The organism is Nostoc flagelliforme FACHB-838 (genome assembly GCF_014698065.1).
Taxonomy (GTDB): domain Bacteria; phylum Cyanobacteriota; class Cyanobacteriia; order Cyanobacteriales; family Nostocaceae; genus Nostoc; species Nostoc flagelliforme_B.
Map to the genome: position 1 here is coordinate 1 of NZ_JACJSI010000013.1, position 57671 is coordinate 57671.

The window sequence follows — 57671 nt, forward strand, 5'->3', positions numbered from 1 at the left end:
TTTACTTGTGTTCCAATGGGTAAAGCTATGCTGGCTGGTGTTCGTGCATACAACTTCTTTCCAGAGGGAGTATACAAGCTATATCGATATTCATGTCCTAAAAAGAAACGTGTTTCAATCTTCATTGCACCATCACTAGCTGGGTGCAAAATAATGTCCTCTTCGCGGATCATTAAATCTCCTTTGTCTTGAAAAATCTTACTTTCCAGGGCAAAACATCCAATTTCGGTTGCCCAGCAATTTCCTTGTAACTGCGCTGGCAAAAAGTTAGCTTGGGTGACAAATTCGGCTACAAAGCGAGACGCTGGCTGAGTATAAACCGCTTCTGGTGTGTCTATTTGCTCGAATTTGCCTTGCCGCATCACCGCTAATTGGTCAGCGATCGCTAGGGCTTCTTGTTGATCGTGGGTGACAAAGATACCCGATATACCTTTATTTTTAAGAATTGCTAACACTTCCTCGCGCAATTTCAGCCGCACTTGTAAGTCTAGATTGCTCAGGGGTTCATCTAAGAGTAGAAGTTTCGGTTGGGGAGCTAAAGCACGGGCAAGGGCTACCCGTTGTTGTTGCCCACCAGATAATTCATGAGGGTAGCGCTTTTCTATTCCTGGGAGTCTGACTAACGTTAATAACTCTGCAACTTCTTGGCGGCGTTCGCTTTTTTTCACCGACTGCAAGCCAAAAGCAATATTCTCAGCCACAGTTAAATGTGGAAACAAAGCATAATCTTGAAACAGCATCCCAAAATTGCGTTGCTCTGGCGGCATCCAGTGACCATCACCCGCTACTAATTGTCCAGCAATTTCTACAGTTCCCGTCTGTGGCGACTCAAACCCAGCAATAATTCTAAGGAGCGTAGTTTTCCCGCACCCTGAAGGCCCCAATAACCCCAGAACATCCCCTGGTGCTAACGCTAAACTCACCCCAGCCACTGCCGGAGCATTCATTTGAGCAAATTTGAGGGTTACATTCTCCAACCGTAAAATTGCTGATGCAGCCATTGAGTCATCCTTTTGTCTTAGCTTAAAAGGGAGTGAGGAGATGGGGCGGGGAGCAGGGGAGGCATGGAAAATGAGGAAGATGGGGATAGCACTGTCAAGGTGAGTTTTGTTTTTATTACCACCTCTGAACTCCTCAGTTGAGCCTTTTTACTCGGCAGTTGAACCTTTTTACTCGACAGTTGAACCTTTTTACTCGACAGTTGAGCCTTTGAACTCGACAGTTGAGCCTTTGAACTCGACAGTTGAGCCTTTTTACTTGACAGTTGAGCCTTTGAACTCGGCAGTTGAGCCTTTTTACTCGACAGTTGAGCCTTTGAACTCGACAGTTGAGCCTTTTTACTCGATAGTTGAGCCTTTGAACTCGACAGTTGAACCTTTTTACTCGGCAGTTGAGCCTTTAAACAAACCTCGAAAGCTGAAATCTCCCTCATCTCTCCTCCCTCCCCTGCCTCCCCTCAATCCACCTCCCTTTGCAAACTGCGGCGTACTTCTGGGACGAGTTCTTGATAGCGATTTTGAGACAAAACCAAGAATGTGGAACTAATGGAAATTACCAGCATGATTAATGCCGCCGCCGCCGCCTGGCTGTAAGAGACATTTTCTGTTGCTTTCCAAATTTGGGTAGCTAGGGTATTAAAACCAATGGGCGCTAATAGCAAAGCGACAGGTAACTCTTTAATTGCCCTCAAAAACACTAATGCAGCTCCTGCTAAAACCCCTGGAGTTACTAGTGGTAGGGTAATTTCTTTGAAGGTTTGCCAAGGGTTTCTACTTAAACTCTGGGCAGATTCTTCTAATTGAGGATTAACCTGAAGTAGGGAACTTCGTACTGTTCCTACTGACTGGGAAAGGAACAACACTAAATAAGCAAAAATCAGCATAGGCAATGTTTGATACAACCAAGGCAAGTAATTTGCTCCCCAAAACACTAACGAAAAGGCAACTACAATACCAGGTAAACCAAAGCCAATGTAACTACAGCGTTCGATGGCTGTTGTAATCCGACTAGGAAAGCGCACAGCCAAGATTGCTATTGGCAGAGCGCAACAGGTAGCAGCTAGGGCGGCCAATCCCGAAGCTAACGCTGAGTTCCAGGCGAGTTGTGTTAGTTGTAACCAAGAAAAAATTTGTTCTGCTTCTAAACTGGCTAAACCTTGAACCAGCCAGAACACGGTTACAGCTACAGGCAAGAATAAAGCCAAGCTAGTGACGGTGAAGCAAAACAAGATGGCAGGTATTTTCCAAACTTCCAGATGAATTAATTTTGGTTCATGGTGGGACTTATTACCACGGGTATAGTAAACAGCCCGCGATCGCATTTTGTATTCCAGCCACAACAACAGCAATACTAAACTCACCAGCATCAAAGCCAGCGCTGCCGCCTGATAGCGATCAAATGTATATCGGTATTGCAAAAAAATTGCCTGCGTAAATGTCTCAAACCGCATAACGGAAGTTGTGCCAAAATCCTGCAAGGCATTGAGAGCTACTAGCAATCCTCCCGCAACGATCGCTGGGCGTAACGCAGGTAAGGTAATGCGCCAGAAAGTTTCTCTTTGGTTACAACCTAAACTTTTAGCAGCTTCTTCCATTTTGGGATCGATGCCTTGCAAGCCAGCCTGGATACTCAGCAGTGAGTAGGGATAGGAAAATAATGTCAGCCCCAAAATTGCGCCAGTCCAGCCATATATTTCTGGCAAAGCTTCTACTCCTAAAGGTTCTAGCCAGAGTTGCAACCAGCTACCTTTCGGGCCAAAAGCAGCAATCAAAGCAAAACTACCCACATAGTCAGGTATGGCTAAAGGTAGTGTTGTTACCATTAGCCAAAATCGCCGCCAAGGTAAATCTGTCCGCAGCGTGAGAAATGCTAATGGTAGTGCGATCGCTGTTGTCAGTATAGTAGTAGCTACAGCCAAACCAACGCTATTAAACAAAACTATCAGTGTGCGAGGACGCAAGACCAAAGCCAATAATTCCTTTCCACCAACACCAGCCATTCGCATAACTAAATAAGTCAAAGGCAGAGTGATTGCCACAGCGATTAATCCAGCTGTAACTACCAAAAATAAAGGTGGATGAGTTTTAGTCATTGGTCATCAGTCATCAGTCATCAGTCATCAGTCACCAGTCCCTTTATCTCCCGCCTATTTACAACAAATCAGCTTCTTGAATTAGTGAGATTGTTCCCTTGAGATCCGATAATTTACTTAAATCAATATTGGGTGGTTGCAATTGCTTGAGAGGTAATTGCTTTTGCCCTACCGCAATACCTGTGACTAATGGATATTCGTAAAAACTTTCGGTAATGAACTTTTGGGTTTCAGGTTTGAGCATATAAGCCACAAACTTTTCTGCATCACTCTTTTGATCAGTGCTTTTTAGGACTGCTAAACCTGCGACGTTAATCAAAGCTCCTGCATCACCTTTTGTATGGTGGATAGCCACTGGAAAATTGGGATTGGTTTTGGTAAACCGATACAGGTAATAGTTATTAACTAATCCCAAAGCGATTTCTCCCTTTCCTAGAGCTTCTACGATCGCACTATTTTTAGGGTAGGCTTTAACACCGTTAGCTTTCATGGCTTTCAACCACTCTAGGGTTTTTTGATCCCCTTCCATCAGTCGCATTGCAGTTAGAAAGGAGAGAAAAGAACCGTTTGTAGGGGCCCAACCAACCTTACCGCGCCATTTGGGATCGCTCAGTTGCAGTACACTTTTGGGCAGTTCACTAGTTTTGACAAGCTGAGTATTATAGTCAATCACCCGTGCTCTTCCCGAAATACCAACCCATTGTCCTGAAGAAGAACGAAATTGCGGATCAACTTTGTTGAGTAATTGGTTAGGGAGAGGTAAAGTCCGTGCTTCTCTGGTTATAGCTCCTAATGAACCCGCATCCTGAGCATAAAATATATCAGCACGGCTATTTTTGCCTTCTTCAATGAGAGCGATCGCTAGTTCTGTAGAATCACCATAGCGGACTTCAATGTTTAGCCCCAAATCTTTCTTCGCTTTCTGAATTAGGGGACGCATGATTTCTTCATCTCGCCCTGAATAAACTGTTAATGTTTTTGGGGTATCTGCTACCGCAATTCCAACTCCCCAACCCAAAAACACAGCAGTAATTGCACCAGAGATTTGCCGTAGTTGATGTGAAATCATTAATTAGCCTCGGATTCCAGATTCAGAATTACAGGTCAATTCATCTGACCAATTTTTGTCAATATTAATTACCTGTAAAGGATTAACCCTTGATTTTGGTAAGGATAGGTTACGCCGAAGGACTGTGCAAGTTAAATTTAGAACATCAAAAGGTTAAGAAAACTTGCTCATGCCTTTTACTCAGCCCCATTGACCGTTGATGAGCAAGAAACGAGGTCTTTGAGAAATTTAAGGTGAGTTCGACAAACCTCTCCCTACGTTGAACTAAAGTTCAAAGCTGTCCCTCTCCGGCTCGGAGAGGGACGATTTTGCGTAGTAAAATCAGGGAGAGGTCTTTGTGATTGAGCTTAAGCAAAGACTTTGGCTTAGAAAGTAAAAGTAGTACGTACTACTCCCACATAGATATTAGAGTTGTTGCTATTACCTTCAGGATTCAAGATGGTGATTAATCCTGGGGTAATAGCAATATTGTCATTGAGCTTATATCTATAGAAAGCCTCTAAATGATAGGAGATATCATCGTCTTGGCGACGATTATTACCATTTACAAATTGATTGTCAGCAACGTAAGGCGGTACACCAAACACAATACCGCCAAAATTTCCTTCTCTACCCAAATCAGGAAAGCCTAGCTGAACGGCCCAGTTCCAAATCTCTGCATTGCTCCGAGCAACGTCTGTATTCTCAGCTTGGGCATTGGCGTAGCTGCCCCAAGCAGTGATAGTAAACTTAGGACTAAGTTTGTAATTTCCAGTCACACTATAGTTATTTACAGAAGTTCGCGCCCCGTTGAATGGGTTGTTAGCAAAACCAGTACCAGTGCTACCAGTAACTCCGCTACCATCAGTGTAATAGGCATTGACATAAGTAAAAGCCAAACTTAATTCTGAGGTTGGTTGGAAAGTCAGTTGACCTAATGCAGAGTAACTACCATTAAAAATGCCTCTACCGTTATTGGGGTCATTACCAACACCCGATGGCACAACGTAACCAGCAGTTAAGGTGAGAGCATCATTGAACTTTTGATTAATGATGATACCTGGCCCTTCTGCTGCTCGATAAATTGGGTTATAACGCCCAAAACGAGATAGCGCACCGGAACCACTAGAATCAAAGTTGCGACTGAGAGCAGGTACTTCATCAATGTATTCCAACCCTTCGGTTGCGATGTTAAAGGTTGTGGAGTTGCCTACAGGGAAACGGTAAAACAGAGCTGATATGCTGACATTGTTGGATTCATTGCCATCAAACCCTAAACGAGTTTGGTTAGTACCAGTTACGGCTGTATTGAATGAGGTGATATTTCTCGCTTGTAACCTAACTCTGAGGCGGTCTTTACCAGTGAAGCTACTATCAAAGTTTAACCGGACGCGATCGGCAAAAATCACATTTTCATCCAGTTCTGGTCTGGTATCGCCACGATTTTGAGCATCGGTGTTGATTGCTCTATCAGAGCCAAATGCACCAGCCAGTGCAAAAACTGCTTCTCCCCGCAGTTGAGTAGTTGCGGAGAATTGTTGCGACTCTAAAGTTGCGCTACGAGCTTCTAGAGTATCTACTTGACCTCGCACAGTTTGCAACTCAGCAGTATACTCTTCTTGCAGCTTTTGCAGCGTTGCGATGTCTTCTTTTTTCACCAGATCAGCCGTACTAGTAGCTATAAGTTGATTTATCTGATCTAAACAAGCATTCAAACCAGCAGCAAACTCATAGCGAGTCAAGGCCCGATTACCCCGATAAGTTTGGTTAGGATAACCTGCAATGCAGCCGTATCGCTCAACCAGGGATTGCAAAGCCTGGAAAGCCCAGTCTGTAGGTTTGACATCAGAAAGCTGTGAAACTGAAGTTACTTGTCCGATATTCTCAGCACTGCTAAAACTGGACGGTTGATTTCTTGCAGGTGCTTGATTTAAAGGTACTTCAGAACCCATCGCTGGTACTACAACTATAAATAAGCCGAAAATCGCTGGACTACATAACAAAGAATTCAACCAAAAATTTTGCACGAATATACCCTCACACTTGGTGGAAATTAGTGAAAAATAAAAATTTACTAACATTAAATTTTCTGCTAACTGGAAAAGCAAAAATATTAGCAATATGGATTTAATTAATTAGTGATTTTAACCTTAAAATCACTAATTAATGTTAGAGAAGGAAAAATAATCTTTTAAAAGAAAAATTCTTCCAAATTATCTGTAACAATATCAAAGCACAACTATGTACCATAATCTAAAGATTGTGTTGAAAGAAAAATAATTGTCATTTCTTTACCTGTCCTTAACTAAATGAATATTAATAGATTAAAGATTATCTGTATTTTTTAATTGAATCTAGGACTTACGCAACTGGCACAATGCGATCGCTAGTTAATAGTACACAAGTATTAATTAAATATTATTTTGAAAGCTTTGTCTTCGTAATAGAACCCAAGTATTCTTATGTGCTTGGTTTGATTTAAATTGTCGTCTGTCAGGGCTGCGCCCTGCCCGCTGTCTTATAAAAGAAGGCGCAATATGGTAAGATACAGCGCAAATTATAGTGAAAGCATCTACTGCTGTGTCCGAAATCGAAATTATAAAAGCTTTTGCAGATATAAAAGACCCCCGTCGCCGCGCCGGACAGCGACACAATCTTCCATTATGCCTAGCACTCTTCACACTGGCGATAGCCGCAGAAAATAAAGGATTTTTAGCAATTGGAGATTGGATTTTAAGCTACCGTGAGCCGTTAATTGACCTTTTTCAACCCCCAAAAAATAGACTACCAACTTATATAGCACTGTGCGTCGTGCCTTATTACACGTAGATTACGAAGATTATTCCGTGTGTCTTGAAATAGCCCTGGATTATCTGCGACTGCATCTTTATTTTCACCTGTTATAGTTGCATATCAGTGGGTTGATAAAGCTAGTAATATTCTCAATAGAAAATAGCTCTTGATGCTGCTGGAGTCAAACCAAGTTATCGGTAACTATTAACAGAAAGTTTTAGGTAAAATGATTGCAAACTCTGCTCCTCCTTGTAATTCTGGCATTAATTCTATTTTGCCTTTATGTTTATCAATTATCTGATAGCAAACACTTAAACCTAAACCAGTACCTTTACCTACTGGCTTAGTTGTGAAAAAAGCGTCAAATAATTTGTTTTTAATCTCTGGTGAAATCCCAGGGCCGTTATCCCTGATTCCTACTTTGATATAAATATCATCTATATTTAATGTATCTATAATAATTTGTTTCCTTTTACCTGAATGAGCCTTTTGATCTAGCAGAGCATCTATCGCATTATTCAGAATATTCATAAACACTTGATTGAGTTGTGCTGGATAACACTCAACTAAGGGTAAATCTCCATATTTTTTAATTACTTCAATTTCTTGTTGAAGTCGGTGATTCAGGATTAACAGGGTATTATCAATACCTTCATGAATATCTACCTGTTTCATATCAGCTTCATCTAATCGTGAAAAATTCCGTAAAGATAACACAATTTCACGAATACGTTCAGCACCAAATTTCATAGAAGAAAGTAAAAGTGGCAAATCTTTATTAATAAAACTTAAATCAATTTCTTCAATTTTTTCGTCAATGCTCCACAGAGAATTTGGGTACTCCTGCTGATATAAACTCACGAGATTAAGCAAATCATCAGTATAGTCATTAACGCATTGAATATTACCGTAAATAAAGTTAACAGGATTATTAATTTCATGAGCTATCCCTGCTACCATCTGACCCAGAGAAGACATCTTTTCTGTTTGAATTAATTGTCCTTGGGCTTCTTTTAAGTTTTGCAGAGTTTTTTGAAGTTCTTGAGTTCGTTCTTCTACTCGTTGTTCTAAATTTTGACGAGCTACTTCTAATTCTTGGGTTCGTTCTTCTACCCGTTCCTCTAAACTTTGGTGAGCTAGCTTTAGTTCTTGGGTGTAATCTCCCACCCATTCCACCAATTGATTTAAGGAAGTAGCTAATGTTCCTACTTCATCGTTGCTTGCAACATTAGCTCTGAGTTCAAAATTTGACTCTTCCGTGATTTTTCTAGCAACGCTAGTAACTATTTGTAAGGGACGGGCAATTAATTTACTAGTATATATTGATAGTATAGCTGCGATCGCAGCTGATAACACCATACTTCCAACAATAACTTTAATTCGCAATTCTTGGACATTATCAAAGCTAGTTTTTGCTTGCTTTTTTTGGATTTCAGCATATCCTATAAGCCGAATTAACTCATCTGATAGTTTCTCGAATTCAACAGAAATATTAACTTCTTTTTTGATAAAATTTAGTAATTCTTCCCGATCTGATATTTTTTTTGCTGGAAATTTATTTGGTTCAATCTGCTGCCAAAAATCTCTTACTATGCGATTATATAATTTTGTGTTTTTTTTATAATTATTTAATAGCATCAACAAATCTATATTCTTTATTCTTGAATAATAAGCATAATTATTTGTAAAAGTTTCTAGTTTTGATAGCTGCTGATTAACTTGACCCATTTCATCAATAAATCTATTTTTTTCAAATTCTAACCAAATAGAGTTTTCTAACACAGTAACTAATCTTTGTGGATGTAGTCGCACTCTAATTATGGAATTTTCTAAATCTTTTAATAGAGATTGTTGTTGATAAGTTAAATCTAATTGCTGTTGAGGAAGTTTTTCATAGTGTTGTGCAAGTAATAAACCACTTGTTGTACCTATGAAAGCAATACTAACTGCTAGTGTATAGCCATAACTAATCTTTTTAGCAATATTCCAGTTATTGCTAAAAGAACTAAGTAATATAAAAATCTTATTAGCCGAGTATTTAGTAGCAGCTATCATTGATTTATCGATTATAATCTTATAAGAAATTTCCTTGTCCGATTTTTTGATAAACTTGACGAATCATATTATAGTCAGCATCATTTGCTGTAATTAGTTTGCCTCCTTTATACTTTTGGTTTGCTTTAGCAGCCACTAAACTTTGAATTAGTTTATCCTGATGCTGAATCATGCGCGATCGCATATCTTCTATAAAGCTAGATGCCAACTGGTTACTAGCAACAAATACATCACCAGGAAGTAGTGGGCCTTTAAAAACCACAGAAAAATCTTTTTCAATTAAGCCTTCAGATTCCAGAATGTTTTTATATCTATCAGATGCAGTCGCCCAAGCATCTACCTCACCTTTTTTTAAGGCTTGTACTCCTTTATCATCCAACATCACAGTTTTGAAGTCAGTTTTTGGATCTAATCCAGCATCTATCAGTAGCTTTGTGGGAGCAAGATGCCCAGAGGTTGAGCCAATGTTTCGCATGGCAATTGTTTTGTCTTTCAATTGAGCTAATAATTTAATTGGACTACCTGCACGAACTACAATAATGGAGTGGTAGTTGTTGCGCTCAATGGCAATTATCGGAATAGCCTTTGCTCTAGCGTTTAAAATCAAGTATTCTGAAGGCCCTGCAAATACAATATCAACCTCTCTTGATAACAGTGCTGGTGCTGCTGCCGTGGGATTCTCTACAGGAAAAAACTCAATTTTTATGCCTAATATTCCTTCTAATGTAGTGCGAAAAACTTCATAATCTCGTTGCAAGTCTTTAATTCCAGCAACATCTGTAACTGCAAATTTGAGCTTTTTTGGTGCAGTCATTGCCATTTGATCTGAGCTATTATTAGTAGAATTTACTCCTGTTGTGCAGCCAGCAGCAAACAGAGCGAATACCAAAGCAGGTTGCGCCGTTTCATAGGTCTGAATTATATTACAAATGTAAAATTTCTTAGTTTTTATTTAGCAATATACTTGTGCAGTTTATTGCTTTTTTATATTCATGACTTCTGTAATATTACGGAAATACTCTTTATAGATTTGGCAATTTTATTTATTGGAAAATATTGGGTACATCTCACTTTATAAAAAATACTTAGCAATTAAAAATCCTGGTTCATGTTACGCTGAAAAAAATTCCAATACACAGCTTTATTAAAGAGGCAATAAAAAATAGAAAAAATTGTTTCTTGTTCGCTTATTTAAGGAAAGCTTCTATTGGGTTTTTGAAGAAGAATTCAGAAGTCAGAATTCAGGAGCGGACCCAGAGAGACTCCGCCTCCGATCAGAATCAATGAGTGGGGGATTCAGACTCGCCACTCATTGTAAACCGCTAAATGAAGATTTAGCGGGGGTCTTAAACCCCTAGATTCATTCACCAGTCGTACAGAATTCACCCTGAATTCTGACTCCTGACTCCTGAATTCTGTTTGATAAATCTAAAATCAGTTGTCAAAAGGAGGAAATTAAGCCTCGGAGTTAGAAGTTAAGAGTCTTGGCGTTGCTGATTAGATGTATGAATCTTAGTGCAGAGATGTGATATAGCAACTTTCTACTTTCGAAATCATCCAAATCATTTTTATACCGGAATTCAGCAATACTAAAATTTTAACTACTAACTCCTAGCCTTTAAGTTGTTTACAACTTCAAATTCCAAGCCGCAAAAGCTAAAGTACCCCAACCAGCAAGAAAGGCTGCACCGCCTAGTGGTGCGATCGCTCCTAAAGATTTAATACCGGTTAAGCTAAGGGCGTACAAGCTTCCTGAGAAAATAGCGATGCCAATGATAAATAGCCATCTACTAGCTACGAGAGCGGGTTGAGGTGATTCGGTGCGACTAATTAAGATTGCTACTAAGAAAAGTGCTAGAGCATGATACATTTGGTAACGAGCGCCAGTTTCAAAAATTTCTAGCGCTCGCTCACTGATTTTTTCCCGCAAAGCATGGGAAGCAAAAGCACCAGCAGCAACTGACAAACCGCCTAAAATGGCAGCTACGCTCAAAAAAATCTGCGTCATTAGACTTAGCCGTAAGTTAATTATTAGTCATAAGTCATTGGTCATTAGTCATTAGTTAATAACAAAAGACTAATAACAAAAGACCAAGGACAAATAACAATTAGACATCAAAATGATATGATACAGCCCCTTCTTCGTTCACCTTAAAGTTTGCATTGAAGTCTTTAGCTTTTTCATCTAAATATTGTCTGGCGTGCGCTGCGGGTAGTTGTGACTTCATTGCAAAGCCTAAAACAGTTACGCGCCCATGATTTTCTTGTAGCATCTGATAAAAAATTGATTGCAGGCGATCGCTAACTTGTTGATTAATCGCTTTTTTCTCATGCTGACTTTGACGGTATAATCCTAATGCTAACCATGCGCCCAATGTTAGGGTAGGAATACCAAAAATTAGACGTTCTACCGCAGTATTATCAATTACAGGGGTAGTTGTTACTGTTGAGAACTCAACTGAGCCATCCCAAGCTAAGGGTATGGTAATTGATTTTTCCGTAGTCGTTTTATTAAAAATCGCTGCTGCTGATAGCATTACAAACATGAATCCCATTGTCAGTAGCCAACCTGCGGCCAATTTTTCAGCAGTTTTCATAGTCCCACTTCAGATTTAAACTTTGCTAGAAATTCTAACCTTACTTTCGCAAAGGTTCCAGTATATTAACCTAAAGGTGAATTTTGATTAGTTGTTTTCACTATTTTTTGGGAGTTGCTGCGATCGCTATAATAATTCATGTTCCAAATCGGGGCGATGTCTCCGACGGGCTACGCCTACGCCACAATCAAAAGCAAAACTCAGCACCAAATGCGACATCTCTCAGTGTTAACCCTTGAAAATGTTAAACCGCAGCAAAGGTATAATATTTTGCTGCGGTTTTTAGCTTAATTACGTGTTGCTTCCAGTAGGCGGGAAAAATAAAAGCGAGTCTTTGTCATCGCCTGTCGTTGCAAAGAAAAGCCATTACTTTCCAAGATTCTCACCACATCAGCCTCACGATGCAAATATGCACGAGTCGCTTTACTTGGGCCAGGAAAGAAGCTGCCAATTTTCTTGAGTATACTCAGGGCGCAGGTCTTCGGCGCAAAACTGAGAATTATCCGCGATTGTGCCAAAGAACAGAGGTGAGATATCATCTCATCCGCTTTTTCTTGGGGGTAGTGGATAAGAACATCTAAGCAAATAACGGTATGGTAACTACCACTCAACGATTCTAAATCCTGCACAGCAAAAGTGGGATTTTCGTCATTTCCCAAAGTTTTCTTTGCTCTATCTTTGCCTTCTTCCACCATTTTTTCAGAAATATCGGTGGCATAGACTTTAGCACCATCTACAGCTAGGGGGATGCTGAGACTACCAACACCACACCCAGCATCACAGATGGATAGCTGTGGTAAATTGTTATCAGCCTTCAGCCAGCCGAGAACTGTATCCACGGTTTGCTGGTGTCCATTGCGGATGTCTAATTGAACTTTGTTGACTTCGCCATCACCGTAGATTCGCTTCCAACGGTCAAACCCTGTGGAATTGAAATACTCTCGAACAATAGTTTTGTCGTCGGCTGCGTTCATAAACTTTGATTTTTAGGGGTTCCCAATGCTTAAAATTATCATTGATAGGAACCCACAGGAGCGCTCTTCCAGATTTTTCTAGATATAGTGTAGAGAAGGAGGTTAGGGGACTTCCAACTAAAAGAATACTCATCGCTTTGGTGATCTGGCGTTGCAGGGGGCGCAGGGGAAGGAGGGGAGGAAGAATCTAACGAATGATCGTCTTCGCTCCCAAAATTGAATAATTTAATTTTGGGAAGTTCCTAGCACAGATATACGCCTCTACTTATTCAAACTAGAAATGCTATATTTAATCGATTATTGTCATTTTATGCTTTTTTGGAGCGATTTTATCTTATTTAAACATTTATTCTTTTGATTACTATAAATTACATCACTATTTCACCCTGTAGAGAGGTATAATCCCTTCTTCAGGTAGAGTCGTGATTGCGATCGCAACATTTATGCTGTTAATGATTTAATTATCTGTAATCAATAAAACTAAAGCATATAAATTTCTAAGTAATATTTCGTATGCTTCTTGTACATTTACTATTTATTTAGGCTTATTATTACGCATGGCACTGAACGCGCTCACAGATAGTCCTATTGTTGCATTTACAATTCTCCTGACAGTAATCTTTACTGTACCTCCTATATTTGAGCGGCTGCGACTACCGGGATTAGTAGGTTTATTAGTAGCAGGTGTAGTACTAGGACAAAATGGATTAAAGTTGTTAAATCATGAGTCTGAAACTATCAATCTGCTCTCCGACATCGGGAAGATTTATTTGATGTTCGTGGCCGGTTTAGAAATTGACTTAGAGCAGTTTCGTAAAACGAAAAATCGCTCCATTGGGTTTGGTATACTGACATTTTTAGTACCGTTACTTGCTGGCATTGCTGTCGGACGTTTATTCAATTTTAGCTGGAATGCTTCTGTATTAATTGGTTCTTTACTGGCCTCTCATACCCTCTTGGCATATCCAATTGTGAGTCGTTTGGGAGTAGTAACGAATGAAGCTGTAACGGTCACAATTGGTGCAACAATTTTTACTGACACAGGCGCTTTGCTAGTATTAGCAATTTGTGTCGGAATTCATGGCGGAGAATTTTCCGCCTTAAGTTTAGCAACTTTGTTAGGTGGATTAGCAATTTACTCTGTTGTTGTTCTGTTTGGCTTTGACTGGGCAGGTAAAGAGTTTTTTCGCCGCTCTGGAGATGAACAAAGTAATCAGTTTCTGTTTATATTACTAGCATTATTTTTGGCATCTGTCGGAGCGCAGGTAATTGGAATTGAAAAAATTGTTGGTGCTTTTTTAGCAGGTCTAGCAGTCAACGACGTTTTAGGACGTAGCCCAGTCAAAGAAAAAATTGAGTTTATTGGTAGTGTTTTATTTATCCCTTGTTTCTTTGTGGACATGGGATTATTAATTGATATTCCTGCATTTATAAAAACTCTCAGTTCAGTTTGGCTGACTGTGGTAATTGTAGTAGCTTTGATTGGCAGCAAATTTATTGCAGCATTTTTAGCAAAATTGTTATACCGCTATAATACGGCGGAATTGATGACGATGTGGTCATTGTCACTACCACAGGTAGCAGCCACACTAGCAGCAGCCTTAGTTGCATATCAAACGGTAAATCCTGCTGGTGAACGCTTAATTAGTGAAGGTGTTTTAAATAGTGTGATTGTCCTCATGCTAGTGACAGCTATCTTTGGCCCAGTGATCACATCAAGATTTGCTTCTTCACTACAGCTTTCTCAGGCAGATTTTGAGACAGATAGTTTGGCAACTTGGTGGCAAGGTAATGAAGATGAACAAGTAGAGCAAAAACAATATCCCTTTACTGTAGTAGTGCCAATATATAACCCTCAAACGCAGCGTTATCTAATAGAAATGGCAGCACTACTGGCTAGTCATGAATCTGGAAGAATTGTGCCATTAGCTATTACTAGAGCGCATGTGCAGATGGATGATCCGCAATTAGTAACAGCACTCGACAAAAGCCGGGAAAGATTGAATTTAGCTAAAGAAATCAGTCAAGAATTTGAGGTGGAAGTATCACCAGCAATTCGGATTGATGATGATGCAGCTTTGGGGATTAGCCGCACTAGTCGAGAACAAAACGCTAGTTTAGTAGTAATGGGTTGGTCGCAGACAAGAGGTTTGCGTGCCCGCTTATTTGGTAATGTCATTGATAGCGTGTTCTGGTCTTCTCATTGTCCGGTAGCAGTAACACGGCTGTTAAGCAGTCCTAAGACAATCCAAAGAATTCTTGTACCAGTTGGAGACTTAACCCGCCAAACTATCGGTGCTTTAAGGTTTGCCCAGATTTTGGCCGATGTCAATCAGGCGGAAGTTGTACTGTTACACGTATATGATCGCAAATCACCCCCAGATCGAGTAGAAAAATTTGTATCCCAATTGTCTGATATCGCTTCTAAAAGCCAGTTACAGGTGAATACTAATATCCAAACAATCAAGGGTGATGACGTTGCCAGAATAGTAATTCGGGAAGCTGAGGCCTTTGATTTAGCAGTATTACGTTCCGTCCGTTATCGCACAGCCGGAGGATTAGCCGTCAGTGAAGTCACAACGCAGATGATTCAACAATTGAAGTGTTCAATTGTGTTGTTGGGAGAGCCGCATTCGTGATGTGTAAGTCAGGAAGAGGGGCAGGGGGCAGGGCAATACGGTTCGGTTAAAGGGGAAAGGGAAAAGGGGAAAGGTTTTGAATACATCCTTTACCCTTTACCCCTTACCCTTTCCCTAAACAACAAGGAATGCTATGTGGTATCAAACTTTACTCAACCACTCATTTTCCTCTGGGTTTTTGAACAATGAAGTACTGAGGTAGCGTTCGCCGAAGCTAGGCTGTATCATCACGATTAGGCGACCTGCATTTTCTGGTCTTTGTGCCACTTGAATCGCCGCATATAAAGCAGCGCCAGTAGAAATCCCCGATAGCAATCCTTCTTCTTTTGCTAGGCGACGGCTGTAAGCGATCGCCTCCTCATCTGCTACCTGAATCACCTCATCTACCACTTCTGGACGGTAAATTGCTGGCACAAATCCCGCACCGATACCCTGGATTTTATGAGGCCCCGATTTACCACCTGCTAATACTGGGCTGCTGCTTGGTTCAACTGCGATCGCTTGAAAGCTTGGCTTCCGTTTTTTAATAACTTCTCCAACTCCCGTAATCGTCCCACCAGTACCGACTCCCGCCACCAGAATATCCACCTCTCCATCGGTATCATCCCAAATTTCTTCTGCCGTGGTTTCGGCGTGAACTTTTGGATTAGCGGCGTTGCGGAACTGCTGCAACATATAAGCATTGGGCGTTTGAGCTAAAATCTGCTCTGCACGACCGATCGCTCCTCGCATCCCTTCTACCCCTGGCGTTAACTCTAATTGAGCGCCATAAGCTTTGAGCATTGATCGTCTTTCCTGGCTCATTGTGTCAGGCATCGTTAGAATGAGATGGTACCCCTTGGCGGCCGCCACCATCGCCAGCGCAATTCCTGTATTTCCAGAAGTCGGCTCTACTAAAACTGTTTTTCCAGGGTGAATTAAGCCTGCTTCCTCCGCCGCTTCCACCATACTCGCACCAATCCGGTCTTTCACAGAAGATGCTGGATTCATGCTTTCTAGCTTCACCACAATCCGAGCAACCGCTCCTGAAGCTTGGGGAATCTTGTTTAATTGAACTAAAGGAGTCCGTCCGATTAACTCTGTGATATCTTTCGCTATCCGCATATTAGTACTCCTTGGTGACTAAATATAATACATTGGACTTTCCTGTGCGCGAGTTTCCCTTTCCTGGCACAAGTCTTGGAGTGTATAGCGACCCAAAACTTCAATTGAGGCAGCGTTGGCTTGCTCCCAGACTTCATAAACTAGAGTCTTTTCTAGAGTCGGAGAGTTAGAGGTATCTTTCTCTTTCCGTTCGCCTTCGACTAAAGTGACAATTTCTAGCATTGTGATCTGCCAAGGTTCACGAGCTAAAACAAAACCTCCTTTAGAGCCGCGTTGACTCTGCACCACACCAGCACGCCGGAGGTTGGTCAAAATTTGTTCAAGATAGCGTTCAGGTATGAGTTGCTTGGCAGTGATCTCGCTCATGGTTAGAGGAAGTTTTTTCTCGTGGTGACTTGCCAGTTCTAAGAGTGCTAGCAGTGCGTATTCCACTTTGGAAGACAGATCCAAAAGAGCATAGTTTTGGCTATTCAAGACTGTATTCAACATACTACGGTGAATTGGGCGGTTTATCGCAGTTTATGCGAAATTAATTTTTCTCAACAGTGTGGAATGTGATAGCATCCCACTTACTACCCACAAAAGCAGTATACACTATCGACTTACCGTAGATTATTATCTTACACAATTCCCATAAATGACTTCATCTTTTTGTGGGAACTAACCTGAGTTTCTGTTTTCAGAGCCTCACTTACCAACAAAAATCCCGACAGAGTATGCTACTAACTGATTTGCGAACCATTTTTGAGCGTGACCCAGCAGCCCGTAACTGGCTAGAAGTATTGTTCTGTTACCCTGGACTCCAAGCTTTGGTGTTTCATCGATTAGCGCACTGGCTGTATAAAATTGGAATTCCCTTTATACCAAGGCTCATCTCTCATATTAGTAGGTTTATAACTGGCATTGAAATCCATCCTGGGGCATTAATTGGCCAGGGAGTATTTATTGACCACGGTATGGGAGTAGTAATTGGCGAGACAGCGATCGTGGGCGATCATGCCTTGATTTATCAAGGTGTTACCCTTGGCGGAACTGGGAAAGAAAGCGGCAAACGCCATCCAACTTTAGGCTCTCATGTAGTTGTGGGAGCGGGTGCAAAGGTATTAGGAAATATTCAAATTGGTGATCGCGTCCGTATTGGAGCCGGCTCTGTGGTGCTGCGAGATGTCCCCAGTAATACTACTGTAGTTGGGATTCCAGGGCGCGTGACTCGTCAGAACAACTCGTCTACCAATGTTTTGGATCATGATAAAGTACGCGACGTAGAAGCTGAAGTCATCCGCGCTTTATTTGAACGTGTCAAGGCTCTAGAGAAACAGTTTGAGCAGTTAGAACAATCTAGTTTGTCCCCAACTGAGCTTGGCGAGGAACCAACCGACAACCCTAAGAGCAAAAATTCTGATGGGATGATTGAAGATTTTCTCGATGGTGCGGGAATTTAATTTTGGGCATTGGGCATTGGTAAGAGGCAGGGGGCAGAGGAGAAAGAGGTAATATTTTTATTCTCCCTTTATTCTCCCCCTTGCTCCCCGCTCCCTGCCCCTCTGCTTCTTCCCCACTCCCATCTTTAAAATATTCATAGCCTCTCAGAACCTGATATAAATATAATACTACGGTTAATTTATCGGAGAATAGTTTTATATATTATGGTGGCTTTGTACACAAGCTTATCTAGCTCAAGAAGTAATAATACCAAGGAACTTTTTGCCCGTAGGTCATTTCTACCAGAGCATCAAAACGGACTTTGGAAGATTGAAACGGGTTTTGTCAGGACTTTTACCTATCTGGAAGATGGTACAACTGTCGCTCTGGGATTGTGGGGGCCTGGAGATGTTGTTGGTAAGGCTTTGTCAAAATTAGATCCTTATCAAATGGAATGCCTAACTAAAGTAGAGGTGACGATCTTACCTTTAGAGGAATGGACTCAACTAACAGAAACTCTACTTAACCATATCCAACAGGCTCAAGAATTGATGGTTATTCGTAGCCATAAAAAAGTGGATACTATGCTTATCAAGTTGTTGGCATGGTTATCTAAAAAGTTTGGTTCGGAAGTTGAGAAGGGACGTTTAATAGATATGCGTCTGACTCACGAAGACTTGGCAGAAATGCTTGGTTCAACTCGTGTTACCATCACTCGTGTTCTTGGGCAATTTGAGCAAGAGGGCTTGATTGATCGTCTCTCTCTGCATCGAATTGTGTTGCGAGAAGAAGAGATTTGGTACTACGAAATTTAGATGATTTCAGTAAAACCAGCTATCGCCGTCAGCATTCGGCTTGCCCACAATTCTTAGATTTAGGGATTCCAGGTAAGCCAGACCGCTACAAATTTGTGGCGCTGTTCCCCGAAGTTCAATGTCAAAATACCCTTCTCCATCTATATTTGGTTGTAGGAGAGCCTTAGTAATATTAACTACCAACCCATAAACAGAAATTAGCTGCGAAATTACAGGCACTTGCAAATAGTACTTGGGAATATGTATCCGCAGACGAATCTGAGTGACTTGGCTTTTTGCATAGACTGAAGAAACCAGTGATAATCTGGCTTGGGAATTGGTTTGATTATTTAATGCTGCCATTGGATAGTGACTATTTTATTAATTAGCGTAGGCGTAGCCCGTCGTAGACATCGCTATAAACACTAGACAAATCCAACCAAATTGGTAGCCCCAGTTTTTCTAAATAACTCAGGCTAGAGTAGAGTTGCTTTGTTCTCCCCCACAAATCCAAGTCAAACCAGCCATCATCTTCGGTATCGGGTTGCAGTCTAGGGCTGGTGATATTGACTGTTAGTCCATAACGAGAAACTAACTCAGAAATTATCGGTTCTTGGTAATAAGATTTTAAGACGCATAGTTGCAAGCGTAATCGATTGGTTTGACCCAAAGAAATCCATTGTTGGAGTTGTTCTTGCCATTGATTTGTCAGCCATGCAGAATCTTTGGGACTCTGTTTGCTCGTTGGACTTGGGAAAGTTAAAGAGGGCTGGTTGGCTTGAATTTGGGTAGCGATCGCTAATTCCAATAAATTCACTCCCAATCCTTGCAAGTAAGATAGGCTATTTGTCAGTTTTTGGGGATTTCCCGAAAGTTCCAAATCAAACCAGCCATCGCTGTCATTGTCTGATGTCAGAGATGCAGCTTTGATATTGACGGTTAAACCATAACGAGACACCAGCCGCGAAATTACAGGTTGCCTGTGATAACGCTGAGGCACGAGAATGCGGCTGTGGACTGAAGCGGGTTCTACAGATTTACTCTGAGGCATTAGATTAATTCCCAATAGCAATGCCTAGGTTGGGCTGCGCCTACACAATTTTTAGGTTTGGCAGAGAATTTTGCTAATGCCGTACCCCTGCAACTCAACTGCCCTTCCTTGAATGTCAGCCTCATAGAGATTTTCATATTTCTGGCTTCTATTAAACTACGGTAACACTATCGGCTTAATGCATTTATTTGTTATGTAAAGGACAATCTCACAAACTACTTAAAAAAGCAATCTGCAAATTCACTTAATGTAAAATAAATTTGTGTAAACTAATTGACTAAAAGCTAATTAAGAATTTCTGATATCTGTCCGTTAGATGATATTGTCATTATCTTAGAATTAAAACTGAAGGGCGATACTCATTACCAAGTAATTAAAGGGTTGCTGAAATCAGCTTAGGTGATGTTGTAAAAATTTTGTTAGATTTTATCTGATAGTGGTCATACTGCAAGTATCAAATCTGTAATAGCAGGATATTTATTCAATATGCAAGGGAATAAAGTTTACTATGATGTATGTGGTAAAAACTCCAAAAAACAACAAAGTTTTGATTCACAAGATTTTGAAAAACTAATTTCTATCGTTTATTAAATAAAAACCTAACCCCCTAACCCCCTTCCCGACGCGGGAAGGGGGGAAATTCAAAGTCTCTCTCCTAAAAGGAGAGAGAAATAGAAGTGAGGTTAATATTAAGTATGAGGACGTGCAGCTATCTGTACGTTCCTATTATGTATTGCTACAACCCTTACCAATCAGTTGCTTTACTGTCATCCCAGACTTCCAATTCCAAGTCGCGGAGATAGGTTAACCCGCTCTGAATTTGTGCATCTGTTCCTTGTAATTCAAGGTCAAACCAACCATCACCGACAGCATTGGCTCCCAAAATTGCTGCCGTGATATTCACAGTCAGTCCATAGTCAGACACCAGGCGAGAAATGACAGGTTCCTGGTGATAATCTTTAGGAATTCTTAGTCGAATTCGTTTGTTGGTAAGTGTATTGTCAGTAGCCATATCTGAATTATTTCAATCCCTAATCGGGATTGGTACAGAACTACTCTTAACCCTAACGGTAATTTCCTGATAGGTACTAAGTAGATCGTACCACGTCCCATGATTTGCTTGTATCTTAATTCAAAGGATAACTATAAGCCCTTGATTTTTCTATTCAACATCTTTAATGCTGGTTTTCCGTTCCAGAATCTCTTTCAGCACCAAGGTTACTACTGCTAGCAACGCTAACAGTACAGCCGCAGAAAAGGCAGCTTCGGTTTCGTATTGTTTGTAAGCATCTTCTACAAACAGTGGTAGGCTCTGGGTTTGGGTTGCAATATTGCCAGATACTACCGAAACCGCCCCGAATTCACCCATTGCCCTAGCATTGGTTAAAATTAAACCGTAGAGTAAACCCCAACGGATACTAGGCAGAGTGACGCGCCAAAATATCTGCCAATCTTTCGCACCTAGAGTTCTAGCAGCTTCTTCTTGATCCTTACCAAATTCCTCTAAAACAGGAATTACTTCCCGCGCTACAAAGGGCATACTCACAAAGGCTGTAGCCAGCACCATACCTGGAAAGGCAAAGATAATTTTGATATCAAGTGCCTGAAGCCAAGGGCCAAACCACCCATTACGCCCGTAAAGTAGCACAATCATCAATCCTGCGACTACGGGCGAGATGGAAAAGGGCAGGTCAATAATGCTTAAAACTACAGCGCGTCCGGGAAATTTATGGCGAGCGATCGCCCAAGCTGCACATAGCCCAAACACAGTATTCACAGGCAGAGAAATCAAAGCCAGCAATAGTGTTAGCCAAGCTGCATGGATAAAAGCTGGTTGCGACAAGTTGGCAAGAAATGGCCCAACTCCTTTGCTAAAAGCTTGGGTGAAAACGTTGATTGTCGGGATGTATTGAACTAGGGCTAAATAGGCGATCGCTATCCCAATTAAAAGTATTGGCACCCAACTCTTCTGCTCTTTCGGCTTGGCTGTATGTGTATCAGATGCAGATGAGTGAAAACTTGGCTTATCAAGTGTCATATCGCCTTGCCCATGCTTGTAAGAAATTAATTGCCAACAGCAGTACCAATGAAATTGATAGTAAAACTATGCCAATTACTGTTGCACCAGAATAGTCATACTGCTCTAATCGCTGAAAAATCAACACAGGTGCGATCAAATCTTGATAGGGCGTATTAGAAGAGATAATCACAGTTGAACCATATTCCCCAACTGCACGGGAGAAACCCAAGGCTACACCAGTTAAAATTGTCGGAAATAAAGGTGGCAAAATCACTTTCCAAAAGGTCTGCCATTGAGAAGCACCCAGACACCAAGCAGCTTCTTCTATTTCCTGTTCCATTTCTTGAAGCACAGGTTGCACAGTTCTCACAATAAAAGGTAGTGAGATAAATATCATTGCCACCGCTACTCCTGTGCGGGTAAAAGATACCTTAATTCCTAGAGGTGCTAGTAAAGAACCTAACCACCCGTTATTGCTGTAAACTGTTGCCAAAGTTAACCCTGCTACGGAAGTTGGCAGTGCAAAGGGTAAATCTACTGTGGCATCAATCAAGCGTTTTAAAGGAAAGTCGTAGCGAACCAGAACCCAAGCAATCAGAGTACCAAAAATGCCATTAAGGAAGGCAGCAAATAGCGCTGTAACAAAAGTGACATTGTAGGTGGCTAATGCAATATCACTGGTTGCGATCGCCCAAAATCTCGTCGGAGGTTCCGTACTCGCTTTCAGGAACATGGCAATAATGGGGATAAACAACATCACTGTCAAGTATCCTATGGTGATTCGCCAAGTCCAGGGAACTCGCCCCAATCTCTTCCAGAATGGCGTTTTGCGTTCAACTTCCAAAGAAGGAGATACAGTTGTCACGTGGCTTCGCTCCGAATTCAAAATTCAAAATTTACAATTCAAAAAAAATTTTAGTCAGTATTCGTAATTGTTAATTCGTAATTCCTATAGCGGTTCCCATTCAAATGCGGTACAAGATTGATTATATGTAGGGGCACGGCAGTGCCATGCCCTTACGGGTGTACTTTACTTGCCCACATACGAACTACGAATTACAGATTAGGAATTACAAATTATTTAGTTACCGTCTCTTTTGGGCTTGAATCTTGTCAAATACACCCCCATCTGTGAAAAACTTCTGATCAATTGCTTCCCAACCGCCGAATTCTGAAACTGTACCCAAAGTTTTCACCTTGGGAAATTTATCTGTAGCAGCTTTAGTTTGGGCTACTTCCTCATTTGCAGGTCTGAATCCTAATTTTACAAACTCTTCTTGTGCTTCTGGAGTATAAAGGAATTTGACAAATCCTTCAGCAACTTCGCGGGTTCCGTGTTTATCGACATTTTTATCTACCACTGCGATCGGGTTGTCGATAGATATATTCACATCGGGAACAATATAATCAACTTTTTCGCCTTTTTGTTGTGCCAGAATAACTTCGTTTTCGTAGTTAATTAAAACATCCCCTTGACCCTGCTTGGCAAATGCATCAGTGGCTTCCCGCGCATCCTTAGTTAAAACTGGCACATTATTGTAAACCTTAGTGACAAATTCTGTAGCTTTAGCTTCATCACCACCAGTTTTAATTACAGAGTTCCAAAGTGCCAAGAAATTCCAGCGAGCAATGCCTGATGTTTTTGGATCAGCAGTAATCATTTTTACATCATCTTTCGCCAAATCTTCCCAGGTCTTAATACCTTTAGGATTACCTGAACGAGTTATTAACGCCGCTACAGATTTGGAGACAATACCATTGTTGGGAACTTCTTTCTCCCATCCTGGTTGAATCAATCCAGCCTTCTCAATCTTTTGGGTGTCTCCAGCTAATGCCAGGTGGACAATATCTGCTTCCAAACCATCGATAACGGCACGAGTTTGGGAGCCAGAGCCGCCATAGCTTTGCCTAAAGACGACAGTTTGGTTATGGTCTTTTTTCCACTGTTCTACAAACTTAGGAATGATGGCTTCGTGAGCTGCTTTGGTGACAGCAAAAGAAACCAGGGTTAGTTCAACATTATTCTTAGTTGCAGCTACAGGGCTGGCACTAGGACCTTCTGTGGAGGAATTACTGCCAGTTCCACCGGAGCAGGCGGCAAGCGCCACGCTCAAAACAGTTCCTACCAAAAAGAGTGATACAAAGCCTTTGAGCGAATTCAGTCTGAACCGATTGGTTCTATGTTCAGCAATCGCTTCTAATCTTTTCAATAGGCGTTGCCACAAACTCATTCCATTTCCTCCACTAAATCTACAAATAATTGATGGGAATACAGTTATATAGTGTTTATAATACTGGATGATTCCATCTATGTAGTTGCAAACACCAAAAAACCTCACATTCTTTATCAAGAATATGGTGATTCTACCAGTTTTATGAGGAATTACAATTGTTTTATTTTCAACTCTCAAATTGTCATCATAATTCGCTACCTAATGGATCAAGCAAATTGCTAGGGAATGGTTAATTAGCGATCGCCTTTTCTCAAAAAACAAAACCCATCTAGAAATTATCTAAATGGGAAAAATTTAGTAACTGCTTATTCTTAACTGAATGTATATTTCAGGGGCAGCCCATCCTGAAAAACTAGTAATTCTCCGGGTTGTATTTGTGTCCAAACTTCGTTGTCAGTTAGAGGTGTGGTAGCAATGACAGCAACGCGATCGCGTTCTGTAGTCACCTCCCGAAAATCTACGGTCATATCTTGGTCAATTAAATGGGCAGCTGCGAAGGGCGCTTGGCGGACGATGTAACTGAGATTAGTTGAGCAATAAGCAAAAAAGTGGACTCCATCTGATAATAAGTAATTAAATATACCCAGTTTTGCAATTACAGCAGTAATTTCTTGCAGCACAGAGTACAGTTCCTTGATGTCAGGCTTACCTTGGGGAAAATGCGATCGCAGTGTTTCTAGCATCATACAGAATGCCTTTTCACTATCGGTGTCACCTACGGCTTGATAAAAGCCCAAATTTTCTGGATCAAAATCTGGCAAATTACCATTGTGGGCAAACACCCAATACTGACCCCACAATTCTCTACGGAAAGGATGGCAGTTGTGTAGGGCAACTTCACCCTGAGTAGCTTTACGGATATGGGCTATGACATGGGTTGAGTGGATGGGATAACTCCGAACAAACTCCGCTACCGGAGAAGCAACAGAAGGTTGGGCATCTAAAAACATTCGACATCCCTTTCCTTCAAAGAAAGCAATGCCCCAACCATCGTTATGATCATCCGTTTTTCCTCCCCGTGCAGAAAACCCTTCAAAAGAAAAGCAAATATCCGTTGGAACATTGCAATTCATTCCGAGCAGTTGGCACATGGATATTGCAGCTCTAAATTTTTGACTAAGGCCTCAGCATCAAGATACTTCAGAATGCTGCATTGATTCTGGAGCGATCGCTTCAATCTTAGACTTTTTCAGTTAAGTCTGTCTAGCAAATGGAGTCGGCTAGGGACTTCCAACAAAACTTTGATGAGCAGGGGGAGCAGGGGAAGCAGGGGAAGCAGGGGAGGAAGAATCTAATGATCGTCTTCGCTCCCAAAATTGAATAATTTAATTTCTGGAAGTCGCCAAACAAGCAAATGGAGTCGCCTAACAAGCAAATGGAGTCGCCGAACAAGCAAATGCGATCGCCAAACAAGCAAATGGAGTCGCCTAACAAGCAAATGCGATCGCCGAACAAGCAAATGGAGTCGCCTAACAAGCAAATGGAGTCGCCTAACAAGCAAATGCGATCGCTAAACAAGCAAATGGAGTCGCCTAACAAGCAAATGCGCTTTCTTAACTAATTACGAATTACGTTATAGTACACTCCACTCGTAGGGGCACGGCATGCCGTGCCCCTACACTTTTCGATATAATGTTCCACCGCATTTAGCTGAGAACCGCTATAGCGTAGCCGATTACGAATTACTTAAGGCATTTGCTGTAAATATTGCTCATAGCCTAATTCTTCTAGTTTTGCTTGCTTTGCAATTACTGATTCACATAAAGTTTTGCGATATTGCTGCACTTTTTCTAGCAATTCTGGTTGATGAGTTGCGAGGATTTGTACTGCTAGAAGTCCGGCATTTTTGGCATTACCGATCGCCACTGTTGCTACAGGAATACCCGCAGGCATTTGTAAAATAGAATACAAAGAATCAACACCTTGTAAGTTGCGGGTGGGTACAGGAACACCAATGACAGGAAGTGGAGTTAAAGACGCTACCATTCCCGGCAGATGGGCAGCACCACCCGCGCCAGCAATAATTACTTTAATACCGCGTTGGTGTGCAAGTTGAGCATATTGCACCATGCGTTCTGGGGTACGATGAGCAGAAACGATCGCCACTTCGCTTTCAATGCCAAATTCTTCACAAACTGCGATCGCATTTTTCATGATGGGCAAATCAGAATCGCTGCCCATGATAATACCAACTAAAGGAGCCATAGAATTTCGGATTTTGGGCTTGTCGTGAGTGTTCGGACGTTCGGCTAGCGCTCAGTCAAGCCGTAGAACGATTTTGGATTTTGGATTAATTGCCGATTGTTCCATCTAAAATCGGGTCAGGTTTAATTATTCCCTAACCAGTGTGATGATCCAAGCAACACAAAATCCTGTAGATATTATCAATGCTAGAGTGCCTGGTTACAAAGATTTGCAGATGCTCTTGGTTAACCAAGAGGGCATAATTGAGCAAATATTGCCAATGGGTACGGTAAGGATACACGGATGTGTATCCTTACTAAATGTAGGAGGTGACTGGATTTCTCTAGGCGGCGTTGATTTGCAAATTAACGGTGCATTGGGTTTGGCATTTCCTGATTTGACGGCTGAAAATGCTTATATACTCCAGAAAATAAGGCGATTTTTGTGGGATGCCGGGGTAGATGGATTTTTACCGACACTTGTGACAACTTCAGTAGAAAAGATTCAGCGATCGCTTGCTGTTATTGCTGATATTATCTCCAGTCAACAAGCAGGTGCTAAGATTTTCGGAGTGCATTTAGAAGGGCCATTTTTAAATTACCAAAAGCGCGGCGCACACCCGGCAGAGTACTTGTTACCCTTAACAGTTGACGAGGTAAAGCGAGTTTTGGGTGATTATGCTGCGATCGTAAAAGTTATCACCTTAGCGCCGGAGTTAGATCCCACTGGCGAAGTAATTGCATATTTGCGTTCTTTGGGAATTACCGTTAGTTTAGGGCATTCTCAGGCCACTGTTGCCCAAGCAAAACTTGCTTTTGAACTCGGTGCAACGATGGTAACTCATGCTTTCAACGCCATGCCACCATTACATCACCGCGAACCAGGATTATTAGGGGCAGCAATTACCCATCCTGATGTGATGTGTGGTTTTATTGCTGATGGTGAACACGTTTCGCCCACGATGCTGCAAATTTTACTTCGCGCCAGTTATCAAGAAAAAGGTCTTTTTTTAGTCAGCGATGCCCTTTCACCACTGGGGCTACCCGATGGCGTGTATCCTTGGGACAGTCGGCAAATTGAAGTTAAAAACGGTACCGCACGACTCGCCGACGGTACTTTATCGGGGACGACTTTATCCCTATTAGTGGGAGTGCAAAATTTGGTGAAGTGGGGAGTTTGTGACGTAGAGACTGCCATTTTACTAGCTACCAATGCACCTAGACAAGCGATAGGTTTACCGGGAATTGCTAAAAATCAACCCGCTAATTTATTACGCTGGCATTGGGACGAAGCGACACAACAACTAACTTGGCAGCGATTATTGAGCTAAATTTAACCTCAAGTTAAAATCTACATTTTTGAGCTTGATTGCTGCATCAAAACCAGTGATAAATTTAAAATTTACTCAGTTTTTTGCTAGGATTTTTGCTAATTTCATCATAACTTGCATTATTTTTCACCAAAATCATCAAACAGAAACAACTAGCCGCTAGCTTGATGTTGGGTAACACTAAACTTCAACCCAACCCCAACCTACTCACATTTGTGAACTTAAAACCTTTGTGCTTAAATCTTTGTAATTGTGCCAGAAGGTTAATTTGGTATGGTGGTAAATCGTAGATTCTGAAAATCCAGCATGAGTAAGCTAGGGACAGCCTTTAGTGAAGGGATAATTGCCTTCATCGCCACTAACATAGATGACATCTTTATCTTGTTAATATTTTTTTCACAGGTAGATGTTAATTTTCGGCGGCGGCATATCTTACTCGGTCAATATCTGGGTTTTGCAGCCATTATCATCACTAGCTTACCAGGATTTTTTGGTGGCTTGGTTGTACAGCGAGAATGGATAGGATTGCTAGGACTACTACCAATAGCAATTGGAATTCAACAATTAGTATCTAGAAAAGAAGAAACTACAACAGTTCAGACAGTAAGTAGTGATTTTAGGCAGTATACACCGACTAACCCGGTATTGTCTTTTATTTTGAGTGTTTTGCACCCCCAAACTTATAAAGTGGCAGCAGTAACGATCGCTAATGGTGGTGACAATATTAGTATATATATTCCTTTATTCGCTGGTCAGGATCTTGCCAGCTTGGGAGTAATTCTAAGTATATTTTTTATCATGGTAGGGGTTTGGTGTGCGATCGCTTATTTTTTAAGTCGTCAACCTACCATTGCTGATATTTTGAGTCGCTACGGTCAAGCTGCCGTACCTTTTGTGTTAATTGGCTTGGGATTGTTCATTATGTATGAACGAGGTACATTCACTCTACTACCTTGGGTAAGAAGTTAATTAATGTTGATGTTGAATCTGGATTTGAGATTGAACGATGAAAATCCCAATCTGAAATCTAAAATTAAATTGTTAGTGTTCGTCCAGTCAAACCTGATGAACTAATTTCCAACTCACCATCATTAAGATGGCGTAAATAATAAACCTTAGTGGCCGTTGGGGAGCGACTTGGCAGATTTTAGCACCTAGTAAAACCCCAGGTACAGAACCTAACCATATAGGCAATACCAAACTCCAATCAACTGTTCCCAGGCTGAGATGACCAAGGGCTGTAAACAGCAGTAAAATTGCTGCGTGTGAAATGTCTGTACCCACTAACTTACGCGCATCAAGGCGGAAAAACCCAATCAGCACTAAGGCAAACATTGAACCTGAAGAGACGCTAGTTAAACCAACGAAGCAGCCTAAAATTGCTCCTAAAGTGATTGTTAGCAAACGACCAAAGTTAGTTTCTAAATCTAACTTTGGCAGTTCAGGTAAATTAAATTTTGGGAAAAAAGTTAATAACAACAATTGCACTAGTGCTAACACTGTCACTAGCAAAATCATCCCACCAAGCAAACGGAGCAAGATGTTATCTAGGTTATACTCACCTGTACGTTTAATGAAGTGCAAAATTCCCACGCCGAACAGTGAACCTGGAACACTCCCAAATGCCAACCATTTAACAACTTTTGTGTCAAGGGTTTTCTGTTCCCAATGTTTGACGCTACCAACAATTTTCATTAATGTGGCAGCCACAACATCAGAACTTACAGCGATGGAAGGCGGAACCTGAAAAACAAAAATCAACATTGGTGTAATCAGAGAAGCTCCGCCAATTCCGGTTAAACCAACGATGATGCCAACAAAAAAGCTTAAGAACGGTAGTAATAAATAGTGCATACTCCTCAGGGGTTTCAAGTACAATCAGATTGAACTGAAAGCCAGCTAAAGCTTCACTGCTAAACAGCAGCAACTCAGCCGAACTATAGCCCAGTAGTAGACAGAGTTAGTCATAGCAAGTTATTGTGTTTCTCAAGGAATGAGTTACACAAAAGCTATCTAGTTAAAATTAGGGCAGAGAATTGCTGGACAACTAAAAACCTATCTAGAAGTTTTTGGAAGCATCACAACTTGTATTTAGTTAAAACAGGCTTTCATGGCTGCTTATAGGTCAGTTGCTTTGCTCAACTCAACTTCTAACTGGTTTTTTGCGGTTTTATATATAAAAAACGGTAAGGCGATGCACTTACCGTATTTTAATAGTAAATATGATTAAACGTCCAGCGTATTAGTGCTGTATCTTGCTCGATTGTTTGGATGATACACTTGAGGGCTGGGGATTAGGGACTGGGGGGAGTTTTTCTGATGCCCGATACTCGATTCAAAACTCAGCGCTAAAAAATACTTGACTTTTACGCAGTTATCGTGATTAATTAAATCAGACTATTCGGTCGGTAATATTTTATTAAATACACCAATCTCTACTCTAAAAATCGCTGTAATGTCCAAAGGCGAAGAAACAAAAAGCAGAATTCTTTACCAAGCAGCCGAACTGTTTAACCAACAGGGTTATGCAGGCTCGTCTATGTCAGATATTATGCGTGTCACTGGATTGCAGAAAGGAGGAATTTACAATCACTTCCAAAGTAAAGATGATCTCGCACTACAGGCATTTGATTTTGCGATCGCTCGCATTAAGCAGCATACTAGATTAGCACTGCGAAGCAAACGCCACGCAGTACAACGCTTGCAAGCAATCATTGGGGTATTTAGTAGCTTTGCAGAAAATCCACCTTTCAAGGGGGGGTGTCCACTACTGAATACTGCTGTAGAGAGTGATGATGCTCATCCGGCGTTGCGAGAACGCGCTCAACAGGCAATGAACTCTTGGCTGCATCTGATTCGCCGAATTATTGAAACAGGAATTGAAAAGGGGGAAATTCGCCCTGAAGTGAGTGCTGATGAAATCGCTACCATCATAATTGCAACGCTGGAAGGAGCGATTATGATGAGCAAGCTTTATGGAGATTCAATTCATATGCACAGGGTAATTAATCATCTGAATCAATACTTAGAAACTCATCTTTAAGTGTATGGTACAAATCAAGGTATATGCTTTAGCAGACAAATTAAATCCTATTAAAATGGAGCTATCTAATATAATCCATACCTCACTCATAGAAGTTTTACAACTTACTCCTGAAAAAAGATTTCATCGTTTTTTCCCACTGGATAAATCAGATTTTTACTATCCATCTGATAGAACAGATAATTATCTGATTATCGAGATTAGTATGTTTGATGGACGCTCAGTCGAAACGAAAAAAGAGTTGATTCGCCTCTTAATTAAGAATATTAATAGAAAGTTTAATATTCCTGTGGATGATATTGAAATCACAATTTTTGAAACCCCTAAATCTAACTGGGGTATTAGAGGTTTACCTGGCGACGAGTTAATCTTAAACTACAAAGTAGAAGTTTGAAGTTTTTGTGGGTAATGGATTATTAGGCAATTAATAATTATCCATACTTGCTTGAGAAAAGTAAAATTTTTTATAATTTTACAGACCGATTGGTTTTAAAATTACAAAGAGGAATAATGCTAGTAAATAACAATTTGCACAGACCATTAGAAGTAGTATTAGAAATTCCTGTAAGAACATACGACATTGACTTTATGGGAATTGTGAGTAATATTGTGTATATCAGGTGGCTAGAAGATTTACGTTTAAAGTTTTTAGATGAACATTGGCAACTCAATCAGCAAATTGAGCAAGGATATGCACCTGTTCTAGCTGGAACTGAAATTGAATATAAACGCCCGATAAAAATTATTGACAAAGTAATTGGACGTTTATGGCTAGGTAATATAGGACGGTTGAAGTGGACTGTACAAGCGGAAATTTTATCTAACAATAAGTTGGCAGCAGTAGCTAATCAAAAGGGGGGTTTTGTCAGTTTGCAAAATAATCGCCTTATCCCCATTCCAGAGGAATTACAGAAGAAATATTTACAGCATCAACAAGGAATTCAAAAAAATTAGCAAGTTCGCGTAATCCTGTGGAAAATCAAGTTACGCGCAGCTTATCGCAAAGAACGTCTTATTCGGAATTCTGTCTTCTGACTCTTTCTCATTTAGCATCAGCTAATATGCTTTTGATGTCTGCTAGCTGCACCACTCCTGAAAAAGTTGGACTATTAATTATAAAAAAAGGTGTGCCAGCAACAGCCAATTTTTCAGCTAGTTGAATATCTTTTGTAATTGCGGGAGTAGCAAGAGTAAGGTCGCGTTTAAATTTACCCAAATCCAAATTCAGCTTTTTAGCAATATCTGAATATAACACTTCACCTAGTTGTTTTTGATTAGTAAATAGAGCATCATGATATTCCCAAAATTTTTCCTGTTGATGTGCAGCCCAAGCTGCTTTTGCAGATGGCAATGCTTCAACATGAATTGAACTCAGCGGGAAATTTTTGTAAACCAACCTTAGTTTATCAGGATAATTTGCTAACAGTTCTTTCAATGTTTTATGCGCCTCAGCACAATAGGGACATTGAAAGTCTGAAAATTCTATTAGGACAGTTTTCGATTGAGTTGAACCTGTAGTAGGAGACTCATCAATGACTATTTGAGGATTCGTTTTTAAATCTTGTAAAAATGCTTGCCGTGCTTGCTTTACTTGCTGTTGTTGTTGCTGCTGATAGGCTTGAACAGATTCAATAATTGCCTCTGGGTGTTCTCGGATAATTTGTAATACTTGCTGTTCTAACTGCGGATCAATAGTGCTGGTAGCTTGTGCAGGGAATGACCAGGTGATAACCAAAAATAGCAGACCTATTGCTACCCAAGTACGCAGATGCTGAAGTAATGGATTAAACCAATCAGAGAATCTACCCATACAAAAACTCACAAATATTTATTTTTTCAAGGGAATTTTATAGATTACTTGTTAAAAAGATCCAGCAATCATCCCAGCAAGTAAAATAAAACCAATCCACACGTTTTGCCGGAACATTTGACCATATACAGGGTTAGGTAAATCTTGCTTTCTTAATCGTAGAGACTGCCAAACCCAGCCGACAATAGCAACTGCAAGACTAATCCAGAAAGCTAAGTGCAGATTTATGATTACGCCTAACCAAGCCAATAACAAGATTGTGCCAGCAAAGAAAATTCCTATAGCTACAGGGGTATAATTGCCAAAAAATAGAGCGCTAGAATTAACACCAATGCGGCGATCGTCTTCCTTGTCGCTCATAGCGTAAACTGTATCAAATCCTAATGTCCACAATACAGTTGCGCCCCAAAGTAACCAAGTGGGTTGGGAGATGTTTTGTGTGACTGCACTCCAGCTAATCAATACCCCAAAACCCCAAGCGATGGAAAGCACCAGTTGTGGTACAGGGAATACGCGCTTTGCACCTGGATACAACAGAATTACAGGCACTGCTGCTACGCATAACCAGAAACTCAGAGGGTTAAGATAAAAAGCAAGAACAGCTGCACATACTAGCGAGATTATAGCGACTACAATCCCAACTGTCACAGATAAAGCACGAGAAGCGAGGGGGCGATCGCGTGTTCTCTCTACTTGTGGATCAATATCTCGATCCCACAAATCATTAACAACACACCCAACGGCACTCGTGGCTAGAGTTCCCAATATAATCACACCAACCAGAGGTAAAGGCGGTTTCCCAGAAGCTGCTAAAAACACAGCCCAAAGGGCAGGAATCATTAAAATTAACCGTCCTTCTGGTTTATGCCAGCGCAAAAGCCGGATAATTACAAACAAAACTGGTTCTTGGGGGTGTTTTGGCGTTGTTAACATAGGATTTGGCATGGGGCATTGGGCATGGGACATTGGGTATGGGGCATTGGGAATTAATTATTTTTCCGCTTTTTTGCTCCTATGCCCTATGCCCTATTCCCTAGTTCACACATCTTTACATCTATAGAATAACGTTATTTGTTATTTGTAAAAACATAACCCAAAGTGGCAACTTTAAAATACCTTTAAATAGTCACTAGGTTAGAAGCAGTAGAGTGAATATACTTAGCTCAGTTGCCCTCGGCCAAACTGAGTTTTAAATATTGAGTATTTTAATTAATTTGATACTCAATACGGGCTAAACGCCCCGCTACCGCTAACAGCGCTCAATCTGAGCAAGTGTGTTGCAATAAATATCAGTGCCAGCTACCCCGACATACCACCGTTTGCCATCATTTCTTATAAAGAGAGAAAACTAGATGCTGAATTCAGTAGCTTCGGCTAGCTGGGAGAGTGTTCCAACTCAACCACCTAAGCAACATCGGATTATTGCTGCCATTGATCTGGGAACAAATTCTCTACACATGGTAGTAGTGAAAATTGATCCCACACTACCAGCTTTCAGCATTATTGCTAAGGAAAAAGAAACTGTCAGACTTGGCGATCGCAATTTGACTACAGGGGAACTCAAACCAGAGATAATTAAAAAAGCGATCGCAGCTTTAGGACGCTTCCAAGAAGTTGCCAAAACTATCAATGCTGAAACAATCATTGCCGTGGCAACTAGTGCTGTGCGGGAAGCCCCTAACGGTAAAGATTTTTTGCACAAAATAGAGACGGAGTTGGGTTTAAGCGTTGACTTAATTTCTGGTCAAGAAGAAGCGCGACGAATCTATCTTGGCGTGCTGTCGGGCATGGAATTTAATAACCAACCCCATACCATTATTGATATTGGCGGTGGTTCCACAGAATTGGTTTTGGGTGATAGTCATCAAGCACGTATTCTCACCAGTACTAAAGTCGGTGCAGTGCGACTGACTAGTGAGTTAATCACTACTGATCCCATCAGCAATACCGAGTTTCAAAACTTGCAAGCTTATACACGCGGGATGTTAGAACGTTCTGTAGAAGAATTGTTAGCAAACCTAGAGGTTGGCGAGTCTCCGCGTTTGGTGGGTACGTCTGGCACAATTGAAACCCTGGCAATGATTCATGCACGAGAAAAATCGGGTATGATTCCTTCCACTCTCAATGGCTACCAGCTTAATCTTAAAGACTTACGAGACTTAGTAAATCGCTTGCGGAAATTGAGTAATTCAGAAAGGGCTGCCATACCTGGGATGCCAGAGAAGCGCCCTGAAGTTATACTTGCCGGGGCGGTAATATTACAGGAAGCGATGACGCTTTTGGGCAGTGAATCGGTAACAGTTTGTGAGCGTTCTCTGCGGGAAGGCGTAATCGTAGACTGGATGCTAACTCATGGTTTAATTGAAGATAAGCTGCGCTACCAAAGTTCAGTTCGGGAGCGGAATGTTCTCAAGCTCGCTAATAAATACCATGTCAACTTAGAATATAGCGATCGCGTCGCCAAATTTGCTGAGAGTTTGTTTGATCAAACTCAAGGTACATTACACCACTGGGGATCTGACGAGCGACAACTACTGTGGGCCGCTGCAATATTACACAATTGCGGTCATTATGTCAGCCATTCATCTCACCACAAACACTCATACTATTTAATTCGCAATGGAGAATTACTCGGTTATACAGAAACCGAGATTGAAATCATTGCCAATTTAGCGCGTTATCATCGCAAATCGCCGCCTAAGAAAAAACATGAAAATTCCCAGACGTTGCTGACTAAGCACCAGCGACAAATGATCAGTCAATTGAGTGCAATTTTAAGATTGGCAGTGGCATTAGATAGACGACAAATTGGTGCGATCGCTCTTGTGGAATGTGAGTATTATCACCAATTTAGGCAGGTAAATCTGCTGATTTTTCCATCTCAGATTAATGATGATTGTGCTTTAGAACTTTGGAGCTTAGATTATAAGAAAGGAGTGTTTGAGGAAGAATTTGGAGTGAAATTAGTAGCGACTTTAGAAAAGTCTAGCGCTGCTAAATTGTCTTAGAAAGTAGGGTGCGTTAACGTAGGCGACTTCCAGTGAGCGAAAAAAATTTTATATTAGGGGCACAAGGTCTTGACCTCTAAAAATGTACAAATAATTTGCGATAATTTTTTGGAAGTACCTATGATAACGCACGTATACATGATTTGTATTCCACCTTGTGAAAGAGAATTCATCAGCTTTACGAACTAGGCTCAATCTAAAAAATTTAGGTAAAAATCACATGATTTTATTTAGGAAGTATACTTAATAACAAAAAAAACCATTACAAAACAATAATTTTTATCTATATATATTTTTTTTAAAATTAAATAAACCTTTTATCTAATTTTGGCATCCTACTTAAGTACTAACTTATAAACTGCCTCAAGAAGCATTTAAAAAGAAAAACTAGTAATTAGAATAGATGTATAAATCTATTTAATATAGGTTATGTTGCTCTTGGATATCTAAGCCGGGAAAACTTAGATATCCTTATATAATATTTCAATAAAGTAGACTCAGTTAATCAGTTTTCTGCACGGAATAAAACTGATGCCGTGTTACTTTATTAATGATGCAAGTACGTTGGTATGGGCACAGCGTTGCTCATTGCACCACTTTTTCGGTCAGAATACCCCAGCACTCAAGTCAAGGCGAAGGCATTTTCGGTTAAGGGACTTCCTGTAAAAAAACATCCCATCCCTGCGCGACGCTCCGCGTTCGCGTATATTTGTAGGGGCGCAAGTCCTTGCTACAAATATACGAATAATTTTGGATAATTTGTTTTTTGGAAGTCCTTAATATCACCGCGTTAAAAATCGCTTGCTCTAAACCTCCCTCATACATCCAGTCGCGCAAAATCCATTCTGCATTCTGCCTCCTGAGTTCTGAATTCTTCTTCGGTAACTTTAGCTACATCTGAGTATTAATTCTTTGTCTCCAAGAGATTACGCGATGGTGCAAAGCACCCGCCAGAGGTGATCACAAAACTACATAATTCGGTAAAATTGGGTAAAGCAATTTTTGCGCTTGTTAAACAAAGGCATCAGCAAACCCATGCAACTGAAACTCAGTGCATCTCAACTTCCGTTCGCCCCTCTTTTGTTAATTGCCCCCTTTTTCTTATGGGGGACGGCAATGGTAGCCATGAAAGGAGTAATACCCCACACCACACCGCTATTCATGGCGGGGGTGCGTCTGATACCAGCAGGGATGTTAATTCTGATTGCAGCAGCATTCATGGATAAACCCCAGCCGAAGGGTTGGGCTGCGTGGCTGTGGATTGCTTTATTTGGCCTAGTAGATGGGACGCTGTTTCAAGGCTTTTTGGCAGAGGGATTAGTCAGAACCAGTGCGGGGTTAGGGTCTGTAATGATTGACTCGCAACCCTTGGCTGTTGCCTTGTTGTCGTTGTGGCTGTTTCAAGAACACATCGGCTTTTGGGGATGGCTGGGGCTAGGCTTGGGAGTCATAGGCATTAGTTTAATTGGCTTACCTGATGAGTGGATTTTACATTTTCTCGACTCAGGCGTAAATATGACAATTGGCAACTGGCAAGATTTGTTTGCTAGTGGCGAGTGGTTGATGCTCTTAGCAGCACTATCAATGGCAGTGGGAACGGTGTTAATACGATTTGTATGTCGGTATGCTGACCCCGTAACTGCTACGGGATGGCACATGATTTTAGGTGGATTGCCACTATGGGGAATTTCATCAGTTGTTGAATCCCAGCAGTGGGAGAATTTAGGAGGCTCTGATTTAGTGGCTTTGGGCTATGCTACCGTGTTTGGTAGTGCGATCGCTTATGGGTTATTCTTCTACTTTGCCTCTAGTGGCAGTCTCACAAGTCTTAGTTCCCTCACCTTCCTCACACCCGTATTTGCCCTAATATTCGGCAATCTTTTCCTCTCAGAAGTCCTCAGTCCGTTGCAGTGGGTAGGTGTCTTTCTAACTTTAATTAGCATCTATCTCATTAACCAACGTGATACTTTAGCAGGACAAAACGACACAATGACAGTCGGCGAAATAGCTAATATACAGCAACCAGTTTTAGAAGCTTCTGCTAAAAAATTAAACCCCATCACCTTAGCAGTTAGAGAATCTGAACCAAAAATTTTACCCTAACTAGAGGGAGATGAGGGAGACAAGGGGACAACGAGAATAACCCATGCTTAATGCCCAACCCTAATAAAAAAAATCACAGTTAACATTTGGTCATCTAAGAAGTTATTGTGGTATCGAATACTTTAAAACCACGTTCAGGCTGAAACTTTTAATATGAGGCTATGCCGCTCCTCAATTTTAATATTTACCTGTTTTTCTTGCCTGGGTTTTGTCCCAAATCGCGCAAGCACAGCTACACCTAACCTAGCACCGAAAATTTTAGAACTTGCACAAGCTAGTTCGACAGTTACTGCTAGTCCAGCTACTTTGAGATATGGTAGCCGAAACTCAGATGTGAAGAGGCTACAAATCCAATTAAAGCAGTTGGGATATTACAGTGGCGTGGTAAATGGAGAGTACAACGCTAGTACAGAAATCGCTGTATCTAAATTCCAGAAAGCAAAAGGTTTAAAAGTAGATGGTATTACCGGTCAGGAGACTAGGGGGAGATTGCAAGCAGATTTGGCTACTAAAAATCAGATAGTCACCGCTCCAAAAGTTCCATTTCCTGCCTTGACTTCCATACCAACTGCAAAACCCCAGCCAGCCGAGAGAAGTTTTGTTTGGTGGTTAATATTTGGCATTGGAGTTTTAGGAAGCATGGGCGCACTTTCTTACGCGCTGAGGTGGTTTCGTCAGGTCAAACAAGTTCAAAAGTCCGAAATATTAGAGAATAAAGTTTTGAATGAAGTTAGCACAGACTCAATTAGACTACCCTTATCAGAGATAACAACTAATCCACAAACAGATGTACCATCGCTGTCTACACAGTTATTGCTACCAGAAAAAACTTCCCGTCTTGTTAAACTCAATATTGTTGATGAATTAATTCAAGACTTACGTAGTTCTGACCCAACGAAGCGGCGCAAGGCTATTTGGGATTTGGGCCAGCAGGGAGATTCGCGGGCAATTCAACATCTGGTTGACCTGATAATTGATGCTGACTCTCAAGAAAGTAGTTTAATTTTGGCGGCTTTGGCAGAAATTGGCACACGCACACTCAAACCGATGAACCGTGCTCTAGCAATTTCAATCCAAGATGAAAATCCACAAGTGCGGCAAAATGCCATCCGTGACCTAACGCGTGTTTATGACATGATGGGTCAAATGAGCCAGATGTTGCGTCATGCGCTAGAAGACCCAGATGCCGAAGTGCAAGCAACGGCACGATATGCTTTAACTCAGATGAATCGAATGCGTGGCTTGCCCGAACAAGAGAATCTACCGGAGGATTCGCACAACGATTCAGAACAATAGATTATAAGTAGTTATTCGATTTTAGATTTTTCCTTCAATTCAAAATTGGCAGAGTCACAAGTAAAATAGGCTTTATATCTAACTTTGAAACCTAATTTGCGTACTGTAACAAGTTAAAATCTCCGGCCATCCTAAAAATATTTTAGCTGGATTTGGATATTGGTATCTGGGCCGGCGACCAAGAATGCTGCTTCGCTAAATTTGGGCGCTCTTGCGAGAATTTCTGGGTTGCTGGAAAATCCAAAGCCTTCGCTTGGTATACCAAAAATATTGCTATTGAGAGTGCTGTCATTATTTTGATCGTGGAAGACAGCAACGGCATAACTGCCTGCTTTCAAGTTTTCAAAGGTAATGGGTAAGGGAGTATCAGTAATCTTGGTACACTGCTTTTGTAAGCCGCGATTGCGATCGCTAGGAAATCCTTCACTGTTAGCAAATATACTGGCACAGACTTGTCCTTGTTTATTCTTCAAGCCATCAATTTCTACGGTGAGTTTCCCGTTAAAATTTGCTTTGGCACTCAATGACCAGGCCAGATTCCCCATAGCTACCAATAGCAGCATACTAAACCTCAATCCTTTAACCATACAATTTTCACAAGGTAAAATAAGTTTTGCTGAAATTTAAGTTTTCACTTTAAGATCACGCAGATACATAGTGGCATTATTCGGGCAATACTCGCAATATTACTGTTACATTTCGTCGTTATATTTGTCTAAGTAGGGTCGTACATCTGTAAGCCCCTACCCAATACTTTTTGGATAAACCCAATAATCTCTCTTTTGGTCTGGGGAAAGGTTAAAGGGGAAAGGGAAAGGGTTTAAATTTACCTTTCCCTTTCCCCTTTCTCCTTTAACCGAAAAGTATTGGATGGGTAAGTAAGTTCGTATGTAAGCACTTTGCGCTTACATACAAACCCGCAAAGCTAGGTTGACAAAATACTAGAGGAAAAACCAAAAGAATATTTACCCTAAAATCTTCCAATTGAGCCAGGTTCTCCAGAAAATCCAGTCGCATCACCTTCTTTAAGAAATCCACTGTAGGCTTCCATACCGTGTTCACCGATATCCAAACCTTCTAGTTCCTCTTCTTTGGATACTCTGATACCTAAAGTAGCTTTCAGTACCAGCCAAAAAATACTACTGAGTAAAACAGTGAAGCCACCTACTGTAGCAACGCCCAGTAACTGAACACCAAACTGCCCAAGACCACCACCTGCAAATAAACCTTTTTCTGGGCCAAGTGCATACCAGGAATAAACACCAGGGCCAACAGACCATAGACCCACTGCTAGAGTCCCCCAGATGCCACAAACTAGGTGAACTGAGGTAGCTCCCACTGGGTCATCAATGCCAAGTTTGTCAAAGAATGTTACAGAGAAAACCACCAGTACTCCAGCAATGAAGCCAATTACTAAAGAACTAGCGATACCTACGTAAGCACAAGACGCTGTAATACCAACCAAGCCAGCCAAAATACCATTGATAATCATTGATAGGTCTGGTTTACCTAAGTACAACCAAGCTGTAAAGGTGGCGGCAATTCCACCGGCAGCAGCAGCCATGTTAGTGGTTACAGCAATATGACTGATTGCACCAGGATCGGCAGCCATTACAGAACCGGGGTTGAAACCAAACCAGCCCAACCAAAGGATCAAACAGCCTAAAGTGGCAATACTCATGTTGTGACCTGGCATAGCAACGACTTGCTTGTCTTGATATTTACCAAGACGGGGCCCAAGAAATGCTGCTCCCATCAAAGCTGACCAGCCGCCTACAGAGTGAATTACCGTAGAACCGGCAAAATCCCAAAAGCCTCTGTCTGCTAGCCAACCACCACCCCAAATCCAGTGTCCGGTAATGGGATAAGCAATACCTACAAGTAAGAGGCTGAAAATTAGGAAGTCAACAAACTTAATTCGTTCGGCTACTGCACCAGAAACGATTGTTGCTGCTGTTCCAGCAAACACTAGCTGGAATAAAAACTTAGCTGCTAAAGGTACACCGGCCCAATTCATAGCACCGAAGATACCTTTATAAGCGTCTCCTGTGGCGGGGCTGTTATCTGCTCCCCCTAAGAAAAACCCATTCAATCCAATGAAGTCGTTGCCATCACCGAACATTAAGGCAAAACCGATGGCCCAAAAGGCAATGGTAGACAGAGCAAATACAATCAAGTTTTTGGAAAGAACATTGACAGCATTTTTTTGACGACAGAAGCCAGTTTCTAACATACAAAAACCAGCGTTCATGAAGAACACTAAAAACGCTGCGATCGCAACCCATAAGGTGTCAAGAGCAACTTTTAGTTCTGCTGTCGTTGGACCTGCGGCTGGAGTTTGGGCAACTGCGGCATAACCCCAACCCAACACAATCAGACAAGCTATAGGTAAACAAGCTTGCCAACTGGGAGAGAGTCGCTTAATCAGATTAAATAGCTTGACTTTGGAGTTGAATTGTGAGTTTATCGGAGAATTTTTTGCAGAAAGATGCCTCTTTTTTGTTTTCAATTTTTGTTTGTACATGAATTTGAGTGTCATCCTCCAAACTATCCTTAAACGAGGGAAAAGTAGCGTCAGAAGTTATAACCTGTGGTTTTTGATATTTTTCCTTTAGACCACTTGTTTAAAAACCATAAACTCAAATAACCTTAATAGGAGTTTAAGAAACTATTGCACATCTGTAAATGTTTTTTGTAGCTCTTCGTAAGAAATTTATGATCTAATTTATAAAATAGTCAAGTCTTCTTCACTCAATCTTTAATCTTTCAAAAATAATTTTCGGCGGGGAAATTTCCTAAAATGAAATGTCAATAAAAAATCCGGTAGTAAGAGGCAAAGAATCAGTGAAATATGTATTATGGTTAGCGTAAAATCGCTTTTTTCAGCTAAAAGCGTCATTGTTGGCTCTATTCGCTATCAAGGGTGTCAGTTCCAGAAGTGTTAGGGCGGTTTTTGTCTTCTTTTTGCATAAATTGATCAATCGGATAAACATCAGGCCATACTGACGCACCGTGTTCGTAAGCATCAATACCTATGCGATCGCCTTGAGGATCAACACGTAGATGTCCAAGTGCTTTTAGACCACCGAACATCAAAAAGCTAAAGGCGACGGTGAAAACTGCGATCGCTACTATGCCTAAAATTTGTATACCTAATAAATCAAAGCCGCCACCTAAAAATAATCCTGCTTTTTTGTTAAGGGTCAGCTCTGCTTGACCTAAAAAAACGGATAAAGTACCCATCATGCCATTGATACCGTGTACAGCAAATGCCCCCACCGGGTCATCAATGTGGAGTGACTCAATTAAATCCACTCCCAGAGTAAACAAAATACCACCCGTTAACCCAATCAAAACCGAAGCCCAAGGTAAAACGTAGGCGCAAGGAGCTGTAATTGCCACTAATCCTGCTAGCGAACCATTGAGAGAATAAACTAAATCCCACTTACCTCTACGAATATATTGAAAAATTAGCGCCGAGAGTGCCCCGGCTCCGGCGGACAGTGTGGTGTTAACTGTCACCAAACCAATCAATCCTGTATTACCAGTGCTGAGGGTTGAACCAGGGTTGAACCCATACCAACCAAACCACAAAATCATTGTTCCCAGAGTTGCTAGCCCTAAATTGTGTGCTGGCGGTAGTGTTCCCATACCTCAACAAATAAATTTGATTGATTTTCTATTTACTTAAACTAAAAAACTGTATCGCTGAATACACTTTTCAGCTTTTATTATGAAAGATAGCTCCTGAGCCAATAGTTCAAGCAACTACATCCTTTATAGCTAAGTATTTTCCGATGCCAGGATAGGATAATTCTGGATATTATTAATTTTTGATATAAAAAGTTAATTGTTTGTTACTTTAGAAATACGTTAATTCATCTCTGCACCAATATTTGTATCAAGAGCAACGCAGATTTGCAATCATTATCCTGAGATAGCGTATTTATCGGACTATTTATCCAAGATTAAGTGTAAACTCAGATGCTAATTGATCGGGTGCGCCAGTTGCAAAGGCAAAGAGGCTCCGCCTACTGGCTTGTGGTTACACATAGCCTAGCCGATTCAACACCAATCATTAACAAAGCTAATTTCCTGAAAGAAACTGGGTTTAGAGTACCTGTAATATGCGAGACTTGGCAATATTCCCTATAAACTAGATTTAAGATGAGTAACACAATTTCAGATATTGCAGTCAAGACAATCAACGGTGAAGATAAGCAATTAAATGACTACACCGGAAAGGTACTATTAATTGTAAATGTGGCTTCCTTCTGTGGGTATACTTCTCAATACGAGGGGCTAGAAAAATTGAACCAGAAGTATGGAGAAACAGGGTTACGTATTTTAGGGTTTCCTTGTAACGATTTTGGAGCGCAGGAACCAGGAAGCAATGAAGAAATTGTGCAATTCTGCACGAGCAAATATGGTGTTACCTTTGAATTATTTGATAAAATTCATGCTAAAGGCTCACAGCAGCATCCACTTTATGAGCGACTTACCAAAGCTGTTGAACCAACGGGAACTGTTGCTTGGAACTTGGAAAAATTTTTAGTTAATAAGCAAGGTGAAGTGGTAGCTCGATTTAATAGTAGTGTCCAGCCAAATTCACCAGAGATTATTGCCATAATTGACAAAGAATTAGCAAAATAGTCATTGGGTAAAATTCTTTGTCATATTAACTATTGACTGTTAGCTCTGGGCTGTTAAATTTGTTTACGTCCAGTCTCTTAACTGAGAATATTCTCTTAATAAGTAGTTTAATTTATTAGTGTCTAATTTGTCATGAACGTTGCAATCATTGGTTGTGGTTATGTTGGTTATAAGGTCGCTCAATATTGGCAGCAAAAGATGAATTTTGTTGTCAGTGTAACCACAACTTCCCCTGAGCGTGTTCTTGCACTACAATCAGTATCCCAAAAAGTTGTAGTTACTTGTGGTAATGACCTAGATAGTCTAAAATCAGTTTTGCAAAATCAAGATGTTGTACTTTTGAGTGTTGCTGCAAAAAATAGGGAAGTTTATGAAGAAACTTATCTACAAACTGCTCAAACTTTAGTTTCAACCTTGCAGCAGATTAAGAGCGTCAAGCAATTAATATACACAGGTAGTTATTCAGTGTATGGTGACAGAAATGGTGTATGGGTAGATGAAGAAACACCGCTTGCACCCGCTAATTTAAATGCACAAATTCTCCGAAAAACAGAGGATGTGTTGCTATCAGCATCTAGCGAAAATCTTCGGGTTTGTATCTTCCGCTTAGGAGGAATTTATGGAACTGGCAGGGAACTGCTGAAAATATTTAGTAGATATTCTGGTGCAACCAATCCAGGTAATGGCGAGGATATCACAAATTGGATTCATCTAGATGATATTGTTGGTGCGATAGAATTTGCCCGTGAACATCGTTTGCAAGGGATTTACAATCTAGTCGATGATGCACATCTCACTAGCCGAGACTTGTTAGATAGCTTATTTGAAAAACATAAGTTACCCAAAGTTAAATGGGATACTGCTGTCAAGAGTACCCGCCCATATAATGCTTGGGTATCGAATGAAAAACTTAAAGAAGCTGGATATCAGTTGATTCATCCACAGATAATTTTTTAGCAAGTACTAACAACTAGGAATTATGCAACCATCTGCTGTAGCTAACACAATCAATTTGACAGCATCTCCTAGCCAGTTTTATAGTTGGCAGAATTATCGTTGCGCCTACGAAGTTCATCAACCAATTGATACAACGCATGAAGGCGTTCCCTTACTGTTAATTCATCCGATTGGCGTAGGATTGTCGCGGCAATTTTGGCAACGATTTTGTCGCCAATGGTATGATGCAGGTCAGCGTAATCCAATTTACAACTCTGATTTATTAGGATGTGGCGAAAGTGATATGCCTCATGTCGCTTACACTCCTGATAATTGGGCAGAACAATTACAGTACTTTTTACAAACAGTAGTACGAAAGCCTGTCATTATAGTTGTACAAGGTGCTTTATTGCCAGTTGCTGTTCAATTAGTTCAAAAGGAATCAAATTTAATTGCCGGACTTGTACTTTCTGGGCCTCCAGCGTGGGCTTTGATGACAAATAAATCACCAGAATGGCGGCGAAAAGTCCTTTGGAATCTGTTTGATTCGCCTTTTGGCAGTGCTTTTTATCGCTATGCACGCACTCCAAAATTTTTACGTTCTTTCTCGACTCGTCAACTCTTTGCTTCTGACAATAGTGTGGATGCAGAGTGGTTGAATACACTGGTTGCAGGTGCAGAAAATCTTGCTAGCCGCCATGCAGTGTTTTCTTTTTTAGCAGGGTTTTGGCGACAGGATTATACTAGTTATATAGCCTCTATTGGGCAACCAACATTAGCCGTTGTGGGAGAAACTGCATCGAGTATTAGCCAAGACAATAGAAAAGAAACACCAGATGAACGCTTGGCTCACTACCTCGCTTGTTTGCCTCAAGGTCGAGGTATAAAAATAAATGGGCGTAATGTTTTACCCTATGAATCCACTGCTGAGTTTGTAGCAGCGATCGCAACCTTTATAAATGAACTTTCTTAGCCAATTGATAGTTACACTATACCAGTTCTCCCATGATAGGTTATGACTGGACTTGATTATTAAAGGCAAGCAAAATTATGTTCCCCAATCGCAGAGGACAAAGAGTTCCTAATGTCACTTTTCATACTCGCCTGAGCAATCAGTGGGTGGATGTGACAACCGATGAATTGTTTGCTGGTAAGACAGTAGTTGTCTTCTCTTTACCAGGTGCTTATACTCCGACTTGTTCATCAACTCATCTCCCTGGCTACAACGAATTAGCTGGGGTTTTCAAACAAAATGGTGTCGATGACATTATCTGTATTTCTGTGAATGATGCCTTTGTGATGAACGAATGGGCTAAGGATCAAGAGGCAGAAAATATCACGGTAATTCCCGATGGTAATGGTGAATTTACTGAAGGCATGGGTATGCTGGTAGATAAATCAGACTTGGGATTTGGGAAGCGATCGTGGCGTTATTCTATGCTGGTAAGAGATGGTGTAATTAACCAAATGTTTATTGAACCAGACGAGCCAGGAGATCCCTTTAAGGTGTCTGATGCTGAGACAATGCTCAGATATATCAACCCCCAAGCAGTGAAGCCCGAACTCGTTTCTCTGTTTGCAAAAGTTGGTTGTCCCTTTTGTGCCCGTGCTAAGGCGATGCTCAACGAACATGGCATTAACTACGAAGAAATTACCTTGGGTAAGGATATTACCACACGCTCTTTACGAGCAGTTACAGGTGCGACAACAGTCCCCCAAGTATTTATCGATGGTAAATTAATTGGTGGTTCTGAAGCATTAGAAGCTTACTTCGCTGCTAAATAGGGTTTAGATTGTAGGGGCACACAGCTAGCTAACTGTGCGCCCCTACAACGTATTTAAAGATCATTATTGAAGGGATCAAGGGTCAATCACCGCCACTTTTCTGTTTAAAGTTTTAGTAACGCGATCGCATTCCAAATTATAAATCACTTTCTCTAAATACCATTTATCCGATTGGCCTTGGCGCGTTTGGCGCTGCTGTGTCAATCTTCTAATTATTTGGCGCCCACTTACTTCTATCAAATTTAAAGTCAGCAGTTAACAAATCTTCAGATGGGTAGATGTATTTTTGCCCACTTATTTACTACTGATCAGATAAAATTGATTCGGATTGAATTCCCATTTATTTAAAAGACAATATGTTTGCCAGAATTCGCCGAGTTTTAAGTCAATTTTTTAGTAGATCAAGGACAATAAACAACGAACCACTCAACAAAGTGAGTTTGATTGTCATTATTTTAATTGATATTTTTATCTTAATTAATGTTTTTACAGGACTCGATGATATTAGCAGATGGCATCTCAGTCCGACTGAGGCTTATCCATGTTATTCAGAGTGGCAAAATTACCGGACAAAAAAAACTCAAGATAAAGACTATGAAATTCTTAGACTTTCATTGTCACCTTACACCAGTAATCAACTCAGCTTTGAGCGAAACTATCAACAAGCCGAAGCAGGACATCTGGGTAAGGTTTCTAAAACGTGCTTGCAATATGCAAATTACAAAGATAAGATTAACAATCCTGAAAAGCAGCAAATCATCCAAACTATTGAGCAGAAACAAGCAAAAATTAGTAGGCTTGAACAATCTAATAACACTATTAAATCACAGTATGACTCAACGCTTTTAGAAAAAATTGCAGGTCAGAGTCGTGAACAATCAATTAATCAAGTTAGTGCTGAAAAGGCTAAACAAGCATTAGAACAAAATAATCGCCAAATCTCTACTCTTAAACAAGAAAATTCTACTCTTAAGAATGAACTGCTTGCTAAAGCAGAAAGCATTAATTTTATAACCTTTATTAAAGATGAAAATCAATTCAAGGAAGTTGACAAAGGCTATCAACAGGCATCATTTTGGTATCTAAGTATCCAGCTTGCTTTTCAATCTCTCTTTCTTGTACCGCTAATTATCCTTGCCTTATTAGTTAATAAATTTGCCCAAGGAAGAGGATATGGACTCATCTCCCTAATTAGCTGGCATTTGCTAGTCATCTTTTTTATCCCACTAATCGTTAAAATATTTGAATTTCTGCAAATAGGCGCAATATTTCAATTTCTCTTTGAGATTATTAGTACCCTTTTTGGCAGTTTGCTTTTCCTGATAAATTATGTTTATATCTTGCTGATTCCCATTATCGGTTTTGGAATTATCCAGTTTTTTCAGAAAGTTGTCTTTAATGTTAAAGTCCAGGCAGCTAACAGAGTCCAAAAATCACGCTGTGTAAATTGCGCCAAGAAAATTAGACATCTTGATACTTACTGCCCCTACTGTGGTTATTATCAAGATATGGAATGTCAAAACTGTCATAATCTTACTTATAAACATTTGCCGTATTGTAAACATTGTGGAACTTCTCAAGATTCCAGTAATTTGTAATCAGTGAAGTCGTTGATCATTCTTTTTAACTTCAGATATGGAAAAAGTAAAAACAGTTAATAAAGAAAGTCAGTCACCGCTTTCTTTTCTCAAAAACCTGTTGATTGCTCGTTGGCGATCGCTATTACTCCTTTTAATAGGAGTATATTTACCTTTGCAGGTATTTGAAATCCTAACAGTAAAGTTATGGGAGTATCAAGCTGGCTTTCCGTGGGATGTGCCTATTCTGTTAGCAGTTCATTCTACAGCCAACCCACAATTAGATGTTTTAGCTATCACCCTAGCTATAGTTGGGTTGCCTTGGACGGCGATACCGATTTTAGGTGCGATCGCACTAATATTATTACTACAAAAACGCTGGCGATCGCTAGCTTATTTACTCACCGCCTCACTGGGAAGTGTGATCATCAACCGCACAGCCAAGGAATTAATGCATCGAGTGCGTCCACAATTGTGGCAGTCTATTGCACCTGAGTATAGTTTTGCATTTCCCAGTGGTCATGCCATGACGAGTATAACTCTGGTAGCAATTTTGCTATTCTTAACTTGGGCTAGCTCTTGGCGCTGGTTGGTTCTTATATTCGGCAGCTTATATGTAATAGCTATTGCGTGGTGTCGTCTCTATCTGGGGGTTCATTTTCCCAGTGACGTTCTCGCAGGTTGGATGGTTGCATTAGGTTGGACAGTTGGTGTCAGTCTAATTATCAAACCATATATAACTCAAATTAAAACCGTAGATGATGAACGCCCTGAAGATGAAACTACTTTACTCCCTGAAGAAAGAAAGTTGATAACTGAGGAGTAACATTATGTGTGTAGTAGTTCGTCAAGCTAGTTTTAAGTGTTTGTAAGCTTTAACAAACCACTAGAAATATCCAGAAATTAAATATGCGTTATTCAGAACCCTTATAAAGACCTAGCAGTGCTAAGAGGTTGTTTGAAAAGTAGTTGGCTGTGATTTTAGGCACTCATTTATTCCCCCAACCCCCTTAAAAAGTGGGGGCAAAAGCCCTTCAAAATCCCCCTTTTTAAGGGAAGCCAGTGCGGTCTTGGGGGTTTCCCCCATGAGCAACTGGCGTGGATTTAGGGGGATCTAAACGTTTTGTTACCGTGAAGAGGACTTTTCAAACATCCTCTAAGTCTCTACATTATTTTTCATTCCTATGTAAACTAGATTGTCTTTCTCGGAAGTACTGGCACAATCTTTTGCTGTAATTGCACCTACGAAAATACCAGCGTCTAATATTAATTTATTAGTTCCAATTTCATGAAGTTTAATCGAACTTTTGAGTGAGAAGTTAGGGGTTAGAATTCCTCCCGGCTTCTTGCTCTTGAATACCCAAGCAAGAAAAGCTATATCTGTAGATAGTAGTAAATTTGACAATTAAGTTCTAAAGAATACAAAAAAAATTTTGGCATTTTGATATACATCTAAAAAAAGAGGAATTAAATTTGACTATTTTAGAATTTTCATTATTAATTTGGATTGGTTCATTTAGCGCTGACTTGTTAGGGGCGCTGACTGGGCTAGGAGGCGGAGTAGTAATTGTGCCCTTATTAACTTCAGTATTTGGCGTTGATATTCGATACGCCGTTGGTGCTTCACTAGTATCTGTAATTGCTACCTCTTTGGGTGCAGCATCTACTTATATAAAAAAAGGCTATACCAATTTGCGATTGGGAATGTTTTTAGAAGTAGCGACAACTATTGGTGCGATTGCAGGAGCAATGATTGCTACTTTTATCTCTGTGAAAGCTCTAACTCTCGTGCTAGCGATCGTCCTGATTTATTCAGCATACCTTTCACAACGACCCAGAATAGAACATCCTGAAAATGAAGCAGCAGATCCCATCGCAAATTATCTCAAACTCAATAGCAGTTATCCAACTCCAGAGGGGCTGATGTCTTATCAAGTTCATTCAGTACCAATGGGATTTGGTGTGATGTTAATAGCTGGGGTGCTTTCTGGGTTACTTGGTATCGGTTCCGGGGGATTCAAGGTATTGGCGATGGATCAAGCCATGCGTCTACCCTTCAAAGTTTCTACCACCACTAGCAATTTCATGATCGGCGTGACAGCAGCAGCATCAGCTGGAGTTTATCTAGCACGAGGCTACATCGATCCGGGACTATCCATGCCGGTGATGTTAGGGGTATTACCTGGTGCTTTCTTGGGCGCACGAATTCTGATAGGCGCGAAAACACAGGTTTTGAGAATTCTCTTCAGTGTTGTGCTAGTGGTAATGGCTTTGAAGATGGTCTACAACAGTTTAATAGGGGGGCTGTAAAATGTATAAATTTAATAGTAGCTTTCGCTGGGCATTACTGGCACAAGCAGATAGTGAAGTGGCTACACTAACTTTACCACCGGGAGATCCAGAATCTAATATCGAACAATTAAAACAGCCTGCTAGCACAGTGGCACAATTGCCTAATAACTGTGAGATTAATGTTAACAAAAATGTCACCAAAACATCAAATGAGCAGCAATTGGAATATTTGCTCAGTAACCTCATGAAATACGGCGTTCTGATAGCTAGTGCTGTCGTTTTGCTAGGGGGCATACTCTACTTAATTCATCACGGTACTGAACCTGCGGAATATCACTTCTTTCGGGTAGAACCATTGGAATTTCGCTCACCAGTAGGTGTCGTGAAAGCAGTTTTATCAGGTAGCAATCGCGGCATTATTCAACTTGGACTGTTATTATTAATTGCTACTCCAATTGTTCGTGTTTTTATTTCTCTATTGGCTTTCCTAGTACAGCGAGATTTTATCTATATAACTGTTACTTTATTAGTAATGGCAAGCCTGATTTACAGCCTTATCGGAGCATATTATTAGAAATATTCTCAAAAACAAAGGGGAAAATTAACCTTTCCCCTTAACATAAAATTATTAAAATGCACCCTGAAAAAGCTTTTAAGATATGTTAAGACCCTTGTAAAAGCTCATTTATTGAACTTATACTCCGCTTAATTTGTTCTGTCAGAGAAGTTCTTAATAAATCAAAGGTTCCAGTTGAAATATTGAGTAAACCCAAGGCGTACAACAGGCTCGAAATACCAATCAATAGAGCTAAAAGTCTGCCAAAACAACCGGGATTAATTTCGATAAATGCTAGTTTAGATTGCCCAATAACAGCAATCGTTACAAAAACAATTCCTACTATTAAAAACGTGTTATTGGGAGTTAAATCTGTCATTCTCCTATTAAGATGCCTCAATAATTTTATTGTAGCTATTATTAGTTCAAATTTCCGTCCCGACTATATGCAAAAACATAAAAATTTTACTACTCAACATCTAATATGGTTCGGTTAAGCCCAAAAAATAAAAATGTGTAGGTTGGGTTGAGGAACGAAACCTAATTGTTGCAGAGTTTGTTGGGTATCACTTACCGACGGAACGCTGTTCGTGTTCGTTCAACCCAACCAACAAATGAACCGTATTGATTTAACATGCACTCTCCCTAATGAAGCTCTGGCTATTCACAGTATGGGTCTTGGCTCTCATTGTGTGCATACCATTTAAAAACATATATTTTCTGCAACTTATTGAGCGATAAATAGCATTGATTATATAAATTGTGTATAAATCTTTCTATCGCGCTCAGATACCGAACGAAAAACCCTGATTCTGGAATATAGCGAACTGACTCATGCATCTCTGGTAGAAATCAGATGTTGTTAAGTTGCAGATGACAAAAATTACCTATGAGATTGTATAGAACAAGAGGTTTGAGCAACTTGTCTAATCAAGCCTGATTTGGTACAGTTTTACAAATAATCTGCTTTCTAATATTTTGCTGAAACTATTCATTATTAAAGCTTTCAGCATCAAAAAGCCAAAATGTTATCACTCCTGTACTAGACTTTGGTTGAGTTTTTATATTAAACTACACTAAGACGAGAGGAATAGTGGATTTTTTATGAAAAGCGTCCAAAACGTTAGTCAAGAGTTGAATGTTACAGAAGATATAGCCTTGGAGGAGTTACAACAGTCTACTCCAGAGGAGTTCAAAAAAGACATTTTCAAAAAACTCAGAGGTGGATTCTTTCTAGTACTGGGATATTTGTTGTCACCACTTTGTTGGTGGAATGACCTACTATTCAATCTGCCAATAGCTTATGGTTTCGGGTATGTATGTAGTTTACTTTCCCCAAAATTACTTCTACCTTGTTCAATTATAGGATACTGGCTCTCTAATATTGTGGGAATTCTCTTGATGCAGTTCGGTTCTAAGGACATTTTTCAAAAAGAACCTCAAGAGCATAATCTCAAAAAAGAATTATTCACAGGTTTAATTTCTTCAACAGTTTATACTCTCTTGATTATGCTATTAATTCAGTTGAAGATTATTGATTCTCCCATTTTATTCTCCAACAGTTAATTTAATTTATTACGTTTCTCCATGCTATGACTGCTTTTAGTACTTCTTAAACTGATGGGTTAATAATCCGTATAACTACATCTTGTTCATCTCCAATTTATTGAAAAATCACATTTGCTTCCTGGGGGATAATATGCCAATTGAGAGCAACATCGGCGAAAAGATTCTGTAAATCTTTAGAAGAAGCCTTAGTCGAAATCTCTTTTTTTTGAACTCGAATACTCAACTTTTTCACAGTATTGACTACAGGAATAATTAAGTGAAGTCCTTCTCCTAATATCTGGTTTTGTACTTCGCCAAATTTCATCAATACACCACGTTCGCCTGCATTTACAATCACACAAGGCGTGAGGAAAAGAGTTATCAGGAACAAAAGAGCAGTTAATTTACCAGCACTGTTAAAGTTTGTAATTTTTATCATCTTTATGAAACATATATGCGTCTTGCATAGAGACATATATTTAGGAGTTTTAGGCTTGTTCCTGTCATGCTCTTATAACTTTGCTTCTAAGTCAGTTTCTCTGTCACTTTAGCCAAGGTAACAAATAGCGCTTCTCATTCAAACGAGAAGCGCTAAGTAGGTAGATGTAATTAAATCTAAGATAAGACTTTTGTTTGTAGTGAGCGATTTATCGCTCTATTGTGTGGGCATATTCGACGTATCACGATCATCTCGTCAGCAGACTTAAAGCCTGCACCGTAGGCATCGCTAACTTTAGCAGCACATTGGTATTAAATTAAAAACGGACGTGCCAGAAAAAAGCTAAAAACTGATTTAGCATCTACCATCTCTCCCCCAAAAATCGCTTTCTCTAATTCTTCGGGAGTCAAAAACACAGTTTCGATATCCTCGTCTCCATCTTGTGGTGGTGGTGTCTCCAGCTTTTCTAAATCTCGCGCCAGAAAAGCATAGATAATCTCATCAGAATAGCCGGGAGCTAAGAAAAATTCGCCTAATTTGTCCCATTTTTGGGCACTATAGCCAGTTTCTTCGGCTATTTCACGCTGTATTGTCTCTAAAGGTTCTTCGTTTCCTTCCAAAGTTCCCGCCGGAAATTCTAATATCCGTCCCTGAATTGCAAAACGATATTGGCGCACGAGTATAAGTTTACCCTCTGGCGTTACTGGCACAGCTAGGGCACCACCAGGGTGACGAATACATTCCCATTCTCCTTCGGATTTATTCGGCAAACGCAAGCGATTCACTTCAAAATCAAACTTGCGTCCTTTATAAAACAAGCGTTGTTTTAGTAGTTGTGGTAATTCTCTACCTAATGGCATAGTATAATTCTGATTATCTGTGAATACAGAGGCCAAATCAGCGTTCTTCTGCGTTTAAGGATGGTAATTTTAATTGCCCATCCATAAATGTACATCTGAACAGTCTACCTCTTTCAGCAGCTCTTTAATAACATACCCGGAAACTGGTTCTACCCAATCTGGGGCAATTTCTGCCAGTGGTACTAACACAAAGGCGCGATCCCGCATTCGTGGGTGGGGAATCTGGAGATTTGGTGTATCTAAAATAATGTCATCAAATAATAACAAATCTAAATCCAGGATTCGCGGTCCCCAGCGTTCCTGACGCACACGCCCAAATTGTTGTTCAATTCCTAACAAAATATCTAATAACTGGTGAGGTAGTATTTCTACCTGCAATGTGACACAGCCATTGAGATAATCTGGTTGTGGTGGCCCGACGGCTTTGGTTTGGTACCAATTGGATCTGGCTTCTAAGGAAATACCTGGGGTTTGGGCTAAAATTTGTATAGCTGCTTCTAAAGTTTTCTGCGAATCGCCCATATTACTACCAAGAGCAACGGCACTTCGTCTTAGCTCTGCTTCGGCATAGCCAGTAACATGCATCGCACTCTTCTTAAGTAAGTCTTTTTCGGGTTGTCTTTGCGGATACTTCCCTGTACCTGTCCCAGAAAATGTCAATAGTTTTTATATTCCCAACAGTTATCATCGCAGTAGTTTTACAAAACTAAATTCAACAAATCTAAAAAACATTATTTTATGATGAATTTAGTTAATTATTTATAGGATATTATACTAACACGAAGGTAGTGCTATAACCCCAACGTTGATTGATGGTAGTTATAGTTACTAATTTTAGCGAGGAACTGACGTGGGGAAGCTTACCTCCTGGTTCAAGCAAAGATCAACCAACTTGAGTGACTCTGGACAAGGAGGAACAAATGAGAGCTTACCACCAGCACATCTGGCGCAGGCGAGGCAGTTACTGAGCAAATGAAAATTTTACCATCAAGGATTAAGTCCAATCAGACAACTGGCGGTAAACCACTCTATCGTCGCTTATGGTTTTGGGCAGGCTTGGGTGTGGGTGGTGGGATAGTTGCCTTCATCTACGGCATTGGTTTAATAGATCGGACTTTGCCAGATCAGGCGGAGTTGAATGCCGTGGTTAGAGAACAAACGCTGACCATCAAAGCTGCGGATGGCACCATATTACAACAACAAGGTGAAGCGGCCAGAGAACAGCTAAAGCTGGAACAAATACCAGATAATTTAAAAAAAGCTTTCATCGCCTCAGAAGATAGAAGATTTAAGCAACACAATGGAGTTGATCCGCAAGGGATTGTCAGAGCAGGTTTGAATAATTTGCGATCGCAAGGTGTGGTAGAAGGTGGAAGCACCATCACTCAACAGCTAACGCGGATTCTCTTTTTGAAACAAGAGCAGACAATCTGGCGCAAACTCAAAGAAGTCCGCCTTGCACAAAAAATGGAGCAAGAATTAACCAAAGATCAGATTCTAGAGCGTTACCTAAATCTGGTTTATTTGGGAGGTGGCGCTTACGGTGTGGCAGATGCAGCCCGGGTATACTTTAGTAAATCGCCAGACCAACTTTCTCTCGCGGAAATGGCAACGATTGCTGGGTTAGCTCCTGCGCCTAGCTTATATGCCCCAGACAAAAATCCCGAAGCGGCAATCCGGCGGCGTAACTTAGTATTGCTACGGATGCAAGAAGATAAAATAATTACGCCAGAGCAAAGACAAGCAGCCATTCAGGAGCCATTAACGCTCAAAAGCAGCTTACCCAAGCGAATGCAAGTAGAATCACCCTACTTTACCAGCTACATCCAAAAAGAATTGCCGAAGTACGTTTCTCCTAAAGTGCTAGAAAATGGGGGGCTAGTGGTGGAAACCACGCTCAACCCGACTTTGCAGAAAGTGGCAGAAGAGGCGGTTGCTAAAACGCTGCGAAATCAAGGACGCTGGGAAAACTTTAAGCAAGGATCAATGGTGGCCATTGACCCCCGTAACGGCGAAATTAAGGCAATGGTTGGGGGAAAAGACTTTAGTAAAAACCAGTTTAATCGAGCTACCCAGGCACAACGGCAGCCAGGATCGACATTTAAAGGGTTTGTATATGCCACTGCGATCGCTAGCGGCAAAAGCCCATACGATAGCTACCAGGATGCGCCCTTTGTTGTAGATGGCTATGAACCGAAAAACTATAGTGAAAGATTTCGGGGTGCAATGAACATCCGAGATGCCCTCACCCGCTCTATTAATATTATTGCGGTAAAGGTGTTGATTGATGTCGGATTTACGCCAACGATTAAACTTGCCCATGATATGGGGATAAAATCTGAACTTAAGCCCACCTACTCCTTAGCTCTAGGCTCGAATGAAGTCAATCTGCTGGAATTGACCAGTGCCTATGGCAGTTTTGCAACTCAGGGATTGCACACAGAACCTCATGGTATTACCCGCATCCTCAACCGCCAAGGTAACGTAATCTGGTCAGCTGATTTCAAGTCTAAACGGGCCCTTGATGCTGACAGTGCCGCCATCATGACTTGGATGCTACGCAACGTCGTCGAAGCGGGAACTGGTGCTGCTGCTCAGTTAGGTAATAGACCAGTTGCCGGCAAGACTGGTACCTCCGACGAAGCCCGTGACTTATGGTTTATTGGTTACATTCCTCAGATGGTGACAGGAGTCTGGCTAGGTAACGATGATAACCACCCCACAAATGGTAGCAGTGGTAGTGCGGCTTACACCTGGCACGAGTTTATGGAAAAAGCGGTAGAGGGGATGCCTGTAGAAAAATTCCCCAAACGACCCAAGTTAGAAGGTCGTAAAGGCACTATCAAAGCCCAGTCCATCAAACCCAAACAAGTGCTGAATCGTTCGATTTCCTCTAATGATGACTCAGAAGGGGAAAGTGCTAGAAATTCTGAGGGAAGTGGTTCATCTAGGAGACGTAGGAGGAGGAGATATTCTCAAGAAGAACAGCAATCGAGTGATTATACCCCAAGACGGAGAAGGCGCGATCGCACCGAAGCATCAAGTTCCAGTAACTCTTCTTCTGAATCATCTCGTCCCCGGCGGCGCTCTAGAAGAGTAGAATCAGATTCTCCCGCACCTCGAAGAAGTCGGCGATCTTCCTCTTTCGGAAATAGTTCCGGTTCTTCATCGTCACAGCCTACCTGGCGGGATAGACTTAGACCTCCTCAAGAATGAGGAAATGGGCATTGGGCATGGGGGATTGGTTATTATTCTCCTCATCCCCTTATTCCTTTGTCTCCTCCTACCTCCTGCCCTTTTCTCTGCAATATGATATTGCTCAAACTAAACTACGGGGGGATGTTAAATGATACGCTCATTCTATAGTGTGTAAAGTAGTCTCATTTAACATTGGAGAATATACTCATGCATATATTAATGCAGGCAGCGGATTCAATCGCAACAAATGGTACTCATTTTCCTTTTGCTTTCACCCTGGTGTATGTCGTTGGTTTTATTGCTGCTGTCACCATTGGATCAATAGCTTGGTACAACTCGAAACGCCCCGCAGGTTGGGAAAGCAAAGAGCGTCCTGATTTTGTGCCTAAGGTTGATAAAGAAGAAACTCCGGGTCTGGGTGATCCGAAGTCATAAGCAGTAAGAGTCATGAGTGCTGAGTTTAATTGCCAAACTTAAAAATCATCTATTTAAAGACACAATTTTTCGCGTCTTGGCAACTCATAACTCATAACTCTTTGTTAATTTTGCACTTCAACCCAACGGCGATAAAGCTTTTGAATTTGTTTGAGAAGCAGAGTGTGAGCTGGTTGAGTTGAGTCATTCTGCTTGGTTATATCTTGCAATTCCGTCAGGAGTCTAGCTTCTTCGACGGCAACTTCGCCATCGCTATAAATTAACCCACTGATAGCTTCAATCAAATTTTCACAATCTTCAAGGCTGGGGCGATCGCCTAAATACTCCCGCACCCAGTCATAACATTCTTTTGGCTCTACAGGAACTAATTCGTATAGCCAAGGCTTAATTTCTGGATCGTTAGCTAAACCTTTTGCTTGAGCGATTTCGCGGAGATATTGCCGTTCTTCTGGCTGGATTCTGCCATCAATCCAGGCTGCTCCAATCAGGATTTTAACTAAGTTTTTCACATTGGAAGGGGAAACCATTGCTGCCTCCTCTGGTAGATTCAGGCCTCTACCAAATCGTACAATCCCAAACAGTATTCACTCGGAATTATTGGTTTTTCTTAAGCGCACCATAAAAAAGCCATCCATGTCCTGTCGATGGGGCCAGACTTTAAACCAACCTTGAGGCGTGTTATAAGCAGAATCAGGTAGATCAACGCCACTCGGAGGCTCAATTTGCCAATCAGGTGACTTAGCTAGAAATGCCGAAATTACTTGTTCATTTTCTGCTGGATGTAATGTACAGGTGG

53 protein-coding genes and 3 pseudogenes (1 of these 56 running past the window's edge) are annotated in these 57671 nt (G+C 40.8%); 25 read left to right on the forward strand and 31 right to left on the reverse strand.

Translation table 11 applies throughout. The annotated features are described in order from the left end of the window. The 4 genes from H6G97_RS09385 to H6G97_RS09400 form a co-directional block, all read right to left on the reverse strand. Nucleotides 1-1001 (reverse strand): ABC transporter ATP-binding protein (locus H6G97_RS09385; protein ID WP_190940357.1); only part of this gene is annotated, 1001 nt, incomplete at its 3' end. A 455-nt stretch (nucleotides 1002-1456) separates the two neighbouring features. Next, a complete protein-coding gene (locus H6G97_RS09390; RefSeq protein ID WP_190940358.1) occupies nucleotides 1457-3091 on the reverse strand; it encodes an ABC transporter permease in 1635 nt (544 codons plus the stop codon). A 58-nt stretch (nucleotides 3092-3149) separates the two neighbouring features. After that, the gene (locus H6G97_RS09395; protein WP_190940359.1) at nucleotides 3150-4160 is read right to left on the reverse strand and encodes an iron ABC transporter substrate-binding protein; all 1011 of its coding nucleotides are present in this window, start codon (nucleotides 4158-4160) and stop codon (nucleotides 3150-3152) included. Nucleotides 4161-4525: 365 nt separating this feature from the next. Further along, entirely contained in the window at nucleotides 4526-6220 is a 1695-nt protein-coding gene (locus tag H6G97_RS09400; protein ID WP_199349325.1) for an iron uptake porin, read from the reverse strand. 481 nt (nucleotides 6221-6701) lie between these two features. Between H6G97_RS09400 and H6G97_RS52310 the strand changes: the two genes are divergently transcribed. After that, nucleotides 6702-6968, forward strand: a complete 267-nt coding sequence (locus H6G97_RS52310) for a transposase family protein (protein WP_190940361.1) — start codon at nucleotides 6702-6704, stop codon at nucleotides 6966-6968. 168 nt (nucleotides 6969-7136) lie between these two features. Here H6G97_RS52310 and H6G97_RS09410 read toward each other — a convergent pair whose 3' ends face one another. The 4 genes from H6G97_RS09410 to H6G97_RS09425 form a co-directional block, all read right to left on the reverse strand. After that, entirely contained in the window at nucleotides 7137-8987 is a 1851-nt protein-coding gene (locus tag H6G97_RS09410; RefSeq protein ID WP_190940362.1) for a sensor histidine kinase, read from the reverse strand. A gap of 19 nt (nucleotides 8988-9006) precedes the next feature. Further along, the gene (locus tag H6G97_RS09415; RefSeq protein ID WP_242054873.1) at nucleotides 9007-9807 is read right to left on the reverse strand and encodes a phosphate/phosphite/phosphonate ABC transporter substrate-binding protein; all 801 of its coding nucleotides are present in this window, start codon (nucleotides 9805-9807) and stop codon (nucleotides 9007-9009) included. 807 nt (nucleotides 9808-10614) lie between these two features. Continuing rightward, the gene (locus H6G97_RS09420; RefSeq protein WP_190940363.1) at nucleotides 10615-10995 is read right to left on the reverse strand and encodes a DUF423 domain-containing protein; all 381 of its coding nucleotides are present in this window, start codon (nucleotides 10993-10995) and stop codon (nucleotides 10615-10617) included. A gap of 100 nt (nucleotides 10996-11095) precedes the next feature. Beyond that, nucleotides 11096-11584: a hypothetical protein gene (locus tag H6G97_RS09425; protein WP_190940364.1), complete on the reverse strand. Its 489-nt coding sequence runs from the start codon at nucleotides 11582-11584 to the stop codon at nucleotides 11096-11098. A gap of 83 nt (nucleotides 11585-11667) precedes the next feature. Here H6G97_RS09425 and H6G97_RS09430 point away from each other — a divergent pair, with 83 nt between their 5' ends. Further along, entirely contained in the window at nucleotides 11668-11823 is a 156-nt protein-coding gene (locus H6G97_RS09430; protein WP_190940365.1) for a hypothetical protein, read from the forward strand. 48 nt (nucleotides 11824-11871) lie between these two features. On the opposite strand, the gene bchM is transcribed toward H6G97_RS09430, so the two are convergent. Next, on the reverse strand, nucleotides 11872-12558 hold the full coding sequence (gene bchM / locus H6G97_RS09435) for a magnesium protoporphyrin IX methyltransferase (protein ID WP_190940366.1): 687 nt from the start codon (nucleotides 12556-12558) through the stop codon (nucleotides 11872-11874). A 557-nt stretch (nucleotides 12559-13115) separates the two neighbouring features. Here bchM and H6G97_RS09440 point away from each other — a divergent pair. Continuing rightward, nucleotides 13116-15197 (forward strand): cation:proton antiporter domain-containing protein, encoded by a 2082-nt coding sequence (locus tag H6G97_RS09440; RefSeq protein ID WP_190940367.1) that lies wholly within the window; start codon nucleotides 13116-13118, stop codon nucleotides 15195-15197. A gap of 141 nt (nucleotides 15198-15338) precedes the next feature. Here H6G97_RS09440 and cysK read toward each other — a convergent pair whose 3' ends face one another. Next, on the reverse strand, nucleotides 15339-16301 hold the full coding sequence (cysK, locus tag H6G97_RS09445) for a cysteine synthase A (RefSeq protein WP_190940368.1): 963 nt from the start codon (nucleotides 16299-16301) through the stop codon (nucleotides 15339-15341). An 18-nt stretch (nucleotides 16302-16319) separates the two neighbouring features. Beyond that, nucleotides 16320-16790 carry an RrF2 family transcriptional regulator gene (locus H6G97_RS09450; RefSeq protein ID WP_190940369.1) on the reverse strand — a complete coding sequence of 157 codons (471 nt, stop codon included), beginning with the start codon at nucleotides 16788-16790 and terminating at the stop codon, nucleotides 16320-16322. A 227-nt stretch (nucleotides 16791-17017) separates the two neighbouring features. On the opposite strand from H6G97_RS09450, the gene cysE reads away from it, so the two are divergent. Continuing rightward, nucleotides 17018-17743: a serine O-acetyltransferase gene (gene cysE / locus H6G97_RS09455; RefSeq protein WP_242054869.1), complete on the forward strand. Its 726-nt coding sequence runs from the start codon at nucleotides 17018-17020 to the stop codon at nucleotides 17741-17743. 204 nt (nucleotides 17744-17947) lie between these two features. After that, nucleotides 17948-18538, forward strand: coding sequence for a Crp/Fnr family transcriptional regulator (locus tag H6G97_RS09460; RefSeq protein WP_190940370.1), 591 nt, complete (start codon nucleotides 17948-17950; stop codon nucleotides 18536-18538). 6 nt (nucleotides 18539-18544) lie between these two features. On the opposite strand, the gene H6G97_RS09465 is transcribed toward H6G97_RS09460, so the two are convergent. From H6G97_RS09465 to H6G97_RS09495, 7 genes are all read right to left on the reverse strand, one after another. Beyond that, nucleotides 18545-18880 carry an NIL domain-containing protein gene (locus H6G97_RS09465; RefSeq protein ID WP_190940371.1) on the reverse strand — a complete coding sequence of 112 codons (336 nt, stop codon included), beginning with the start codon at nucleotides 18878-18880 and terminating at the stop codon, nucleotides 18545-18547. A 22-nt stretch (nucleotides 18881-18902) separates the two neighbouring features. Continuing rightward, nucleotides 18903-19568: an NIL domain-containing protein gene (locus H6G97_RS09470; RefSeq protein ID WP_190940372.1), complete on the reverse strand. Its 666-nt coding sequence runs from the start codon at nucleotides 19566-19568 to the stop codon at nucleotides 18903-18905. A 745-nt stretch (nucleotides 19569-20313) separates the two neighbouring features. Then, on the reverse strand, nucleotides 20314-20580 hold the full coding sequence (locus H6G97_RS09475) for an NIL domain-containing protein (protein WP_190940373.1): 267 nt from the start codon (nucleotides 20578-20580) through the stop codon (nucleotides 20314-20316). A 150-nt stretch (nucleotides 20581-20730) separates the two neighbouring features. Next, a complete protein-coding gene (gene cysW / locus H6G97_RS09480; protein ID WP_190940374.1) occupies nucleotides 20731-21606 on the reverse strand; it encodes a sulfate ABC transporter permease subunit CysW in 876 nt (291 codons plus the stop codon). Then, nucleotides 21596-22453 (reverse strand): sulfate ABC transporter permease subunit CysT, encoded by an 858-nt coding sequence (cysT, locus tag H6G97_RS09485; RefSeq protein WP_190940375.1) that lies wholly within the window; start codon nucleotides 22451-22453, stop codon nucleotides 21596-21598. Before cysT ends, cysW begins: the two co-directional genes overlap by 11 nt. 220 nt (nucleotides 22454-22673) lie before the next feature. Beyond that, a complete protein-coding gene (locus H6G97_RS09490; RefSeq protein WP_190940376.1) occupies nucleotides 22674-23819 on the reverse strand; it encodes a sulfate ABC transporter substrate-binding protein in 1146 nt (381 codons plus the stop codon). 314 nt (nucleotides 23820-24133) lie between these two features. Beyond that, on the reverse strand, nucleotides 24134-24913 hold the full coding sequence (locus H6G97_RS09495) for a class II glutamine amidotransferase (RefSeq protein WP_190940377.1): 780 nt from the start codon (nucleotides 24911-24913) through the stop codon (nucleotides 24134-24136). A gap of 263 nt (nucleotides 24914-25176) precedes the next feature. On the opposite strand from H6G97_RS09495, the gene H6G97_RS09500 reads away from it, so the two are divergent. Then, the gene (locus H6G97_RS09500) at nucleotides 25177-25383 is read left to right on the forward strand and encodes a hypothetical protein (protein WP_190940378.1); all 207 of its coding nucleotides are present in this window, start codon (nucleotides 25177-25179) and stop codon (nucleotides 25381-25383) included. Nucleotides 25384-25508: 125 nt separating this feature from the next. On the opposite strand, the gene purE is transcribed toward H6G97_RS09500, so the two are convergent. Further along, nucleotides 25509-26027, reverse strand: coding sequence for a 5-(carboxyamino)imidazole ribonucleotide mutase (purE, locus tag H6G97_RS09505; RefSeq protein WP_190940379.1), 519 nt, complete (start codon nucleotides 26025-26027; stop codon nucleotides 25509-25511). A gap of 145 nt (nucleotides 26028-26172) precedes the next feature. On the opposite strand from purE, the gene nagA reads away from it, so the two are divergent. Then, nucleotides 26173-27336 (forward strand): N-acetylglucosamine-6-phosphate deacetylase, encoded by a 1164-nt coding sequence (nagA, locus tag H6G97_RS09510; protein WP_190940380.1) that lies wholly within the window; start codon nucleotides 26173-26175, stop codon nucleotides 27334-27336. Nucleotides 27337-27642: 306 nt separating this feature from the next. Beyond that, nucleotides 27643-28305: a cadmium resistance transporter gene (locus tag H6G97_RS09515; protein ID WP_190940381.1), complete on the forward strand. Its 663-nt coding sequence runs from the start codon at nucleotides 27643-27645 to the stop codon at nucleotides 28303-28305. A gap of 87 nt (nucleotides 28306-28392) precedes the next feature. Here the strand turns inward: H6G97_RS09515 and H6G97_RS09520 are convergent, their stop codons facing one another. Next, complete coding sequence (locus H6G97_RS09520) at nucleotides 28393-29190, reverse strand: sulfite exporter TauE/SafE family protein (protein ID WP_190940382.1); 798 nt, start codon at nucleotides 29188-29190, stop codon at nucleotides 28393-28395. A gap of 601 nt (nucleotides 29191-29791) precedes the next feature. Between H6G97_RS09520 and H6G97_RS09525 the strand changes: the two genes are divergently transcribed. From H6G97_RS09525 to H6G97_RS09535, 3 genes are all read left to right on the forward strand, one after another. Further along, nucleotides 29792-30379, forward strand: a complete 588-nt coding sequence (locus H6G97_RS09525) for a TetR/AcrR family transcriptional regulator (RefSeq protein WP_190940383.1) — start codon at nucleotides 29792-29794, stop codon at nucleotides 30377-30379. 4 nt (nucleotides 30380-30383) lie between these two features. Next, complete coding sequence (locus tag H6G97_RS09530) at nucleotides 30384-30773, forward strand: tautomerase family protein (protein WP_190940384.1); 390 nt, start codon at nucleotides 30384-30386, stop codon at nucleotides 30771-30773. 116 nt (nucleotides 30774-30889) lie between these two features. Next, nucleotides 30890-31333, forward strand: a complete 444-nt coding sequence (locus H6G97_RS09535; RefSeq protein WP_190940385.1) for an acyl-CoA thioesterase — start codon at nucleotides 30890-30892, stop codon at nucleotides 31331-31333. Between the two features lie 88 nt (nucleotides 31334-31421). On the opposite strand, the gene H6G97_RS09540 is transcribed toward H6G97_RS09535, so the two are convergent. Together H6G97_RS09540 and H6G97_RS09545 are read right to left on the reverse strand one after the other, a co-directional pair. Then, the gene (locus H6G97_RS09540) at nucleotides 31422-32189 is read right to left on the reverse strand and encodes a DsbA family protein (protein ID WP_190940386.1); all 768 of its coding nucleotides are present in this window, start codon (nucleotides 32187-32189) and stop codon (nucleotides 31422-31424) included. Nucleotides 32190-32240: 51 nt separating this feature from the next. Next, the gene (locus H6G97_RS09545) at nucleotides 32241-33122 is read right to left on the reverse strand and encodes a 4-hydroxybenzoate solanesyltransferase (protein WP_190940435.1); all 882 of its coding nucleotides are present in this window, start codon (nucleotides 33120-33122) and stop codon (nucleotides 32241-32243) included. Nucleotides 33123-33541: 419 nt separating this feature from the next. Between H6G97_RS09545 and H6G97_RS09550 the strand changes: the two genes are divergently transcribed. The 3 genes from H6G97_RS09550 (at nucleotide 33542) to H6G97_RS09560 (ending at nucleotide 38596) form a co-directional block, all read left to right on the forward strand. After that, nucleotides 33542-35197 carry a Ppx/GppA phosphatase family protein gene (locus H6G97_RS09550; protein ID WP_190940387.1) on the forward strand — a complete coding sequence of 552 codons (1656 nt, stop codon included), beginning with the start codon at nucleotides 33542-33544 and terminating at the stop codon, nucleotides 35195-35197. Nucleotides 35198-36232: 1035 nt separating this feature from the next. After that, nucleotides 36233-37300 carry a DMT family transporter gene (locus H6G97_RS09555; RefSeq protein ID WP_190940388.1) on the forward strand — a complete coding sequence of 356 codons (1068 nt, stop codon included), beginning with the start codon at nucleotides 36233-36235 and terminating at the stop codon, nucleotides 37298-37300. Nucleotides 37301-37453: 153 nt separating this feature from the next. Next, entirely contained in the window at nucleotides 37454-38596 is a 1143-nt protein-coding gene (locus H6G97_RS09560; RefSeq protein ID WP_190940389.1) for a peptidoglycan-binding protein, read from the forward strand. 131 nt (nucleotides 38597-38727) lie between these two features. On the opposite strand, the gene H6G97_RS09565 is transcribed toward H6G97_RS09560, so the two are convergent. From H6G97_RS09565 to H6G97_RS09575, 3 genes and pseudogenes are all read right to left on the reverse strand, one after another. Further along, nucleotides 38728-39183, reverse strand: coding sequence for a DUF2141 domain-containing protein (locus tag H6G97_RS09565; protein ID WP_190940390.1), 456 nt, complete (start codon nucleotides 39181-39183; stop codon nucleotides 38728-38730). A gap of 383 nt (nucleotides 39184-39566) precedes the next feature. Beyond that, nucleotides 39567-41120, reverse strand: coding sequence for an ammonium transporter (locus tag H6G97_RS09570; RefSeq protein ID WP_190940436.1), 1554 nt, complete (start codon nucleotides 41118-41120; stop codon nucleotides 39567-39569). A 383-nt stretch (nucleotides 41121-41503) separates the two neighbouring features. Continuing rightward, nucleotides 41504-42244, reverse strand: a pseudogene (locus H6G97_RS09575) (ammonium transporter); the annotation flags it as partial. Between the two features lie 519 nt (nucleotides 42245-42763). On the opposite strand from H6G97_RS09575, the gene H6G97_RS09580 reads away from it, so the two are divergent. The 8 genes from H6G97_RS09580 to H6G97_RS09615 all read left to right on the forward strand — a co-directional run bounded on the left by H6G97_RS09580 (nucleotide 42764) and on the right by H6G97_RS09615 (nucleotide 50413). Continuing rightward, the gene (locus H6G97_RS09580; RefSeq protein ID WP_190940391.1) at nucleotides 42764-43249 is read left to right on the forward strand and encodes a glutathione peroxidase; all 486 of its coding nucleotides are present in this window, start codon (nucleotides 42764-42766) and stop codon (nucleotides 43247-43249) included. A 132-nt stretch (nucleotides 43250-43381) separates the two neighbouring features. Then, a complete protein-coding gene (locus tag H6G97_RS09585; protein WP_190940392.1) occupies nucleotides 43382-44206 on the forward strand; it encodes an SDR family oxidoreductase in 825 nt (274 codons plus the stop codon). 22 nt (nucleotides 44207-44228) lie between these two features. Continuing rightward, nucleotides 44229-45158, forward strand: a complete 930-nt coding sequence (locus tag H6G97_RS09590; RefSeq protein ID WP_190940393.1) for an alpha/beta fold hydrolase — start codon at nucleotides 44229-44231, stop codon at nucleotides 45156-45158. 77 nt (nucleotides 45159-45235) lie between these two features. Continuing rightward, nucleotides 45236-45970, forward strand: a complete 735-nt coding sequence (locus H6G97_RS09595; RefSeq protein WP_190940394.1) for a redoxin family protein — start codon at nucleotides 45236-45238, stop codon at nucleotides 45968-45970. 356 nt (nucleotides 45971-46326) lie between these two features. Continuing rightward, nucleotides 46327-47568, forward strand: coding sequence for a hypothetical protein (locus H6G97_RS09600; RefSeq protein WP_190940395.1), 1242 nt, complete (start codon nucleotides 46327-46329; stop codon nucleotides 47566-47568). Between the two features lie 37 nt (nucleotides 47569-47605). Continuing rightward, nucleotides 47606-48373: a phosphatase PAP2 family protein gene (locus H6G97_RS09605; RefSeq protein ID WP_190940396.1), complete on the forward strand. Its 768-nt coding sequence runs from the start codon at nucleotides 47606-47608 to the stop codon at nucleotides 48371-48373. Between the two features lie 647 nt (nucleotides 48374-49020). Next, on the forward strand, nucleotides 49021-49857 hold the full coding sequence (locus H6G97_RS09610; RefSeq protein ID WP_190940397.1) for a sulfite exporter TauE/SafE family protein: 837 nt from the start codon (nucleotides 49021-49023) through the stop codon (nucleotides 49855-49857). A gap of 1 nt (nucleotide 49858) precedes the next feature. Next, on the forward strand, nucleotides 49859-50413 hold the full coding sequence (locus H6G97_RS09615) for a DUF1634 domain-containing protein (protein WP_190940398.1): 555 nt from the start codon (nucleotides 49859-49861) through the stop codon (nucleotides 50411-50413). Nucleotides 50414-50501: 88 nt separating this feature from the next. On the opposite strand, the gene H6G97_RS09620 is transcribed toward H6G97_RS09615, so the two are convergent. After that, nucleotides 50502-50774 carry a hypothetical protein gene (locus tag H6G97_RS09620; protein WP_242054870.1) on the reverse strand — a complete coding sequence of 91 codons (273 nt, stop codon included), beginning with the start codon at nucleotides 50772-50774 and terminating at the stop codon, nucleotides 50502-50504. Nucleotides 50775-51499: 725 nt separating this feature from the next. On the opposite strand from H6G97_RS09620, the gene H6G97_RS09625 reads away from it, so the two are divergent. Next, nucleotides 51500-51961, forward strand: a complete 462-nt coding sequence (locus H6G97_RS09625) for a DUF7980 family protein (protein ID WP_190940400.1) — start codon at nucleotides 51500-51502, stop codon at nucleotides 51959-51961. Nucleotides 51962-52010: 49 nt separating this feature from the next. Here the strand turns inward: H6G97_RS09625 and H6G97_RS09630 are convergent. The 3 genes and pseudogenes from H6G97_RS09630 to folK form a co-directional block, all read right to left on the reverse strand. Next, nucleotides 52011-52382: pseudogene (locus H6G97_RS09630) on the reverse strand (SPFH domain-containing protein); the annotation flags it as partial. A 311-nt stretch (nucleotides 52383-52693) separates the two neighbouring features. Then, complete coding sequence (locus H6G97_RS09635; RefSeq protein WP_190940401.1) at nucleotides 52694-53242, reverse strand: NUDIX hydrolase; 549 nt, start codon at nucleotides 53240-53242, stop codon at nucleotides 52694-52696. Nucleotides 53243-53311: 69 nt separating this feature from the next. Next, nucleotides 53312-53827, reverse strand: coding sequence for a 2-amino-4-hydroxy-6-hydroxymethyldihydropteridine diphosphokinase (gene folK / locus H6G97_RS09640; protein WP_190940437.1), 516 nt, complete (start codon nucleotides 53825-53827; stop codon nucleotides 53312-53314). A 265-nt stretch (nucleotides 53828-54092) separates the two neighbouring features. Here folK and H6G97_RS09645 point away from each other — a divergent pair. Next, nucleotides 54093-56458, forward strand: a pseudogene (locus H6G97_RS09645) (transglycosylase domain-containing protein). Between the two features lie 189 nt (nucleotides 56459-56647). Further along, nucleotides 56648-56875, forward strand: coding sequence for a photosystem II assembly protein Psb35 (psb35, locus tag H6G97_RS09650; protein WP_190940402.1), 228 nt, complete (start codon nucleotides 56648-56650; stop codon nucleotides 56873-56875). 104 nt (nucleotides 56876-56979) lie between these two features. Here psb35 and H6G97_RS09655 read toward each other — a convergent pair whose 3' ends face one another. Next, the gene (locus H6G97_RS09655) at nucleotides 56980-57402 is read right to left on the reverse strand and encodes a tellurite resistance TerB family protein (RefSeq protein ID WP_190940403.1); all 423 of its coding nucleotides are present in this window, start codon (nucleotides 57400-57402) and stop codon (nucleotides 56980-56982) included. A gap of 57 nt (nucleotides 57403-57459) precedes the next feature. Next, nucleotides 57460-57671, reverse strand: the 3' end of a protein-coding gene (locus tag H6G97_RS09660; RefSeq protein WP_190940404.1) for a 16S rRNA (cytosine(967)-C(5))-methyltransferase. The gene runs 1204 nt beyond the window's last position; only the last 212 of its 1416 coding nucleotides appear in the window; the start codon falls outside the window, past its right edge — the gene reads right to left on this strand; its stop codon occupies nucleotides 57460-57462.

Bases quoted from the DNA above. Each gene is read 5' to 3' on its own strand.
- H6G97_RS09570 (WP_190940436.1), bottom strand. From the start codon at position 41,120: ATGTACAAACAAAAATTGAAAACAAAAAAGAGGCATCTTTCTGCAAAA.
- H6G97_RS09605 (WP_190940396.1), top strand. From the start codon at position 47,606: ATGGAAAAAGTAAAAACAGTTAATAAAGAAAGTCAGTCACCGCTTTCT.
- H6G97_RS09475 (WP_190940373.1), bottom strand. From the start codon at position 20,580: ATGGCTACTGACAATACACTTACCAACAAACGAATTCGACTAAGAATT.
- H6G97_RS09415 (WP_242054873.1), bottom strand. From the start codon at position 9,807: ATGGCAATGACTGCACCAAAAAAGCTCAAATTTGCAGTTACAGATGTT.
- H6G97_RS09620 (WP_242054870.1), bottom strand. From the start codon at position 50,774: ATGACAGATTTAACTCCCAATAACACGTTTTTAATAGTAGGAATTGTT.
- H6G97_RS09500 (WP_190940378.1), top strand. From the start codon at position 25,177: ATGGAGTCGCCTAACAAGCAAATGGAGTCGCCGAACAAGCAAATGCGA.
- H6G97_RS09515 (WP_190940381.1), top strand. From the start codon at position 27,643: ATGAGTAAGCTAGGGACAGCCTTTAGTGAAGGGATAATTGCCTTCATC.
- H6G97_RS09470 (WP_190940372.1), bottom strand. From the start codon at position 19,568: ATGCCTCAGAGTAAATCTGTAGAACCCGCTTCAGTCCACAGCCGCATT.
- cysK (WP_190940368.1), bottom strand. From the start codon at position 16,301: ATGCGGATAGCGAAAGATATCACAGAGTTAATCGGACGGACTCCTTTA.
- H6G97_RS09460 (WP_190940370.1), top strand. From the start codon at position 17,948: ATGGTGGCTTTGTACACAAGCTTATCTAGCTCAAGAAGTAATAATACC.
- H6G97_RS09425 (WP_190940364.1), bottom strand. From the start codon at position 11,584: ATGAAAACTGCTGAAAAATTGGCCGCAGGTTGGCTACTGACAATGGGA.
- H6G97_RS09625 (WP_190940400.1), top strand. From the start codon at position 51,500: ATGAAAAGCGTCCAAAACGTTAGTCAAGAGTTGAATGTTACAGAAGAT.
- H6G97_RS09520 (WP_190940382.1), bottom strand. From the start codon at position 29,190: ATGCACTATTTATTACTACCGTTCTTAAGCTTTTTTGTTGGCATCATC.
- folK (WP_190940437.1), bottom strand. From the start codon at position 53,827: ATGCATGTTACTGGCTATGCCGAAGCAGAGCTAAGACGAAGTGCCGTT.
- H6G97_RS09450 (WP_190940369.1), bottom strand. From the start codon at position 16,790: ATGTTGAATACAGTCTTGAATAGCCAAAACTATGCTCTTTTGGATCTG.
- H6G97_RS09465 (WP_190940371.1), bottom strand. From the start codon at position 18,880: ATGGCAGCATTAAATAATCAAACCAATTCCCAAGCCAGATTATCACTG.
- H6G97_RS09595 (WP_190940394.1), top strand. From the start codon at position 45,236: ATGTTCCCCAATCGCAGAGGACAAAGAGTTCCTAATGTCACTTTTCAT.
- H6G97_RS09410 (WP_190940362.1), bottom strand. From the start codon at position 8,987: ATGATAGCTGCTACTAAATACTCGGCTAATAAGATTTTTATATTACTT.
- bchM (WP_190940366.1), bottom strand. From the start codon at position 12,558: ATGAACGCAGCCGACGACAAAACTATTGTTCGAGAGTATTTCAATTCC.
- cysE (WP_242054869.1), top strand. From the start codon at position 17,018: ATGCTACTAACTGATTTGCGAACCATTTTTGAGCGTGACCCAGCAGCC.
- H6G97_RS09560 (WP_190940389.1), top strand. From the start codon at position 37,454: ATGAGGCTATGCCGCTCCTCAATTTTAATATTTACCTGTTTTTCTTGC.
- H6G97_RS09600 (WP_190940395.1), top strand. From the start codon at position 46,327: ATGTTTGCCAGAATTCGCCGAGTTTTAAGTCAATTTTTTAGTAGATCA.
- H6G97_RS09400 (WP_199349325.1), bottom strand. From the start codon at position 6,220: ATGTTAGTAAATTTTTATTTTTCACTAATTTCCACCAAGTGTGAGGGT.
- H6G97_RS09390 (WP_190940358.1), bottom strand. From the start codon at position 3,091: ATGACTAAAACTCATCCACCTTTATTTTTGGTAGTTACAGCTGGATTA.
- H6G97_RS09490 (WP_190940376.1), bottom strand. From the start codon at position 23,819: ATGAGTTTGTGGCAACGCCTATTGAAAAGATTAGAAGCGATTGCTGAA.
- H6G97_RS09655 (WP_190940403.1), bottom strand. From the start codon at position 57,402: ATGGTTTCCCCTTCCAATGTGAAAAACTTAGTTAAAATCCTGATTGGA.
- H6G97_RS09540 (WP_190940386.1), bottom strand. From the start codon at position 32,189: ATGGGTAGATTCTCTGATTGGTTTAATCCATTACTTCAGCATCTGCGT.
- H6G97_RS09565 (WP_190940390.1), bottom strand. From the start codon at position 39,183: ATGGTTAAAGGATTGAGGTTTAGTATGCTGCTATTGGTAGCTATGGGG.
- H6G97_RS09550 (WP_190940387.1), top strand. From the start codon at position 33,542: ATGCTGAATTCAGTAGCTTCGGCTAGCTGGGAGAGTGTTCCAACTCAA.
- H6G97_RS09440 (WP_190940367.1), top strand. From the start codon at position 13,116: ATGGCACTGAACGCGCTCACAGATAGTCCTATTGTTGCATTTACAATT.
- H6G97_RS09420 (WP_190940363.1), bottom strand. From the start codon at position 10,995: ATGACGCAGATTTTTTTGAGCGTAGCTGCCATTTTAGGCGGTTTGTCA.
- H6G97_RS09395 (WP_190940359.1), bottom strand. From the start codon at position 4,160: ATGATTTCACATCAACTACGGCAAATCTCTGGTGCAATTACTGCTGTG.
- H6G97_RS09525 (WP_190940383.1), top strand. From the start codon at position 29,792: ATGTCCAAAGGCGAAGAAACAAAAAGCAGAATTCTTTACCAAGCAGCC.
- cysW (WP_190940374.1), bottom strand. From the start codon at position 21,606: ATGACACTTGATAAGCCAAGTTTTCACTCATCTGCATCTGATACACAT.
- H6G97_RS09495 (WP_190940377.1), bottom strand. From the start codon at position 24,913: ATGTGCCAACTGCTCGGAATGAATTGCAATGTTCCAACGGATATTTGC.
- psb35 (WP_190940402.1), top strand. From the start codon at position 56,648: ATGCATATATTAATGCAGGCAGCGGATTCAATCGCAACAAATGGTACT.
- H6G97_RS09615 (WP_190940398.1), top strand. From the start codon at position 49,859: ATGTATAAATTTAATAGTAGCTTTCGCTGGGCATTACTGGCACAAGCA.
- H6G97_RS09585 (WP_190940392.1), top strand. From the start codon at position 43,382: ATGAACGTTGCAATCATTGGTTGTGGTTATGTTGGTTATAAGGTCGCT.
- H6G97_RS09535 (WP_190940385.1), top strand. From the start codon at position 30,890: ATGCTAGTAAATAACAATTTGCACAGACCATTAGAAGTAGTATTAGAA.
- H6G97_RS09555 (WP_190940388.1), top strand. From the start codon at position 36,233: ATGCAACTGAAACTCAGTGCATCTCAACTTCCGTTCGCCCCTCTTTTG.
- H6G97_RS09580 (WP_190940391.1), top strand. From the start codon at position 42,764: ATGAGTAACACAATTTCAGATATTGCAGTCAAGACAATCAACGGTGAA.
- H6G97_RS09545 (WP_190940435.1), bottom strand. From the start codon at position 33,122: ATGTTAACAACGCCAAAACACCCCCAAGAACCAGTTTTGTTTGTAATT.
- H6G97_RS09530 (WP_190940384.1), top strand. From the start codon at position 30,384: ATGGTACAAATCAAGGTATATGCTTTAGCAGACAAATTAAATCCTATT.
- purE (WP_190940379.1), bottom strand. From the start codon at position 26,027: ATGGCTCCTTTAGTTGGTATTATCATGGGCAGCGATTCTGATTTGCCC.
- nagA (WP_190940380.1), top strand. From the start codon at position 26,173: ATGATCCAAGCAACACAAAATCCTGTAGATATTATCAATGCTAGAGTG.
- H6G97_RS09635 (WP_190940401.1), bottom strand. From the start codon at position 53,242: ATGCCATTAGGTAGAGAATTACCACAACTACTAAAACAACGCTTGTTT.
- H6G97_RS09590 (WP_190940393.1), top strand. From the start codon at position 44,229: ATGCAACCATCTGCTGTAGCTAACACAATCAATTTGACAGCATCTCCT.